This window comes from Arthrobacter sp. NPDC057013, from assembly GCF_042674585.1.
Lineage (GTDB): Bacteria > Actinomycetota > Actinomycetes > Actinomycetales > Micrococcaceae > Arthrobacter.
The window spans coordinates 1-57,671 of record NZ_JBHUSE010000012.1 but is presented as its reverse complement, the minus strand read 5'-3'; the positions used below and the strand labels follow the sequence as shown (position 1 = coordinate 57,671).

Here is a 57,671-nt window from a genome sequence, read left to right as displayed (position 1 = left end):
TCTTTCTAAATTCGCTAGTGAGCTATTCCTGGCGCTCGTTCTGGCGTTCTAGACGGTGCTGTCCACGGTCCCGCTTACAGTCGTCAGTTCCGCTTCTCCGAAGACGTAGTCCAGTGCGTATCGAATGTCTTCGATGAGATCACGGGGATCCTCAAGGCCTACAGACAGGCGGAGGTGCCCGTACCGCTGGAACTCTTCCGGGTACCCTCCTGCCCCACCGCGTGCACCGGGCCCTGAGTGTGCGATGAGGGATTCGTCGTGTCCCAGGGAGACTGCGGAGGTGATCACCCGGAGGTGGTTTACGAACCTGTTCTGCGCGTCTGAGTCGCCGTCCACAGCGAAGGCGAGCATGCCGCCGAAGCCAAAGTCACCGAACTGCCGGCGGGCGAGCTCGTGCTCTGGGTGGGATTCAAGACCGGGGTAGGACACGTAGGCGATGCGCGGGTCGTTGGCCAGGAATTCGGCGACCTTCGCTGCGTTGGAATAGTGCTGTCGGAGGCGCAGCGGCAGGGTGACCGACCCGCGCACAATGAGCCAGGCATTGAAGGGGGAAATGACGCCGCCGACGTCAACGATGGCCTCACCCCGGATCCGTCCGATCAACTCGTGGCTGGACACCACGACACCGCCCATGGCGTCGCCGTGGCCGTTGATGTACTTGGTGAGGGAGTGGGTGACCACGTCCGCGCCGTGCTCCAAGGGCCGGTATGCCGGTGGCGGGGTGTAAGTGGAGTCCACTGACAAGAGGGCGCCTGCGGCATGGGCGATGTCGGCCAGGGCGCGGATGTCCGCAACCTTCGTGGTTGGGTTGGCGATCGTTTCCACATGTACGAGCTTGGTCGTGGGGCGTATTGCCGCCCGCACCGCGTCGAGGTCGGATACGTCGACGAAGGTGGCTTCGATCCCGTACTTCTCAGGCAAGAGTTCGTCGAAAAGCCGGTAGACGGCTTCGTAAATGACGTTGGAAACGACTACGTGGTCGCCGGTCTTGAGAATGGTGAAGAACAACCCGTGAAGGGCTGCGACTCCAGTGGCCAGGACGGCTGCTGCCTCTCCTCCTTCGGCCGCGGCTAGCTTTTCTTCAAGAGCTTCCTGATTCGCTCCATGATGGCGTGTGTAGACCAGGGGTCCGCTTGTATCAGACCAGTTCATAGAGGAAGGGTCCTCGGGCAAAAGGTACGAATTTGCCATGACGAGGGGCTTGCGGATAGCCCCGGTCCCTTCGTCGACCTTGTTGCCGCCGTGAACGGCCCAGGTCGAGGTCCCCACTGTGTTTGGATGATGCTTATCCGGTGCGTGCATGCGTTTTGTTCCTTTCTGATGGGCCCTGAGCGACTAGTGAAAGGGGGCGTCGCGAGGGCTGTTACAAGTCCACCGTGTTGTCCCTTCTTCAACCAGTGGCAGGAATGCCGACATACGAAAGATGCACGCCAAGCTTCTATTGATGCCCCCGGGGTTAGTCCCCGGACGCAGAAAAGCCGGCATCTTCCCCTTTCAAAGGAGGAAGATGCCGGCCGTGTTGCCTCTTGGTGGGGCCGCTTTTCCGCGGCTGGACCAGCCACAGAGGCACACGTGGGCCGCAGGGTCAGGAATGCGGGAGGGTCCTTTCTTGCTACGGGCCCAGCTGCTGATTTTTTCGCTGTAAGGGCCTACCAGCCGCGTTCGGCGAGCCGGTGGGGTGCGGGGAGGTCCGAGGTGTTTATGCCCACCATGGCCTCTCCCAGACTTCGTGATACCGCGGCGAGGGCTTTGGGGTCGTCGTGGAAGGTTGCGGCTTTGACGATGGCCGCGGCGCGTTCTGCCGGATTGCCGGACTTGAAGATTCCGGATCCGACGAAGACGCCTTCTGCACCAAGTTGCATCATCATCGCGGCGTCTGCCGGTGTCGCGACACCGCCGGCGACAAAGAGCACAACAGGGAGTTGGCCTGTGCTGGCGACTTCTGCGACGAGGTCGTAGGGGGCTGCCAGTTCCTTTGCTGCAACGTACAGTTCGTCTTTTGACATGGATCGGAGTGCGTTGATCTCGGCCTTGATCTTGCGGATGTGCTTGGTGGCTTCTGAAACGTCACCGGTGCCTGCTTCACCCTTGGAGCGGATCATTGCCGCTCCTTCGTTGATGCGGCGGAGGGCTTCCCCCAGATTTGTGGCTCCGCATACGAAAGGGACGGTGAATTTGGACTTATCGATGTGGTGAACGTAGTCGGCTGGCGAGAGGACCTCGGACTCATCGATGTAGTCCACGCCCAGTTCCTCAAGTATTTGTGCTTCCACGAAATGGCCGATGCGCGCTTTGGCCATTACCGGTATGGAGACTGCACCGATAATCTGGTCGATGAGGTCGGGGTCACTCATCCGGGCTACGCCGCCTTGAGCACGGATGTCAGCGGGGACGCGTTCGAGCGCCATTACGGCGACTGCGCCGGCGTCTTCTGCGATCCTCGCCTGGCCTGCGGTGACGACATCCATAATGACACCGCCTCTAAGCATTTCGGCCAGACCACGTTTGACGCGACCGGATCCGATTTCTTCGTTGCTGCTCATGCGTTCTCTCTCTGTAGTTAGGATGCTGCGGAGTAGGTATGCCGGAATGTTCCGCGATATGCGGCCGGTGAGGTGTGAAGTTGTTTGGCGAAGGCTTGCCTCATACTCGTAGCCGTGCCGAAACCGCTTTGGGCTGCGACCTGTTCGATAGACATTTCCGAGCTTTCCAGCAGGTGTTGGGCCCTGCGAACACGTTCAGCGAGAAGCCACCTGCTTGGCGTGAGTCCATATTCACTTTCGAAACGCCGAAGGAGGGTTCTCCTGCTCATGCTCGCTTGATGGGCCAGGTCGGCGAGGGTGATGCGTTCTCGAAGATTGGCGCGCGCCCATTCGAGGGTCGGTCCCAGCCGGGAACCGGTGGGCTCGGGAACCGGTACCGGAACGAACTGAGCCTGATCAGCTGATCTGTGCGGTGGAACGACTAATCGGCGAGCCAATTCGTTCACCACGGAGGCGCCTAAATCGCGACGGACGAGTTCCAGGCAGAGGTCAATAGCGGCGGCCGTGCCGGCGGAAGTGAAAATATTGCCCTCCGCCGTGTACAACACCGCGGCGTCGACATCCACCAGCGGATAACGCCGTGCAAGCTTCTCGGCATACATCCAATGGGTGGTCGCCCGACGGCCGTTGAGCAGTCCTGCTTCCGCCAGGGCGAATGCCCCTGAGCACAGCCCTACGATTCTTGCTCCCCTCGCGTTGCCCTCCTGGAGAGCCGCCACCAATTCGGAGGAGGGCGGTGTATCGACATCAGCGAAGGCCGGAACGATAATTGTTCCCGCCTTGGTCAGGTCTTGCAGGGTTCCTGCCCCTGCCGCAGCAAAGCCCGAGGCCACCGTCGTATTCTCGGCGGTCGCGCAGAGACTGACCTCGTACGCCGGTGAGATAAGGTCTGGCCGCTTCGCCCCAAAGATTTCGCAGGGTACGGCGACTTCGAACAGCGGCGCGTCGGGCATGAGCACGACCCCCACTGTCCGATTGGCTGGATTCTTTTGCATATGAGCAATCGTGACACCGACATTTCATCCCGAACATGACCTCGCGTGCCACTTTCCGATCATTCTGAGCCAACCTCATCCAAGTGGCGCGTTTTTTGCGTTTATAGGCCATTCAGCCAATTGCCGGCGGCCGCGTGAGCAGATGAACTGTGTGAGTCGGCTCACCTACCACTGCTGCGGTATCTGACTTCACCCGCTCCGGGCGGCCCTCCTTGATGAGACTGCCGAGCCAAGGCCGAGCAGCCGACAACCTATCCGATTCGCAAGGAGTACCTCAATGAAGAAGTCCATCCTGGCTGCCTCTGCTGCAGCGGCAGTATTGCTGACAACCGGCTGCGGTGCCGGGCAACCGCCATCGAGTGCAGCCGCGTTTGGCAATTGCGCGCTCAAGGGGGACACAGGCACAATCTCGCTACACCCTGTGCAGAGTGACACGTTGGTCGTCGCGACCGTTCTGCCCAATCCCGGGTGGTGGAACGGAACCAGCCCCGACACCGTCAAGGACGGATTCGAATACTGCATGGCTGCGGACATCGCCCACCGGGCCGGGCTTTCACAGGTGAAAGTGAAGAATCTCGCCTGGGACCAGTTCATCTCCGGCAGGGCAACCGACTACGACATCGCGATGGCGTCGGTCACGGTGACAGACGAGCGCCAAAACGTCTTCAACTTTTCACGCCCGTACTTTTCGTCCAACCTCGGCGTCGTCACCAGAGCCGATGGTGGAGTGACTGAAGAGAACATTCACAACGCGAAAATCGGGGCTGTCCAGGGCAACGCAGGGGGTCAATGGGTAGCAAAGGTCTTCAAGCCCAGCACGCCGCCATCCTTTTTCCAAAACCAGACCGACATGCTCACGGCGCTGAGGGCCGGACAGATCGATGCGTTCATCACTGATACCACCCTGGCGTTGACCCTGACGAAGGACACTGGCAGGAGATTCGTGGTGGCCGGGCAGTACTCACTCGATCAGAGCTACGGCATCGTGACGCCTTTGGGCTCCGTGAATACTGCTCCTGTAGACCAGGCGGTAGCCGCCATGGAGAAGGACGGAACGCTCGATGACCTTTCTCGTACCTACTTGAAGCCCATGTTCGGCGAAGACCCGAAGAGCATCCCGTTCTGGAGCGTCAAATGACCTTCACGGTACCCAAACGCGTCTTCGACACGGCGTCGCCGATGTCCCCGCCACCGAAGAGCCTGACCCTTGCCGTGCTGGCAGTCATCTCATCCCTGGGGCTGATGTTGGCTGTTGCAGCGGTCGGCGGTGCGGCCTCGAACGCCGGCGCCGGAACTGGCGTCGCTCACAGTGCCGGCCTCCTCCTCAGCACCGCGGGCATTGCCATTGCCGCCGCCATCCTGTGGATCGCGGCCAGGTCTCTTCGCCGATCGCTCCAGTCAGCGAAGGAACTACGTACCGGGCAAATACCGCAGTCACGTGCCAGCGCCGCAAACGCCCGACAGGACGCCTTCGTGGCCCTGGGTTTGGGACTATCCCTGTCGATCGTTCTCGGCCTCGTTCTGCTCATGACAATGAATGACGCGAGCATCCAGCAGACTTTCTTCAACTGGGGCGCAGTCAGAGATAGCGCCACGGACGTGATGAAGTCCTTCGGCCTCAACGTCTGGATTGCCGTGGCAGCCGAGGCCATTGTCCTCGTGGCGGGCCTGGCATTGGGTGTGGCCCGCATGATTCCCGGAAAAGGCGGTAAACCCATCCGGGCATTGGCCATCGCCTACATCGACGTGATGCGGGCAGTGCCGGCCATTATCGTGCTCTACCTGGTGGGCTTCGGCTTGCCGCTGGTCAACATCCCGGTGCTCAGCGAGCTGCCCGCCGAATGGTTCGCCGTGACGGCCTTGTCGTTGACCTATAGCGCCTATGTTGCTGAGGTCTACCGTTCCGGGATTGAGTCTGTGCATCCGTCCCAATGGTCGGCCACGAGGTCACTCGGGTTCTCCTATGCCCAGACCCTGCTGTTCGTGGTCCTCCCGCAGGCTGTACGCGCTGTTATTCCTCCTCTTCTGACAATGTTCATCGCGCTCCAGAAAGACACCTCCCTAGTGAACATCATCGGGACCATGGACGCGTTCAACCAGGCAAAGTTCTACGCATCAAGCAGCTTCAACCTCTCATCCGTCACCGTCGTCGCGGCCTTGTTCGTGGTAATCACGATCCCGCAGACACGATTCGTCGACTGGATGCTGGCGCGCGGAGCTGCTCGCCGATCGGGGGCAAAAAAGTGAGTCTCATCGACGTCATCGGACTCGAAAAGCACTATGGCGACCACGCCGTGCTACAAGGCATAGATCTGTCCATCGCCAAGCACCAGGTGGTCACCCTCATCGGGGCCTCAGGCTCCGGAAAGTCGACACTGCTCCGTTGCATCAACGCACTGGAGCCGATCGACCGTGGCCAGATAATGCTCGGCGGGGACCTTGTAAGCGGCCCAGGCGTGAATGTAAACCGTCTACGACGCAAGATCGGCATGGTCTTCCAGTCCTACAACCTCTTCCCCCACATGACCGTGAAGGAGAACATCACCTTCGGGCCTATACGGCTCCGTGGCGACCGGCCGGAAGCGGCCCGGGAACGCGCTCAGGCCCTGCTGGAGCGGGTGAACCTCGCGCACCGGGCCGACTTCTATCCCGATCAACTCTCAGGGGGACAGCAGCAGCGTGTCGCGATCGTCCGAGCCCTGGCGATGGATCCGCAAGTCGTCCTTCTGGACGAGATCACTTCGGCGCTGGATCCCGAACTCGTCGCCGAGGTGCTCAACATCGTGCGTGAACTCGCCGCCGACGGCATGACCATGATCCTCGCGACCCACGAGATGCAGTTCGCCAAGGAGGTCTCCGACCTGGTCGTCTTCCTTGAGCAAGGCCGGCTACTGGAGCAGGGACCACCATCTCAGCTGTTCGAAGACCCCGTCGAACCACGAACTCGGGAATTCCTTCGCCAAATCGTCAAGGCGGGACGGCTGTAGAGGCCTACGGGCAAGGCGCCCCCGCCAAGTACACACCAGTGTCATGACTGACCAGACAGAACATCGCTCGAACTTTTCCTAGGAGAATTTATGACTACCTACAACCTCGCACTCGTTGGCTTTGGCGGAGTGAACAGGGCCCTTGCCGAACTCGTCAGGGACGACCCTGACCGCTTCGAATCGCTCGGCTTCCAGCTGAAGATCGTGGCCATCACCGACCTCGCCTTTGGTTCCCTGGTGCAGGCCGACGGCATCGACATCGCCGCGGTGCTGGCCATGCCCCGAGGCGCCACCTTCGAGGGGCTGCCGGGTGGCAGCAAGGATCCCCGCAACCAAGAGGTCATCAAGAGCAGTCCCGCTGACATTGTTGTCGAGGCGACCTTCACAAACCCAACCACCGGCGAGCCTGCGGTCTCCCACGTGCGCTGGGCTCTGGAGTCCGGCAAGCATGTCGTGACAACGAACAAGGGACCGGTGGCCCTGCACGGCATAGAGCTAACGCGCTTGGCCGAAGAGAACGGGGTTAGGTTCGAATACGAAGGGTCGGTCATGAGCGGCACGCCCGTCCTTCGGCTGGCCAAGAAGATGTTCGCAGGTCTCCAGATAGAAGGGGTCCAAGGCATCCTGAACGGCACCAGCAATTACGTCCTGGGCCAGATGGAGACTGGTTTGTCCCTGGATCAGGCGGTTGCCGACGCGCAGGCTCTCGGGTATGCAGAAGCGGATCCGACCGCCGACATCGAAGGCTCCGATGTTCGTTTGAAAGTGGCAATCCTGGCCAATGAACTGCTGGGCGCAGACATCACACCGCAGGACGTCACAACCACCGGCATCCAAGGCATCACCCCCGATGACGTCGTGCGAGCCCTAGGCGACGGCAAGCGGTGGAAGCTCATCGGCCAGGCAGTCCGTGAGGCGGATGGCAGCGTTGCCGCTTCTGTCGGCCCCGTGAGCCTTCCCGCCTCGCATCCTTTGGCCGGTATTTCAGGGGCAACCAACGCAGTATCCTTCGATACCGATCTGCTCGGGTCGGTGACTGTCTCAGGCCCCGGCGCCGGGCGCATCGAGACGGCGTACGCTCTCGTCTCGGACATCGTCGCCGTCGACTCCTTCGAGAAGGGAAGCATCCGTGCCTGATCAGGTTCTCGAGGCAGCAGCCCCCACGACCATCGCCCCCGAGCTTGCCGTCTACGACAAGTACACGGGAGCGCTGATGGCCACTCTCAACCAGTGCACTCCCTCTGACGCGCTGATCGAGATCGAGCGCGCCGCAGCCGGTGCCAAGACGGCGGCTTCCCTGCCGCGGCACGAACGCGGTCGCATTCTGGATACCGCGGCCGGGCTCCTGGAGCGCGCGGGGGACGAGGTCTCCGGCCTCATCGTGGCCGAAGCAGGCAAGACCATCCGGCAGGCCCGCAAGGAGGTGGCGCGCGCCGTCAACACTTTGCGACTCTCCGCAGCAGAGGCCCGGCGAAGCGCCGGCGAGGTCGTGCCCTTCGATGCCTTCGCCGGATCGGAGAACAGGCAGGGCTGGTTCACGCGGGAGCCATTGGGACTGATCGCGGCAATCACCCCGTACAACGATGCCCTGAACCTCGTGGCGCATAAGCTCGGCCCAGCCATCGCGGGTGGAAACTCCATAATTTTGAAGCCCTCCCCACTGACGCCGCTGACAGCCTTGCGCCTGGTCGACCTGCTTACCGAGGCCGGCCTGCCGGCAGACATCATCACTGTTGTCCTGGGTGAACCGGACGTTGGCCAGGCCATTGTGTCCTCGCCACTGGTGCGGATGGTCTCGTTCACGGGAGGATTCCAGACTGGCAAAGCCATTGCCGCCACAGCTGGAATCAAGCGTTTGGCCATGGAACTCGGAGGGAATTCACCGGTCATCGTCTTTGACGACGCTGACCTTGAGAAGGCTGTCGAAGCGTGCGTGTCGGGCTCCTACTGGGCCGCCGGGCAGAACTGCATCGGCACTCAGAGAATATTGGTTCAGCACCCTGTCTACGAAAAGTTCCGCGCTGCCTTCGTCGCCGCGACCAAGGCACTCAATGTGGGTGCCCCGACGGATGAAAGTACAGATGTCGGGCCTATGATCAGCGCCGCCGCCGCCGCGACCGCCAAGCGAAAGATCGACGAGGCAGTCTCCAAGGGCGCCAGCGTGCTCGCCGGTGGAACGCTTCACGGCCCGGTCCTGACCCCCACGGTCCTCACCGATGTGCCGCACGAGTGTGCAGCATGGGGTGAAGAGGTTTTTGCCCCGATCGTTCTCCTGGAATCCTTCGAGACAACGGAAGAAGCGATTCGGATGGCCAACGATTGCGACTACGCCCTCCAGGCAGGTCTGTTCACCAAGGACCTCGACCGCGCCCTCCGTACCGCGAAAGCTATCGACGCCGGGGGTGTCATGATCAACGACTCATCCGACTACCGCTTTGATGCGATGCCCTTTGGCGGCTCGAAGTACGGCAGCATGGGCCGAGAAGGAGTTCGGTTCGCCTATGAGGAGATGACTCAGCCGAAAGTCGTGGCGATCAACTCATGAGCGAAGCGGTCCCCGGCTTTCGACAGGAACAGGACAGCCTCGGCCGGCTGCCCGTCCCCAAGGGCGCTTTGTGGGGAATACACACCGAAAGGGCCCTTCAAAACTTCGCGATTAGCGGCATACCGCTTGGCCGGCACAGGCAGCTTGTTCGCGCCCTTGCCCACGTTAAGAAGGCAGCAGCGCAAACCAACGCCAGCCTCGGCCTGATTCCGGCGGATGTGGGCAGGGCGGTCGCAGCTGCCTGTGACATCGTTGCACGCGGCGGTGCCGACGACGCCTTCCTCGTGGACGTCGTACAAGGGGGAGCAGGCACGTCGACGAACATGAACGCCAACGAAGTCATCGCCAACCTCGCTCTGGTACAACTTGGCCATAAACCTGGTGACTATGACAAAGTGGACCCGATCGGTCACGTCAACAAATGCCAGTCGACCAACGACGTTTACCCCACCGCTGTACGTCTGGCGTTGCTCTTTGCGCTGGAGGGGTTACAGGAGCAGCTCGAAGCTTTGGGGGAAGCTTTCGCGGAGAAGGGTGGGGAATTCGCTTCGATACCTAAAATCGGGCGGACGCAACTGCAGGATGCTGTTCCGATGACCCTCGGACAGGAATTCACCGCGTTTTCGGTCACGGTCGGGGAAGACATCCTTCGACTGGAGGAGGCATCCTCCCTCTTGAGGGAGTGCAGCCTGGGTGCTACAGCCATAGGAACTGGCATCACGGCGCACCCGGATTACGCGGCCAACGTCGTCGAGGCGCTGTCGGAATCGAGCGGGATGCGCCTGGTACGAGCAACGGATCTGATAGAGGCTACCTGGGACACGGGGGCCTTCATGACGTTCTCCGGTGCACTCAAGCGGACCGCGGTGAAGCTCTCCAAGATTTCCAGTGACCTGCGGCTGCTTTCAAGCGGGCCGCAGGCAGGATTATCGGAGATCTCTCTGCCGGCACGGCAGGCAGGGTCATCCATCATGCCTGGCAAGGTCAACCCAGTTATCCCGGAAGTCGTCAACCAGATCGCCTACCATGTCGCGGGTGCCGATCTAACGGTGACCATGGCGGCTGAGAACGGGCAGCTCCAGCTCAACGCATTCGAGCCGGCCATCGCCCACGTTCTGCTGCAGTCGGTAGAGTGGCTGGCCAACGGATGCGGCGCACTTCGAGAATTCTGTGTCAGCGGCATTCAGGCTAACGAGGCCCAGCTCCGACAGATGGCCCGCACGTCCACTGCCCAAGCGACTGCCTTCCTCCCCGTCCTCGGCTACGAGATGACGGCCGATTTAGCTCGCCGTGCCCTTGACACGGGCAGGAGCGTGTCCGACATCGCTGTCTCAGACGGCCTTCTCGAAGCAGGCCAGGCAGAATCCCTTCTCCAGCTTTAGTCGAGTCCGTCGTCGACTTCACCCGTCCCCGGGACGAGCGAGTCGACACACCTCATCAGGGCGACGACGTCCTGAGGCGCTTGTAGCCAGTGCTGTGTCCTTGAGCCTCTGCCGCCCCTAACACCCCGCGGTGCACGCGCTAGAAACCCAAACATCATCCGCCATTGAGAGTCAGGAGCATAGGTGGCTACCGACACGAAGAACCGCATCGATATAAAGGCAACCGGGAGGCAAGAACTACAACGCAAACTTGATTCGAGTGTGAACGTACTTATCGAAATGGCCCTCCAACTTGGAGATCGTGGCATCCTCATGACTCGCCGGTCCGGTTACGACTACACCGTGGAACTCGATCCCAGGGTCCAGTTCGGAGAAACACAGGAACAATGCGAATGGGAGACTGCGACTCCTCTTCTGCTGACTACGTGCAGCGAGCAGGGGAGTGACAAGGGTGCCCAGTCCGCTGGATCAGACTGACAGGGCAATTCTTCGCAGCCTCGAACTTGACTCCCGCCTCACCGTCGAAGCCATCGCCAGCCGTGTAGGAACCAGCGGCGCCGAGTGCGCAGCGCGAATAGTGGAGCTGGAGACGGACGGTCACATCGGAGGCTACACGATCGTGCGGACCTATCCTGACCCAACGAACCGTCCCGTTTCCGGCTTGATCAGAGTGATCCGGGACCCGACCCGAAGCGGTGCTGATCTCCTTCGGAGCCTTGACTTCATCCCGGAGATCCTGACCGCGGAGATCGATGACCAGGACAGCTCGCTGCTCCTCCGGGTGCAACTGACCAACTCCCTCCGACTAGCTGAAATCGTCGCTTCGCTCCAGGCACAAACTGCCGTGCTGTCCGTCCACGGCGCCACTAGCACCGTCCTTCTTACGCGGCCGAGCCCTGTCACGCAGGAACATCAGTGATGGTCTTGGTCGACGCTTCAATCGGGCCAAAGAACTGTCGGACGCTGAAGTGGCGCGACTCTTTCACAGATTGGCATTGGAACCAATGGCGCCATGTCGTGGAGGGCGGAAGCATTGAAGGAATGAAGCCCCAACACACACTTCTTGCCGTAATCGTCGCCGTAATCTGGGGCGTGAACTTTGTTGCAATTGAGGTCGGGCTCCGGGATGTGCCCCCGCTCGTTTTCGCAGCGCTTCGCTTTGCACTGGTTGTCGTACCAGCTGCGTTCTTCGTACGTAGGCCGAATGTCTCTTGGGCGGTGCTTGCAGGCGTAGGGCTTTTCATGAGCGCCGGTCAGTTCGGACTGATATACCTCGCCATGCATTTGGGCATGCCCGCCGGATTAGTGCCATTGGTGCTGCAGAGCCAGATGCTTTTCACAATCCTGCTGGCCGGTATTGTGCTCCGGGAACGGGCCACGGCCGGCCAACTCGTTGGGGTAGCCACAGGAGTGATAGGCCTTGTGCTCGTGGCCTGGGGACGAGGATCTATAGCCCCGCTCGGGCCCCTTTTGCTCGTGGTTCTGGCCGGCTTGTCCTGGGGAATTGGAAACACCATTGCACGTTCCGCAAAAAGTTCCTCCGGGCTGGGCCTCGTGGTGTGGTCGGCCTTGTTCGTACCAATACCCCTCCTTGCGCTCTCCGCCCTCGTCGATGGCCCCTCTGCTGCTGTAGAGGCCATCACACACATGACGCTTCCCACATGGGCCAGCACATTTTTCACCGTTGTCCTTTCTTCCCTCGTTGGCTACTCAGCGTGGAACACGTTGCTTGGCCTATACCCTGCGGCCTCGGTCGTTTCTTACACGCTCCTCGTTCCTCCGATTGGAATGCTCGCTGCCTGGATGGCCTTTGGAGACGTTCCTCAACTGCTCGAGATTGCGGGCGGACTCATACTCCTCACAGGGGTCGGACTTACGCTCGTAGGTCCCGGGACGAAAGGCGCAATAAAGCAACGCGACCTTGCTGGGACATCTTCTGCCGAATCAACGATCCAGACGTTGGGTGCCAAAGGGACGTACCAGGGCACCGAAACCTGATGGTCGTTGCACTGTTGGATCGCAGCAAGAGCCGGTCGGCCAGCACCGGATCTCGGGAGAGGCGGTAACAGACTCCTGGCCATGCAACTCACCGGACACAACGCGAGAGGGGAGGGGACACCCTCCCTTGAGAGGAAACTACTTGCCTGAGAGCCGAGAATTACCACCCCAACGAGTCTTCCTCGGTAGCTGGCCGACACCCTTGGAACCAGCACCGCGCCTGGCTGAAGCACTTGGTCTACTGCCAGACGATTTGTGGATCAAACGGGATGATTTGACCGGGCTCGGAGGAGGTGGCAACAAGGTTCGAAAGCTCGAATGGACTATCGGGCACGCTATCGCCCAAGGTGCAGACACTCTAGTCACCACCGGGGCACCTCAAAGTAACCACGCCCGCCTGACCGCGGCCGCTGCGGCCAGGCTCAACATGGACGCAGTCCTTATCTTCCCTGGCGAACGGAAACTGCTTCACTCAGGGAATGTCGTATTGAACGGCCTGTTCGGAGCCCGGGTTGCTTGGGCTGGAAAGGAGGCGCCCGACGGCCTGGGGAAGACGGCTGAGTCCGTGATGTCAGCACTGCGTGGTGAAGGACGACATCCATTCCTTATCCCCTTCGGGGGATCGAATGCAGCCGGAGCGACAGGATACAAGGTTTGCGGCGACGAGCTCCGGCGACAAGTGCCTGACCTTCATACTCTTGTAGTCGCTCTCGGGTCGGGGGGAACAATGGCTGGCCTCGTCGCGTGTCTCGGTGCCGCAAAGGTCCTGGGCATCGATACAGGAGCGATGGAAGCACCGCTTGCCGCGGTCTCCGTAATGGCGAGTGAAGCTGGTCAAGTCAACATCCGGACGGATCAGCTCAGGGCTCGGTTCGATATGGTCGGTGAAAGCTACAGCGACTTACCCGAGAGCACCATCGATGCCATTTACCTGACTGCCCGTACAGAAGGAATCGTCCTGGACCCCGTATACACAGGTCGTGCCATGGGCGGACTCGTTGCATCCGTCCGTGACGGCCAGATTCAGCCGGGTAAAAAGACGGTGTTTCTTCATACCGGAGGCCTTCCAGGGCTTTTCGGGCACCGCCCCATGATCAATGACGCAGAGTCCGGCCTGGTCAACTTCCAATGGCAATAGCCCACCGAGGGCACCGCTATGTCGTCCGCGTCGTTGCCGAGGGCATGTTTGGATCGGTCAGCAGATTGGACGTTGGAGGGCCACGCGAGCGTCTCAGGAACTCTAGGTCGGTGTGATCCTCGGCGGCGAAACCGGTCCACGCTGATGGCAGAGCTTAAAGTGTCATACCAGGTCGGTCTTACTGGCGCTGTCGCAGGAGGCCTCGAGGGAAATTTACACCCCGCAATTACCGTGCCGACATGGGACTTCTACTCGGATATGCGAGGACCTCGACCGCCGATCAGAAATGAGGTCAGGCTGGGAGCTCCTGCTTCTTGAATTCAGCGGCCGTTTCGAGCAGCTGGGCGGAAAGGCGTTTTGCGTCCTGCCGGGCGAAGCGACCGATTGGCATGGCGATGCTTAGGGCGGCATGCTGGCCGTCGACCACGCCTAGGGACACGGCCATGGCAGCCACGTCGTCCTCGCTCTCTTCGAAGTTCATGCCGATCTTCTGCCGGCGTGCCTGGTCCACATCCCGGTACAGCTTGGGGAGATCGATGTTGGCGTTGACGGCGGAGACCGTGTCGTCGAGGACGCGGTAGCGCCTCTCAATGTCTTCCCGCGGCAGGTCCGCCAGCATGGCCTTGCCTGCCGACGTGAGATGGGCTGGAAGGACGACGCCGGTGCGGAGGCCAAAACGGAGCGCATGGGTGGTGGCCTCGATGCCGTCCAGGTGGTGGATTTCCGTGCCGATGAGCACTGCGAGGTGGCTCGTCTCTCCGATGCGGGTGAATAGCCGCTCCAGATAGGGGCGCACACGCACGGGCAGGGACGGAGGGGCGTTGTCGATGGCCGGCCTCCGGTAGTCCGGGCCCGGGGCATAGCGCCGCTGCGCCACTTGCTCGGCGAAGCCGTCTCCAACCAGGGTCACCAGCAGGCGCTGGGCCGTTGACGGGTTCACCTCGAGGATGCTGGACGCCTCGGTCACGCTGATTGAACCCTGCTCCGCCATGTGCTTGAGCAGCACCAGGGCTCGGTGAACGGACTCTACCCGCGGTGCATCATCTTTGCGTATCACGCAATTGATCGTACCAGTCATTGCGGTTGACGCACTGCGCTGACTAGCCTCAGATCACAACGTACGCAACGAACCCGGCGAAAAGCCGGGCCCCGCTCGCGTCGTTCTCGCCCCAGCTGAACTCCCTAACTGAATCTCCCCAAAATGAAGGCGCCGCCGGCGCCGCTGCTCACCCGACGAAGGAGTCTTGATGAGTCTGTCCCAGCCGTCACGGGCCGTAAAGCGCTCGCTCAAGCCCGCAGCACCCGCCTCCCGGCAGGCCAAGCGCGCTGTCCTCAGCGGAACCTTCGGGTCCGCCCTCGAATGGTTCGACTTCGCCGTCTATGGCGCCATGGCCGCAACCGTCTTCCCCAAGCTGTTCTTCAACGACATGAACTCCGCGATCGCGCTGCTTGCCTCGTTCGCAACCTTCGGCGTCGGATTCGTGGCCCGTCCGCTGGGCGGAATCGTGTTCGGTCATCTGGGGGACCGAGTGGGACGCCGCAAGATCCTGCTCACCACCTTCATCATGATGGGCGTCGCGTCGATGGTCATCGGCCTGCTCCCGCCGCAGTCGGCCATCGGCATCGCCGCCCCGGCGCTGCTGGTTCTCATGCGCTTCGTCCAGGGCATCGCGCTAGGAGGGGAGGCCACGGGAGCCCAGCTGATGACCATGGAGCACGCCCCCGCGGACCGCCGCGCCTTCTACGGCGGGCTCATGGCGATGGGTTCGCCCATCAGCCAGGTCGCCGCCAACCTGATGCTGGCCGTCCTTTCCGGTGTACTGAGCCAGGAAGCGTTCCTTTCGTGGGGCTGGCGTGTGCCGTTCCTGCTGAGCATCCTGCTGGTGGCCGTGGGCATCTACATCCGGCTCAAGGTTGAAGAGACGCCGGTGTTCAAGGAGGGCATGCAGCAGATCGCCCAGGAATCCACCACACCGGCCACGGTGATCAAGACCCACGGTGTCACTATTCTGCGCCTCATTCTGGCCTTCTCCCCGATCGTCGTGACGTTCTACATCGTCTCGGTGTTCGGCATCAGCTACCTCACCACCCACGGTTTTTCGCAGAGCCAGACGTTCACGATCATCATGATCTCCAACTTCCTCTCCGTGATCGCGATCTGGTGGGGAGGCCGGCTCGCGGACGTCTACGGCCGACGTCGGATCCTGATGATCGGATCGGCAGGCACCCTGCTCGCCGCCGTCCTGTTCTTCCCGGTGGTGAACCTGGGCAGCTTCCCGCTGACGCTGGGCATGGTGGCGTTCTCCCTGGTGACCGCGCAGTTCGGCAACGCCGGCCAGGGGGCGCTCTTCGCCGAGGCGTTCCCCACCCACATGCGGTACACCGGATCAGCACTCGCCCTCACCGGTTCCAACCTGATCTTCGCCGCCCCCGCACCGTTCCTGGCCTCCTGGCTGATGAGCATCAGCGGCGGCAGCACCGTCTCCATCACCATTGCCTGGATCGTGATCATCGCCGCCGCGCTGATCAACATGGTAATGATGGGCGACGGCAAGACCCTCGAGGGCGGCCAGCACCGCTTCGGCCGCCACGTCCCAGTTGACGAAACGACGACGACGGCGCCCACCGCCACCGGGCTGGCCGGCTCCGCAGATGCCGAAGAGGCCGTGACCCGATGATCGTTGAACAGCGCACCTACGTCCTGCACACCGGCGCCCGGCTCAACGAGTACCTCGAAGCGTACGAAAGCATCGGCCTGCCCGCGCAGAAGCCGATCCTGGGCGGCTTCCTCGGCTACTTCGTGACCGAATTCGGGCGGCAGAACGAGCTCAACCACTTCTGGGCGTATGCGGACCTGGAGGACCGCCGGGCCCGCCGTGCCGAGCTCGCCAAGAACGGGCAGTGGCAGGAATGCCTGGCCATCATCCGGCCGATGATCATGACGATGGAGAACCGGATCATGTACCCGACGTCCTTCTCGCCGATCCGTACTCTGCCCGTTGCCATCACCGATTCCCACACGGCGTTCAGTCGGAACCAGGAGCCCGGCCATGACCAGTAATCCCACAGCCACACTCGGCGCCGAGGCAATCAAGCAACCGGTGCTGCTCCAGACGGCGATCGTGACCGGCGGCGCCGGCGGCATCGGCCATGCCATCAGCCGACGCCTCGCCGCGGAAGGCTACGCCGTCGTCGTCGCGGACCTCGACCAGGACGCGGCGGAACGGACGGCCGCCTCGCTCCCCGCCGTGGGCTGGGCCGAGCACCGCGGCTTTGCGGGCAACCTGGCCGACGGAGCAGCCAACCGGGAACTTGCCGCGTTCGCCGCTCAAGCCGGCCCGGTGGGGGTGGTGGTCAACGCCGTCGGCATTTCCCCCAAGCGGAACGGCCACAAGATTCGCTTCTTCGAACTCAGCGACGAGGAGTGGAACGCCGTCATGGCGGTCAACGTCGCGGCGCCCTTCTTCCTCATCCGCGAGGTCTACCGGCACATGCCCACTGACGGTTCCGCCAGCATCGTGAACCTACTGTCCATCACGGCCAAGACCGGTACCGGCGGCGGCCCGGACGCGGACTTCGCCCCGTTCTTCCCCAGCTCCGTGGCCTACGGGGCGTCCAAGGCGGCGCTGCAGAACCTGACCGCCAGCCTCGCTCACGAACTCGCCGACCTGAAGATCCGCGTCAACGGCGTGGCCCCGGGATTCGTGCATACACCGATGATGGGCGATGTAACCCAGGACGCCCGACTCCTGGGACAGGTCCCGATGAAGCGCTTCGCGAGGCCGGAGGAGATCGCCGACGCGGTCGCCTTCCTCACCGGCAACCAGTCCACCTACATCACCGGCATCAGCCTAGATGTCAACGGCGGCTGGCTCACCTGCTGAAACGCCGAGCCGCCGCGCACACAACCCGCCTCACAAGAGGCGCAGGACCAATTACAGCAACACACCTGAAAGGGACAGCACCATGACCATGCCCGAACACGACTACGACGTGGTGGTCCTCGGATCCGGCATCGCGGGACAGTCGGCAGCCACCAGCGCGGCGCAGGCCGGCCTCAAGGTGGCGCTCCTGGAAAAGACCGGCAAGCTCGGCGGCTCCTCGGCCATGAGCGGCGGATTCTTCGCCTTCTCCGGGACCGAAGAGCAGGCGGCCGAAGGCGTGGAGGACACCGCGGACCTGTTCCTGCAGGACCTGCTCTCCACCGGCGGCGGCGTCAACGACTGTGCCCTGCTGGACGCGTACCTGGACCGCCAGGACGAGACATACCAGTGGCTCAAGGACCAGGGCGCGAAGTTCCGGGCCCTGGAAATCAGCTCCGGACAGTCCGCACCGCGCAGCCACAACACCGTGATCACCGAACTGCTCGCCAACCTGCACCGGACCTTCAACGATAACGGCGGCGAAACCCTTCTGGGACACCGCGCGATCCGGCTGGTGCGCAGCAACGAAGGCCAGGTGACCGGCGTCGTCGTCGAATCCGAAGGCACCGAGTCCCTGTTCACCGCACGCGCCGGCGTGATCCTGGCGACCGGCGGCTTCAGCCGCAGCACCGATCTGCTTCGCACTTTCGCGCCGGAACAGCTGGCGGCCATCCCCTACGGCGGGGCGGGCAACACCGGTGACGGCCTCAAGATGGCCTGGAAACTCGGTGCCGGCGTTGCGGACATGTCCTACATCACCGCCACCTACGGCTCCCACCCGGAAACCGGCGAGGAGTTCCACGAACTGCTCACCGCGTATTACATGGGCGCGATCATCGTGAACAAGGACGGCCGGCGCTTCGTCGACGAGTCCAAGTCCTACAAGACCCTTGGCCGCGAGGTGCTCAAGCAGCCCGAAGGACTGGGCTTCGAGATCTTCGACGCGAAGGTCAGGGCCAAATCGCACCCCGGCATCCCGCTCAACGACATTGGCATGATCGAGGACCTGGGCCACCTCTTCAAGGCGGACACCCTCGAGGAATTGGCCGAGGCCGCCGGCATCGATGCCGCCGGCCTGCGGGCGACCGTGGCCCGGTACAACGCTTCCGTGGCCGGCCACGGCGGGGACGAGGCGGGCCGCACCCACCTGTGCAACGGCGTCGGCGACCTCCTGCCACTGGACCAGGGGCCGTTCTACGCCTACCCGGCCAAGGCCCTGATGACCACCACCTACTGTGGCCTGACCATCAGTCCCAGCGCCGAGGTGCTTGACGTCGACGGCGACGTGATCCGCGGCCTGTACGCAGCCGGTGAGCTGACCGGCGGATTCCACGGCGCCACCTACATGACCGGCACCTCACTGGGCAAGGGCGCCGTCTTCGGCCGCATTGCAGCTGAGCACGCAGCCGCCAAGCTGGCATCGGGCGTGGCGCAATGAGCATGGGCGCGCCGCAGCAGAAGGAAAGTATTCCGGCAACAGACCACGGCGGGGACAGCGTGGACGAGGTCCGCCGGGTGGATGTAGTGGTGGTCGGATCCGGTGTCAGCGGTTCTGCCGCTGCCATGACCGCCGCCCGGCGCGGCGCCACAGTGGCGCTGCTGGAGAAGCAGGCGGCCTTCGGCGGTTCGGCCGCCCTCTCGGCAGGCATGTTCTGGACCGCGCCCAGCGTCGAGGCCTACCGGAAGCGGATTCCGCTGGGCAACGTGGAGCTCGGCAGCCGCTTGGTGGCCGACTATGAGGACGCACTCGCCGAGCTGCGGGCCGCCGGCCTCCGGGTTGCCAACGAGCCGAAGCGGGACATCATGACCTTCGGCATCGGCTACTCCACGGACATCCACGGCATCCTGGCGTGGTGCCGGGACCAGATCGTCGCGGCCGGGGGAGAAGCCACCACTGGAGCCGTCGTCACCGGACTGGTGCGGAACGGCTGCGCCATCACGGGAGTTCTGGTGCGCACCACGGACGGCCGCCGCATCCGCTACGAGGCCGCCGCCGTCGTTCTGGCCAGCGGCGGGTTCCAGGGCGACCGCGCCGAGCTGACCCGGTCCATCGGGCCCAACGCTGACCGGCTGGTGCCGCGCTCCAATCCCGGCAGCGTCGGCGACGGGCTTCGCCTCGCGCGCGCCGCCGGCACCGGAGGCACGACGGCGATGAGCACGTTCTACGGGCACCTGCTGCCGTATCCGCTCCCCAGGTTCGAGACCGAACATTACCTGCCCTATTCGCAGTACTACTCCGGCTCCACTGTGCTGGTGAACCTGGAGGGCAAGCGTTTTGCGGACGAAACCGACGGCGACGAACTCCTCAACCAAGCCGTCACCTTCCAGCCTGAAGCGCGCGGGATTCTGATCTTCGATGAGTTCGTGCGGAGCACGGAAGTGCTCGACGAACCGTTCCCGGGCCTGGGCAGCATCGACCGCCTCGGCATCGCCATCGAAGCCGGCGCCCAGCACGCCGTGGCGCAGACCCTCCCGGAACTGGTGAACCTGGTCGCCGGCTGGGGCGTGGACCGCGATCAGCTCGCACGCACCCTGGACCGGTATACGGAAGTTGCCGGCCAAGGCGGCGGCACCGCCGACGGCGTAACGGTGTCCGCCTCCGCGCGGGCACCGCAAGATGGCCCCTTCTACGCGCTCATGGTCCAGCCGTCCATCACGTTCACCTTCGGCGGAGTCCGCACCAATGCGCGCGGCGAAGCCCTGGATTACGACGGCGCAGCCGTACCGGGGCTGTTTGCCGCCGGCGCCGATATCGGCGGGCTGTCCAACTACGGCTACGCCGGCGGCCTGGCCCCCGGCTACATCACCGGCCGCTGGGCCGGGACCTCGGCCGCCGAGCGGGCGGCCTCCTTGGTACGCAACGAAAGCTACGCTGTCGTAGGCGCCGACGGGCGCGGCACGGAAAGGAACGCGCAATGAGATTAACAGCAGTGAAATCAACAGCAGGAAGTTCAACGGCAGACGTCCTGGTGATCGGCGGCGGAGGATCCGGCATGAGTGCCGCGATCTCCGCGGCCACCAGTGGAGCCACGGTGATGGTGCTGGAAAAGTGCGCCAAGGTGGGCGGCAGCACGGCGATGTCCGTGGGCTCCTTCACCGCCGCCAACACCGCCTACCAGCACCGTGCCGGGGTTAACGACAGCATTGAGCTGTTCGTCGAGGACATGAAGGTCGCCAACGGCGAATTCGAGCAGCGCGAAAACAAGGAACTGCGCCGGATCCTCGCCGAAAATGCGGGCACCACGGTGGAGTGGCTCGGCAGTATCGGGGTGCAGTTCCTTGGCCCCACCCCGGAACCGCCGTACGAGAAGCCGAGAATGCACAACGTGCTGCCGAACTCGGGAGCCTATGCCGAGGCGCTGCTGCGCGAGTGCAGGAAGCGCGGCGTCGTCATCCACACCTCCATGCGCGTGGAGGAGCTGCTGCGCAACGCCGACGGCGAGATCATCGGCGCCCGGGCCAACGGCAGGGAGTACTTTGGCCGCCGCGGCGTCATCCTGGCCACCGGCGACTACTCGGCGTCGACCGACTTGAAGGCCAAGTACGTGGGGGAGGCCGCTGCCAAAATCCCGCCGGTCAACCCCAACAACACCGGCGACGGTTTCAAGCTGGGAACCGAGGCGGGCGGGGTCATGATCCAGATGGACCGCCTGTACGAGGGGCTCCGTTTCGCCCCCTCTACCCGCGTGGACCCGATCAAGATGCTTCCGTCCCATCCACTCATTTCCAAGGCCATGCGTCTGGTGGTCGAGCGTCTGCCGCGGAGGATCCTGGCCTACGTGGTCCGCGGCGCACTGACCAGCTGGGTTGGCCCCAACAACACCATGTACCGGGCCGGGGCGATCCTGGTGGGCCACGCAGGGAAGCGCATCGCCAACGAGGACTCGGACAAGGCCATGGCACGGGCCACCGCCGCCGATTCCAACAACACCGCCTACATGATCTTCGACGAGCGGGTGGCCCGGAAGTTCTCGGCCTGGCCCAACCCGGTGTCCACGTTCCCCGGAGTGGCCTATGCCTACGTTGATGATTACAAGCGGTATCGCCCGGACGTCTATCACCGGGCCGGCACCATCGAGGAACTGGCCGCGAGCACCGGCCTCGATCCCGCAGTACTGACCGCGAGCGTGACGGAATGGAACGCAAAGGTGGCGGTGGGCAACGACGGCGACTTCGACCGCCAGCACCTTGGACAGGGCGTGAGTGAGGCCCCGTTCTACGCGCTCGGCCCGATGAACGCCTACATCACCTTGGCCGACGGTGGGCTGGCCGTCGACACCGAACTGAGGGTGACCACGGCCGAGGGGGAAGCCATCCCCGGCCTGTGGGCGGCCGGATCAACGGGGCAGGGCGGGCTCCAGCTGCTCAACCACGGGCTGCACATTGGTTGGGCAATAGTTTCCGGGCGCATCGCCGGCCGCAACGTGGCCCAGGCCCCGAGTCGGCGCGACATGACGGCCGCCACGGGCGTTGCCGTCGGCTGAAACCGCACTGACATGCCGGCGGGAGGCCTGCCCCGGGATTCCTAGCCCGGTACGCTGGCCGCCCGCTCCACACCGCGAGCACGTCAAGGACTTGACCATGAATACTCACTGCAACGCCCTCGTCGTTCCGGTCTTTCACAATCTGCGCCAGTGGCGCCTCGCCCTTGCGGGCCATCAATAACATCCTGGCGGAACTCCGCCCCACACGGCGTGGGCATGGTCAACATCCTTCCATGAGCACAAGCTCGCTAGGTCAAGGAGTCAACAAAACCGGGGGCAGTCCCATCCGTGGGTGCGCCCCTCGGCTCGGACCGGTGGGACCGTCCTCTATGGAACGCAGACAAGCGTTTCCCGTACCGTAGCCGGAAAGGCTTCCTCGAAGGCTTCATCGCTAGGCGTCCAAACCCCTGCAAGCCAAGCCATGATCATGAGGATCATGACGGGGCTATCCGGGTGCTTTTGAGCCCCGTGTTTCATCGGGCCGGGGAAAGCGTGGTTCAGCATGTGGTGCTCCTTGTTCTCGCTAGGGACTGCAGGCGCTGAGGGGGACTTCTGCGCTGGCTTCTGCTGTTCCCTGTCCGGAGGTCGCTGATGTATGACATCGATGTTCTTCATTTGACTCACGTCCCGTGTTCCAAGTGTTGCGAGTGGGTAGCCGCGTTGCTGCCTCAGAGCAGCAGCGCGGCTACCCGGCTTCTTAGCTTCAGCAGTGTCAGGAGGTCGCTACCTACTCGACCGAGTTGCTGTCTTCCTCGCCGGCGATTTCGTGGGGCTCATGCAGATCTCTGTTGACGTTGCGGGTCCGGCACGGACGGAGATCCAGACCAGCAATCAGACCAGGGCGATCGCGGTAAGTCCGATGGGCGCCGACCATGACACATACCAACACCTCTTCTTAACGACAGGAAGTGTGAAGAGGCCCGGCGAGAACGGTCCTGCACACCATTTTTGCTGAGGATCCGCGCGAACAGGGCCACAACCGCTAGTCCCATGGTCACGAAGAAGACTCCTGCTGCCGCGGCGACTAAGGTGGCGTGGACCTGCTTTAAGAATGACCGAGGTCTGTGTTGGCGGCGGAGCGGTGGTTGTGTTGCGAATAGTCGGCGATCCGGGTGACCGCCATTACCGCCCCGCCGCGGTCTAACAGTCCTGGTAGATCCGATACCGCCTACTGTGGCTGGAAATCGTAGGTTTCGAGGTTCTGGACAATGCGTGGGTCTGTCCGCCAGACGTCGATTCCGTCAAGCTGATGGATAAGCACTCGTCCCCGCCCGCCCGTGAGATGAATCCATATGATGCTGCCGTCCTCGGTGACATCGTCGACCGTCCCGGTAGCGAGGAAGGTATTGCCGCGGCGTAGCTCGATCAGTTCCCGTCGCCAGAGATACCTCCAGTTCCTCATCATTTGTGGTTGGTAAGTACGGCCCTGCGAATGCTCGGGCACTGAGGTGGAAGCAGAGATTTGCTGTGTGGACCCAGGGGTTGCGAGCGTCCGGGATGGACGTTCCTGAGCGATGCGAATGTTCATTTTGGGTTTTCCGTTTCAGTGTTCGTCTGAATACCGTTCACGGGTCTGGTTGTCCTGCCATTGTTCTCCACTGCGAATCACCGGGGTTCTGGAGGCCGCGAGCCGTGCGGGTTACGGGAGCAGGTGGCCTGCAGAAACCGCTAGGGGTTTCCCGTAGCAGCTTCGCGTGCATCTATCCTGGCAAGTATGCGTTCTGCCCGCAGAATTACAGGCTTATCCACCATTTCGCCGTCGACGAGGACGACGGCATCGCGCGATGACCCCGCTGCCCGCAAGATCCGCTTGGCCCAGTCCAAATCCTGTTCCTGTGCCTGGAAGACCGGTTTTGTCCCAGGCACCTGGCTGGGATGAATCAGCAACTTCCCTGTGAACCCCAGCCGCCGCTGCCTTTCAGCGTCGCGTGCCACAAACGTTGGGTCCGTGACGTTCTGGGTGACGCCCGCAATAGGGCCCTCCAGTCCTGCTGCCCTGGATGCCACTACCAGTTGGGAACACGCGTACAGCAGCTCCGGTTCGTCGGGCTGGGAGGGGCAGATGCCGGTATCCGCCGCGAAATCCAGGTTGCCGAAAGCCAGCCTGGTGACACCGGGAACGCGTGCCAGCTCGGCAGCGTGCATCACTCCCAGCGCAGACTCAACTAGCACCAGGAGTGACACAGAACCCAGCGCATGAGCCACCGCAGCAAGCTCCTCCGGCGAGGACCCCTTGGGGACCATTACGCCCTTGATGTAGCGTCGATGTCTCAGCGCGGCCAGATCAGCTTCCAACCATGGGGATTCGACGCTGTTGACCCTGACCACGGCTGGTGAAGCATCAACGAACTCAGCAGCAGCAGTCCGAGCATCGTGCTTGTCCTCCGGCCCAACCGCGTCCTCAAGGTCAATGATCACGGCATCTGCGCCGGAGGCAGCAGCTTTGCTGAATCGGTCCGGCCGCGATCCAGGAACGAAGAGGAAGGTGGACGCGAGCCTGACGTCCATTTACTTGAGGACCTTCAGTGATTGCTCGTCCCATACGGGCTGCACTCCCGTGAAGTCCGGTCCATGTCCTTCTTTGTAGATCATCATGGTGCGTTCGAAGACGATGACGATACGGGAATCCTGGTTGAATCCGATCGTTCGGACTTTCACGATGCCAATGTCCGGGCGTGATGCCGATTCCCGGACGGAGAGTACCTCGGATTCGGAATAAATTGTGTCGCCCTCGAAGACCGGGTGCGGGAGCCTGACGCTATCCCACCCGAGGTTGGCAAACACATGCTGCGAGAGGTCGACGACGGACTGGCCGGTAACGAGAGCCAGGGTAAAGGTCGAGTCAACCAACGGTTGCTTGAATTCTGTCTGTCCGGCGTAGTGGGCATCAAAGTGGATGGGCGAAGAGTTCTGCGTCAGAAGGGTAGTCCAGATGTTGTCAGTCCTGGTGATGGTGCGGCCCAGAGGGTGCCGGTAGGTATCGCCGACGTGAAAGTCTTCAAAATACCTTCCCGTCCAGCCGGCGACGTAGTTCTTTTCAGGAGTGGGATGAGTAACAGCTGAGGTAGTCATACCCACAGTGTGGCCGGGAATCGTCGCTCCTGACCAATGACCCTTTTGTCTAAAGTTCATGCACCAAACGCATGCTTGTCCATCAGGGTCTGACTAGGGGATGCGTCCTGAGGAAGTCGATGAAGAGTGCTACGGGAGGCGGCTGCCGCCGGTTGGCCAGAACTGCGGAGCCTGCCACGCGCACAGCGCCTTCGTCGGTCAGGGGCACCTGTTTGGTGCCTCTGGATAAAGGCCCGCGAGTGGAGGCCGGAAGAATGCTGATGCCCATGCCCGACCGGACCAAGCCCCATAGCGTGGGGATTTCCGTGGCTTCCACGGTGATGCTGGGCGAGAAGCCCGACGCTGTGCAGAGGGTGTCCGAGATCTGGCGGAGTCCGAATTCCGGTCGGAGTGCGAGAAAAGACTCGGATGCGGCTTCGGCAAGGTCAACGGCATTGCGCTCCGCGAGCCAATGCCCTTCCGGGACCACCAGCCGTAGCGGCTCCTGGGCAATTGGATGCCACTCCACCGCTTCGTCCCGCGGTTCCGGGCTGATGATTGCCACGTCGACGGCCTGGTTCCGGAGCATTTCAAGTGCGTGGCCGGCCGCTGCCCCCTCTAGGATGAATCGGGCCTCGGGTGCGTTCCGACGGTATTCCTCGATGAGCTGGGGCACCAGCCATGACCCATAAGATGTGACAAAGGCGAGGGAGATGATGCCTTTGCTTGGGTCGATCATTGACGCAATTCGCTGCTCCGCTGTGGTGATTTCGCCCAGCGACCGTAGTGCGTGGGCGCGCAGTACTTCTCCGTACCTGTTGAGTCTGATTCGGTTGCCGGAGCGTTCGAACAGCTGCACTCCGAAATGCTTTTCGAGCCTGCCAATTGCCCGGGAAAGAGTCGGCTGGGCGATACTCAAATCCTCGGATGTCTCCGTCACATGCTCGGATTCCGCAAGCGCAACAAACCATTCAAGTTCACGTAGATCCACACCGTCATTATGCATGAGACGTATCGACTTCACTACCAACCATCATTGGACTCGTTGTGAGGGCGACCACAAGATTAGTGACATGGAACATCAAACAACGACCCTGAATTCGTCTTCCAGCGGACCCTTGGATGGCGTCGTCGTAGTCTCGCTCGAGCAGGCTGTGGCCGCGCCGTTTGCTACCCGCCAGTTGGCAGATCTCGGTGCGCGGGTCATTAAAGTCGAACGGCCAAGTGTCGGCGATCTCGCGCGGGGCTACGACACGACGGTGAACGGACTGGCCAGCCATTTTGTGTGGCTCAACCGAGGCAAAGAGTCCATTGAACTCGACGCCAAAAGCGATGAAGGCCGCGGGGTACTGCTGGAACTCATTAGCAGAGCAGACGTCCTGGTGCAGAATCTGGCGCCGGGAGCAGCAGACCGTTTGGGGATCGGAGGTCAAAAGCTCAAGACGACCCGCCCGGACCTGATCACCTGTGACATCTCCGGCTATGGGTCGGGCGGACCTTACGAGCAGAAGAAGGCCTACGACCTGCTGATTCAGTGTGAAACGGGGCTGGTATCCATCACCGGCACCCCGGAAGTGCCGTCAAAAGTCGGCCTGTCCATTGCCGACATCGCAACCGGGATGTACGCCTACACAGGTATCCTTACCGCCCTGTTGCGGCGTCAGCAGACGGGGGAGGGGTCCAACATTGAGGTCTCGATGCTCGAAGCCCTCGGAGAATGGATGGGCTATCCGTTGCTGTACACGATGTACGGCGGGTCTGCGCCGGCTCGAAGTGGAGCCAGCCATTCCACCATCGCCCCGTATGGGCCGTTCCAGGCCGGGGACGGGTTCACCGTGAATCTTGGACTGCAGAACGAACGGGAATGGGAAAAGTTCTGCACCGTTGTTCTCCGGCAGCCTGACACTGCCCGGGATCCACGCTTCGATGGCAACGCCAAACGGGTGGCGAACCGGCGGGAACTGGATGAGCTCATTGCAAAAACCTTCTCCCAGTTGAGTGAGGCTCAGCTTATGCAGCGTTTGGAGGAAGCCCAGATCGCCTGCGCGCAGCAACGCAGCGTGGCTCAATTCGCAGAACATCCCCAACTCAAGGATCGGGACCGGTGGCGTCCGGTCTCCACGCCTGCCGGCACGATCCAAGCCCTGATCCCCCCGGTAACAGTGGCGGGCCTTGAGGCGCGGATGGGCGCGGTGCCCGCCTTGGGGGAGCACACTGAGTCAATTCTCTCCTGGCTTCGCCAAGCCTGATTGTTAGCGGTGCCTGCAACGATGCCGGCATCGATCATTTAGGCCCTGCAACGTTGCAGGTGCCGGAACGGAACCACCATGCTACTCATTCTTGCGTTGGCCGGGCTTGTTGTGATCTTCGCACTCGGATCTCTCAGACCGGTGAACATGGGGGCCATCGCTCTCGTTGTGGCCTTCATACTAAGTATTGCCATCAGTGGGGAATCGACGAAGGAACTACTGGGCGGATTCCCGGTCACTCTGCTCATTATTCTCGTTGGCGTCACGTACCTTTTCGGCCTGGCCAGCACCAACGGGACAGTGGAATGGCTGGTAACTGCAGCCGTCCGTGCTGTCCGGGGCCGTGCAGGGGTAATTCCCTGGGTGCTTTTCGCAGCCGCTGCCGCCTTGGCTGCGATCGGGGCCGCTTCTCCGGCGGCCGTAGCGATCGTTGCTCCCATTGGCATTGCGTTTGCGGTCAGGTATCGTACGAGCCCGCTGATGAACGGGCTGATGGCTGTTAATGGCGCGGCAGCGGGCAGCTTTTCCCCGGTCGGGATCCTTGGTGGGATCGTCGTCACAACAGCAAAGCACAACGGCCTGACGATTGACCCTACATTCTTGTTTCTGGCGACCTTCGGCTTCAACGTCCTGGTTGCCGTTGCCACTGTCCTTATTTTCCGTCGCCGTGGAATCCCAACCGCTGACTCAGAACCGGACGTGCCAGGATCGGCCGGAACCAGCGTCGAACCCACTGGAAAGGGCGGCCTCCAGGTGTCCACCGTGCCGGCAACCGAAGTTCGCACGATCACTGGTGAGCAGCTCGTAACCATGGCTGGGCTGGTCACCATGGTGCTGGCAGTCTCTGTGTTTGGGGCCGATGCGGGGCTGACAGCGCTCACTATTGCGGTGGTCTTGGCGTTGCTCTTTCCTGGGAGCGCGAAGGCCGCATCGACCCGCATCGCCTGGTCCGTAGTGCTGCTGGTCTGCGGCATCGTCACGTACATCGCGGTTTTGGAACGCCTCGGTGTGGTTGGCACGCTGGGCGACTCCATCGTGGCAATCGGGGCCCCGCTGCTTGCGGCATTCCTCATCTGCCTCATTGGCGGAGTGGTATCGGCCTTCGCATCCACCACGGGGATCCTTGGGGCGTTGGTGCCGCTGTCCATCCCGTTCCTTCAGAGCGGTCAAATCAGTGCAACAGCTCTCTTGGCTGCGCTGTCGGTGTCCGCCTCCGTCGTTGACGCCAGCCCGTTCTCCACAAATGGTGCGCTGCTCGTCGCCAACGTCCCCGAGGAACAGCGAAACAGTACGTACAAGGCACTCTTCATGTGGGGATTCGCCCTCATGCTCGTGGCACCCTTGTCCAGCTGGGCGCTGTTGGTCCTGCTCCCGTGGTGACAGACCAGGAATCACATAAAGGCCAGGACTGAGGGTATGGCGGCGGGAGAACCCGCCGCCATGCCCTCATCTTGTCAGTCCCGAGGGGGAAGTACGACAAGCTGCCGGACGCGGACCAGCATCCGAAGCGGTCAGGTTCGTGATGGAGCCTTGACTCCCAACAAGTGGAAAACGCATTTCCTCCAGACATGCTCGGAGGGCCACATTATCTAGGGCAGGCTCAGGCAGCGATGCGCCCAGCGTCTACGCCGGCGTCCCGGGCGGTGCGCATTGTCCGCCGCTACATCGACCCACCGCTGCTTTTTGCTGAACGAATCGCCACCATCGACGCCGCGGTTGAGTCCGTCTGCCGGACACCAGACGCGGGAAGCTCTCATCCGGTGGGCATCGAGAGCCAACGCCGATAATGGATATTTCGTTGTGCCGCTTCCTGCCGTCTCCCGGCTGAAGTGGATAGAGGAGGTCGCGAGGACTATGACTTCATGAATCCCAGACTTCGGCTCGCTCCGGAGAGGTGTGCCCGGCCGCGGTCGGGAATCGGATTCCGGCCGGAGTGGTGAGCCTGAATGGCGACACTAGGCGAAGCGACGGCGGTCTGTGGAGAGGGAGTCTAGACGCCTCAAAGGGCTGGCTCATCTGGCAGCGCCGAGCGTCAGAGAGCGCAAAAAAAGGGGTGTGGACAGTGTCCACACCCCGGGGGGGTCGGATTCGGTTGTATCGGCTTCGGACTGGGGCGGATTCGGGAGGTTTTTCAAAGAGGGTCTGTTTTCAGGGTGAGCGGCTGGTTCGAGTCCCACCTTGGGCACGTGTTTCCGCAGGTCAGAGGCTTTTTAGCCTCTGAATGTGCACATATTGTGTTGTGAAGGGCCCCTTCGGGGGCCTTTTTCATTGCTGGCCGGCCGCCTCCTTGTGTTCCTGGATCGACGGGTTGTCGTTCCCTGCTTGTTCATGGACGTTCATGGCGCGGCCGACATGACTTGAGAAAAATCCGGTTCAAGTTTCTTTGTTGTGTCGTCGTTGGTTGTCCATCTGGATTTCCTCCTGCTCTGCTCGTGGGTAGCTGTTCTGCTTGTTCATGGTGGTTCTGGGGGAGGGCGGCATGACTTCTCCCCACCGGTGGGAAACTTGTGCTGCCGGGCGCCCGCAGGCATTCCGATAGTGCCCGACGCCAAGCCAACGTCGCTCACTGTGCAGCCCATCATGCTCACCTCCTCCTTTCTCGGGTCCGGGGGCTTTCTGTCTATAGCTATTCATGTTTGCCGTCAGCGTCGACTGCATGACTCTTTTGAATCATTGCCGCGATGCCCGAAGTGAGGAATCCTTCGACTGGCTGCTGTCTTTCATGTCTGTTCATTGCCAGCCTTTTGGTCGACGACATGACGGATTTAGGAGACGACGCCGGAGTATCCGGGAGGCGGTAAGAACCTTTCGTCACCGTGGTCGAGGCCCTGCGCGCAGTCGGCAGGGGTCCGGTTTGTCTCCTGGGGCCGCGGGACGCTTGGAAAGGGCGCAGGAGTGGCAGGAGGCGCCCGTTGCTTGTAGCGATACCGGGGGTTGGCCGCGGCCAAATGAGCCTCGAACGGGCTATCTCGTCAGACCTTGATCTGTTCTACTTCGAGCCAAGAACGAGCACCTGATGTTGGACCGGATGGCCGAACAGATTCCTGACATCTTTTGCTGGATCATCTGGTCGAAACTTTCGGCCGTGATTAGCACTCAGGCTCCGGGATTCTCGATCAGGGACCAGTCTGTAACGCTTCCATTCAGCGCCTTGCAAATTCCATACGTTCGTCTATTGCCTAGCAGATGCCCGAGTCCGTGAATAAGACAATCGACGATGCTTTCCGACAACGGACCGCGGTGTGTTTTCCTGAAAGTAGAATTTCTGGCCACAGTGGCTTCTCGCGGGCGGGGCAGGGCAAGCGGAGTGCATTTGTCGGGCCGGCTTACTCTGGGTTACCAACCATTAGCAACGGTTGGATGCTTCGGGCGTGTCCTAGCAGTAGCAGGAGTTGGGCGGGAGGTACAGTCCTATGGTCACTCGCTCAACTCATTGGGGAAATCATGCTGTCAAAGCCCAAGCCTTCACAGACCTTCGTCGTCCTGGGAGTGCTTTTCCAGTTTATCGGCACCGTAATCTTTGCGATCGCCCTTCCGGCATCCTTCGTGCGCTACTCCGGCGGCCAAGCCATCTTCTGGGTATTTGTCGGTGCGATCCTTCTCATAACAGGGCTCATCCTTCTGCTTGTTGGTATCGGCCGTGCCCTAGGAGGGATCGACTACTTGGTGGCAGTCGCTCCCTCGGGAGCAGCCGAAGGAATCGCACCTAACGTTGTGCCTTCTTCGTCGTCGGAGCAGGATGCTCCAGCAGTTACTGGCGCATCGTCGTAGATTCGGCTCCCAGAGAGGCGCCCCTGCGCACGGTCTCCCGCCAACTCTCAGCTCAGAGGTGGGTTGACTGTGCACGTTTCGTTCTGCGGTTGACTGCTCGACGTTACTAGGGGTGGAGTCATCGAGCCGTAGGCATCGTCGGTCGCGCTGGCGCAATGGTCCGCACGAAGCCGGTCACTGACTGGTGCCTGGGCGCGTAGAGCGAAGTGCGGCCGCTTGGAAAGTTTCGTTTCCAAGCGGCCGCCTTCCTTATGAATGTTTGAGGTGCAGTATCCACCACGGGTGTCCGGACGGATGTCCAGGTCATGCTGTCCCAGCGGGGGAGCGGATGGTCTTTCAGCAGTACGTCTTGTTCCCCGGTAGCCGCACCCGTCCAAGACCTTTCCCGAAGTTTTTCCGGGCCAGTATGCGGTCGGCGGGTTTCAGCTGGCGTCAGAGAAGAGCGGTTTCCGGGCGGCGTCACGAGCGTCGCCGGAATCGCGTACCGTTGGGGCCTTCGTGGTGTTGGGTCAGAGAAGACCATCCGACGGGGCACAATGGCGACGTCTTCTGTCCTAAGAGCGGGTGCTTCGATTGTGCTTGTCATAGCCATCATTTCTACGCCATGTCGAGGGACTGCACCAAGCGACGCGCCCACTACCGGACTGTCCTCTTCGTGCGGGCTCCAACCTGGGCGCTGACGACAGGCCGCACATTCTGAAAGGGCGAGCAGATGGCCACTTTACGCCCATATGCCGGCACCAGGTGCACCAGCGACACAGCGCACTTGGGATGAGGCACGGACCTTGGGACGGGTTTGTGCCCGCCCACGGGGTTTCATCGGATTGTGCCATCGCAAGTCGCGATGGTGTATCCGCCTCGTGAAGTGACCGTGGAGACAACTACTCCGTCTACGGATATCCTGCACGTGACAGTTCCGGAAGAGCCCTGGTTCTGGGCGGAGATGTAGACGAAGTCGCCGCGGTTCATGGAGAAAGTGATTCCGCGCTGCGAGGTACCCTTCCTGGTCAAGGGCACACTCAGGTCGCTCTGCTGGGCCATTCCTGTCGACTTCTGGTAGGTGATGTTCACCGCTTCTGCCGTGCCTTCCACCTCGTACAAGACCGACCGTGTTCCACTCAGGTAGTCGCTTGAGGTGCTGCTGGCATCAGATGAGCTGGAGGTCAGTGTCGCATTGTTGGAAGAGGCGATCGAACTGATGGTTATGACCGCCCCAAGCGCCACGAAACAGGCAATAATGATCATCCCGGGCAGCCTGGTGTTCCAGCTCGCTCCATGGCCACGATGTTTGCTTTGCTGTTCACGCTGGCTGCCGGCAGCGGCTGGTTTCATGCCCGTGGGCGGCGGCGGGCAGGCCGCTGATGGGGCAGGCGGCTCGAGAAGAGGTGGCGAACTGGCCGGGGTCCTTTGCGTGTAATCCTTGGCGATGGCGACGGCTTCGCGCCAGAACATATTGATAGCCGACTGTCGCCTTGTGAGATACGGCGCGTCGAGTTCGTCCGTCGCTCCTGCTGCCAGTGCCTTGGAGTATTCTGTGTCGATTAGTTCCAGAAATTTGTCCCGCTCTGCGGTACAGCGGCGAAGCCTGTCCGTGGACTCTTCGAATTGACTGGCGGCGGACTCGGTCATTGTTTCCCCCATGAACGTGCTGGCTGGTTTCGTGATGCTACTGCCCCATGCAATAGAAGTTTCCTAAGGAACGCATAGGATTTCCCCAGGATTGCCGGGTGCAGTTGTTGCGTGCTTCGTCTTGGGGTCGCCCTTCAGCCTCCAGGCTCCACTACCGGTTGCAGCGGTCCTCTAGATGCGGGGTCTCGGATTCAAGTGGTGAGAGAGCGCCTCATCCGGACTTGCGGAGCGCTTGGCACATCGCCCGCTACTGCAATGTCGCCGGTCCTCGCTAGTCTGGCTCCATGACTTCACAATCGTCGGTGATCGGCACAGCCTCGGAGTGGCTGAATTCGGCCTTTACCGATCCTGATGGAGACGTCGTCCTGACAAGCCCCTACCTGTCCAGCACTATCTGCGCGCGCATCGCCAATGAGGCTGAGGCTTCCTCACAATCGTGGACCCTCTATACCGAGCTGGACCCGAGTGCCGTTGCCGGAGAGTTCCTTTCCGTCGCTGGGCTGAACCTTCTGCTCGATGCGGGAGTCGCGGTACGACATGTTGAGCGTCTTCACGCCAAATGCTTCATCTCGGGGACCAGTGGAATGCTCGGGTCCGGCAACCTCACCGGAGCCGGATTGAACGGTTCAGAGAAAGGTAACCGCGAGCTTGGTGTCGAGTTGAGTCCGGACCAGGTGGAGGAGGCTCGGGCGATGATCGCGGGCTGGCCCTATCGTCGTGTGACGAAGGGCGATCTAGACGCGTTGGCCGAACGGGCAAAAAAGCTGCCGGTGCCGGTACGGATAGCCGCCGAGCCGGTCGCCGACTCCAGTCTCCTTGACGTGGAACGACTTCTGGCCGACGCCCGAGACCCGAGTCGGACTCTCTGGGTGAAGGTTGAATATGGTGTTCCTGTCCCGGACCAATGGCGGACGAGGTGGATGTTCGCGAGTCCAGGCTCGGGAAGAGATGGAGGCGCGCCACGTATCAAGACCGGCGATCTGGTGTTCATCTGCGCGAGGGGGACCAAGGACTGCTATGTCGTGGTCGAAGTAACGACGGATCCTGAGCGTCTGCCTCTTGACTATGTTGAATGGGCCGCCGACCGGGAAGGTGAGGACCCCGGACGCTGGCCGTGGGTCACCCGCACAATCCCTCGCCTTGTACCTTCGAAGCTTGTCGAGCTCAAGTTCGAAGAGCTCCGCAATGGAAAGAAGCTAAGCCGGGGCGACCGATTTAGGCTGGACCTTGCCGAATTCACCGTTGGAGTTCGAGCACTCGCTCAGCTGCCGCACGACTGAACCAAAGGAATGCGGTTGTGGAACTAGAGCGGAATCGATGGTCCCGGCAAGAGAGCACGACCATGTAGACCGGCGCATGGTCAGATGTACTGGGGGGAGAGCGCTCGCCTCGATGGCCCCTTCGGCTGGGACCCAGGAGGCGGTGAGTGAAGGTTTGCCTGGAACGAACGGCAGATCAGCCTCGGGTTCGACAAGCCGCTCCGCCTTTCCCTTAGTTCCGGATCACCGGAGATGACGCTCGCCTGAGCTGATAAATAGCCTGGCCGCCGGCCATTGTTGCGGAAGTCGTTGGCTTGCTGCTGGGGCGAAGGCTCAGGAAATAGTGTCATTCTGCCTAGGCTCTCCGTGAGAGTCTGCGTATTGTGGACCCACCTCCCTTCTAAACACTCGGTCAAGGAGCGGAGCCTGAAGGAGAAATCTGGATAGCCACATTGCCCTGAGACCAGATCCCTGCAGACTAAGCGAGATCGCGTCCCGATGCCGGCAGTGCTGTCCGGTCTCAACATGAGTTGTGAATCCTGACGCTGCCCTTACAGGAGAACGGCTGAGTCCGTCCTGGCCACATCCGCACCGGCCGCCCTGATCCGCTAGGTCTCCTGAGCGTGAGCCGGTGTGGAGGGGCCACTCACGCGCGCGGCGTGGGCTGCTTGACGTTTTGGTGGAGCGGGAGACCTCCTCACCTAGGGGCTGCGCGTTCAGGGCAGAAGTAAGTCCCCGGTGGCCGGAACAACGCAACATCGTCGCTATCAGCCGATCCACGCTGATAGATCGACTCCGAGAAACGGGAGGGCCACGGTTGATGGTTCTGGCTTCGCGTTGCCAGACGATTAGCGTTAGGTCGGCGCGGTGCATCTGGCCCGCAGGATTTTCACAGGATTGCCTCAACTTGCTAATTGAGGCGCGCTCTGCAGAGTACCTTCATTGCGGGGGATGATCGACGACCGACGGTCGCGGCACGTGCGGGACACTCCCGCAGAGTCCACCGACAGTGTCGTCAACAGGAGAATCATGAAGTACCGCAGTATCGCAGCGCCGCTGCTTTTGCCACTCATAACGTTTGGCATTTACGCCCTGGTCTGTAGCGTAAAGACGAAGAACGAAATGAACAAATCCGGCACTGCTATCCCGACGGCCTGGCTGCTCATCATTCCGATCGCCAACATTATCTGGTTGTGGAAGTATTCGGTCGGCGTACCCGGAGGGGAGTCGGACGCCACGCAACCTTCTGGCTGATGCTCCTCCTGGTTCTATCGAATCGGCCATCGTGGAGAACAAGTTCAACAAGGTCAATGCCGGCGTCCCTGCAGGGGTGCCTGCGGCGGCTTGAAAGTAATTCACCCTGACAGCGGACGCAACATCCCGGACTTAGATCGGCGATGGAAGGTAGCAGGGCCTCGCGGAGGGCAGACCTCCTTATCATCCATGACAGCCTCTGCGCACCGGCGCCATCTGCCGTATTCCTTCTCATCTGACCAACCATCACTACCCAAAGGGGGACCCATTGACAGAGAACATCCCGCCAGTTCCGCCGGCGCCGCCCTACCCGACACAACCACCAATGAGTTCGACAGACCCCTTCGGCGCACCGCACCAGCCGCAGCAGGTCCCCTACGGGCACGTCCCCTACGGGCAGGTCCCCTACGGGCAGGCGCCCTCCTATGGGCAAGTACCCGTGGCCACACGGCCTTACCCCGGCGTCCCCGGACCGCACCGGGATGCCCCGACACCATATGCCGGAGGCCCAGCCGTGGGTGGATACCGCGTGAGCAGCAAGTCTTTCCTCGTGACCTGGCTGCTCTCCATGCTCGGCGGCGTACTCGGCGTCGACCGTTTCTACTTGGGCAAGGTCGGTACCGGCCTGCTCAAGCTGTTCACCTTCGGAGGCATGGGTATCTGGGCACTCGTTGACCTTATTCTCGTTCTGACGAACAACCAGCGCGACAAGCAAGGCCTCACGCTGGCGGGCTACGACAAGCACAAGAGAGTCGCCCTCATTGTGACCGGCGTGGTCATTCTCCTGGGCGTCATCTTCAACTCCACCCGGAGTCCTTCAGCTCCCGTCTCGGCAGCTGTCGCGCCTGCAACCCAAGCTCCAGCCGCTCCAGCCCACGCGTCAACGCCTAACTCTGCACAGACGCCCACGGTCACGCAGAAGGCTGGAGGGCTAACGCTCCCGGACTATACGGGGAAAACGCTTGATGTTGCCGTGGATGAGCTCACTGAAGCCGGCATTTCATATGAGGCCAATGATGCAGTCAACGGCAAGGTCGTGATTTTGCCCAAGAACTGGACCATCGATTCCTACACTCCCGCCGCTGGTACCGAGGTTAGGGCTGGAGACAAGGTCACCTTCCAAGTCCACAAACCACAAAAGGTGTCCACCCCTGCTGCCGCGCCGGCTTCCCCAACACTGGCAGCCGACCCGACCGCGGAAGCCCCAGAAGCGACATCAACAGGACTTCAGGCTGTCTCCGCACAAGTAGCATGCGACATGTACGGGAAAAACGAGTTCCGCTACGGCTTCAAGCCGCACTGGATCGTGGGGAGACTCGCCACCCGGATAGAAAACGACAAATGGTTCCTCAAAGTAGAGGCTGACGTGACGAACGCGTACAACGCAGAAGCTGCGGTCAACGTTGAATGCGTTGTCGCCGGAACGGATGACCTGCCCCTCGTCGAATCCTTTATCTCCTACTGACAGATACAGGCGCCCTGTGTACCGTCGGGCATTTCCGCATCCAGTACCATCTGCTTCCTCTCGTGTACAGGCGTCGATGTCCATCGGATCAAGAAAGACAATCTTGAATGTCCTGTGACGCGCAGATGACGCTCCGCTACCCAAAAACGCCCGACGCCGCGCGGGTTGTGGTGGCGGTTTGCGCCTTATCTAACGAGCTCAACGAAAAAGGGAAAAGGGCACCACGATCACTACCGGGAGAGTGAGAAACAGGCTGACGATTTGGGGCTGTGTAGGAGATCCCGGGCCAGATCCAGTTCGGGGAACCCAGATGTCCAAACGCGTCTGCACCGAGTGTGGGCCCATCGTATACGTATGGGCCCACGCTACCGCCGGGTTTTCCGCGCAGACTAATCCACCCAGACGCTGATGTTCCGACGGGATGGGTTCCTTTTGCGCCATTTTAGAAACCATCGCCGGGTATGAGCGCGGGACGCCTTGCCTACCAGAGCCATCGCTCACGGGTGTCTGTTTACGCTCCCTGCTGCGTAATGGGCCATACCAGGACTATCGGTAATTAGCTTCAAGGACTATGTAGTCACGGCTGCCCTCGTCGCTCCGTGCCCAGCACGTCATATCAGGTGAGCCTTCGTTCCGCTCAACATAACTGGCTTCGTAGCATTCATAATCGGCAGTCACCTGGCTACCTGCGCCCAGTGGGCGACCCGTGTCCAACACTGTTTGGAGGATGGACTTCGCTTCTTCACAGGTGACGCCCGCAAGATTCTGGTACGTGAACCTGGCGCCCACGCAACTGACGGTCAGCTCACTCGGGGCAGGAGGTGCGGATGCGGTCAATGATTGGATGATGGGGAGGATTTGATTGCGGAACCTGGGACTGGCCGCGAATTGATCTGCTTCAGCCTTCAGATCGACTCTGGTGTTGGGCCCCAGCTCCTGCCCGCCCGAGAAGGACAACAGGTAGTCGTTACCCCAACGAAGATCGAAGAGCGTCGTATCCGCGCCAGTGCCGGCGGCCATGCCGTAATGCAGACCGCCATTGGCGCCCACGTCCTGGCCAGGAGAAGCAGCGACAACGGCCTGGGACGGCATCCCGAGACCGTCTACCACGCCGGGGATTGGGCCTTGCGGCAAGACCGTGGTGAGCGGTGCTGTCCCCAAAGGGGCTTCCCAACTGCGCACTACCAAACCGAGTACAGGCTGGCCCTCGGAGTCGGTGAGGGTCCAGGCCTTGCGGATCGTGTCTCTCCATCCCTCGTCCACTGTGGGTGTGACACTCCACCCGGGGGATAGCGGAAGCTCAACGTGCCATCAGGGGAGGTGAACGTCTCGTTCAGCACGGCATTATTTTGGCGCGAGGGGATGGCGTAAGGAGCCGCGGCCGGGCTGGTCGTCGGCTCGGCGGGACGGCCAGAAGCAGGCTTCGTGGCTGGGCTGGATTTAGGCTGCGCGGCAGTTGGAACAGCTGATGTGGGATCTGTTTTCACCGTCGCCGTGGATTCGCCGCTGGGGCTGCCGTCTGAGCAGCCTGTCGCCAGCAAGATAGTCGCCAAGACCAGATACGTCACAAGGCAGTTCAAAGTCCTCCCCATGCTCAGAGTGTCACACATGAGAGCGCCAGAGTCCCGGGGTGGCAGCGGCCCAACTGAGATGGATCACGGGGTCTTGCTTGGCGGACCGCAATCAGATTTTCCACTTGCGGTCTTCACCCGGAGCGGAAGCAGCCGCCCACGCGAGCCGGGGCCTTAGGCCAGCTGGTCGAGTTTTTCCCAGAAGGCCAGGCGCAGGGCCTCCACGGTCTGGGTCGAGACATTCGATCTGTACAGGGCCGATGGGACCTGCTAGACAAGTACACCCACGACGCGGCGGTGCTGCTACCGGACCACTATCAAGAGTGGGCCGCACAACCCAATGTGGGCGTGCCGCCGGGGCATCCGTGGGAGGAAAACATGCCGACGTGGAAAAACGAATCCACATGAACCAACACCGAGGCGCCTTCCGGGTGCCCCTCGAGGCATTTTGCATCTGCGGCCGGCCATAGACGGCGGCCTCTCGGGAGAATCGGCGCTGACACAGTTGGTCAGGACCATTTTCACCGGCCGACTCAGTCCTCTGCGTCGGTTGGTACTGAAGTTTGCATGCTTTGGAATTGCGCGCGGAGGTCCCGCAGCCGACGCCCGTCCGCGACAGTCCAGAAGTACCAGCCGTTCGTCGCCTTCTTGCGAAGGTGGTGGCCCGCTGATGACGGAGCGGTGAAGCGCTTGCCATCAAGCTCGATCGATCCGTCCGATCTGACCAGCGCTTCGACGCCCTTGAAGTCGCGGTGCGTTGCGATCAGCTTGTCGCCCGGGGAAAGGAGACCCGCGGCGATCAGGTGCTTGAGCTGGACCCAGTCTTCCGCCTTGGCCTGGGGGTCAACTACCTGACCTTTGTGTCCCTCGGGGACAGGCCACACTTTGAGAAGCGTTTCGACCAGGACTTCCGTCCGGTGGTCAATGAGCGATTCACGCCATGCCTCGCCTTCGGTGTCCGCGACCACGCGCCCTGTCAGGCTGATCGTGTTGTGCTTGAGCATCGCGTCCCGTTTGACCGGCCACGGGCCATTGGAGACCTTCGAGTTGAGGGGAGCGGTCAGGAGTGTCAGGTTGCCGAGGCGGTGCACATGAGCTTGACGGTCCTCCTGTTCTTCAGGTGTGTCGACTGGCCAGTTGTCCTGCCACTTCTGCGGAAGGATGTGTTCTATTGGGAGCCCGGATCGCACAACTTGGGCCTGCTTGGTTTCGGCGCGATAGTGATTCTCGATCGCTTCCAGGAACATGCGCAGTCGAGGGCGTGGGTAGCGGCGGTAGGCGGGTTCATCCTTGAGCGCCACTCTAATCTCGTCGTCTCCGGGCCAATACGTGCTGGAGACATTGAGACGGGCGAGGTGACGGGTGACGCGTTCGACCAGGTCGCCGGCCGCGGCGTCGGAGTTGGCGTGGATGAGTTCGGGGACGATGCGGCCGAGATCGGATCCTGTGAGGCGAAGCAGCTGCCGACGGATCACCCAGCTCTCAGCGGCACCGATCACAGCATCGATCACATGCTGCGGACGATCCTTGCCAGGTTCGTAGAGCCAGAGCATGAGTGGTTTGAGAAGCTCTATGCCGGCGGCATTCATGCGGTGGAACGCCATCTCAACAGCTCCGAGGTTCCCGTCAGGCCTCAGCGAAGCTTCAGTCCACGCCTCATATAGCGCAGCCTGCTGCTTGATCACGGCGAGCAGGTCAACCATCTTGTGTCCGGCTCCGAGCTCGACGTACGACTTGAACCTGGTGAACGTCGACTGCGGGCTGATCTCCTCACCTGTGCGAGAGATTAACCACTGGTTGAAGAAGAGCGAGCTTCGAGTCACAAAGTAGCGACCGACGCTGACCTCCTTCGTCCAGAACCTGGCCTCGAATGGCCAGTCCTCGCGGTAGGCCTTCCTGGTGTCTCCGCCTTCAGCTTCAAGCCGCTGGAACACAAAGTTCCGGATCAGATCCGCCGCCGTCAGCGGAGTCCCGCGGGCGTTCAGCGTCTCGAAGATCTCCTGCGAGTTCTCCGAGGCCTTGAGCTCGATGGTCACCAGCTGCAGATCGTCGAGCAGGACGCGGGCGAGTTCTTTGGCCCTCGTCGCGAACTCATCTGTGCCAGGGTTCCCGAGCCACTGGGTGACAGCGGTCGTGAAATACCGGTGCGCATGGACGATCCTCGACTCGTAGTGCCGGAGGTCAGAGTGGTCGATTGGTGGCTCGGCTGTCATCACTTCGAGAAAGGCGTCATGATCGTTGTTGAGGTGCCGGACCTTGAGCGGGCTTTCATCTTCCTCGATGAAGCTCTCGGAGTTGTGCGTCAGGCCTTCGAGCTGGCTGGCATACTTCGAAAACCCAGCCTGTGCGAAGATCGCGCACGTCGCGTCGGCGAGCAGCTGTAGCGTCGTCAGGCGCTGCTGGCCGTCAATGACATTCCAGGTGGTTAGCCGTGCGCTCTCGGCTTCATGCGCCTGGAGCACGACTGCTCCCAGGAAGTGCTGCGGCGCGAGGTGCGGCTCTCTGATGCGCAGCTCCGCAACCCGGCGAATGTCTTTCCACAGCGGCTCCCACTGCTCATCCTCCTTCCATACGTATGGCCGCTGGAACAGCGGAATCACGAAATGCTGTGGCAAGTTGAACAGCTGCAGGGGCGTCCGTTTGAAGGTCTCCACGAAAGTAATCCTGCCGTAAGGGTCAGCGGATAGCGGTTTGACCTCCCAAATTAGAACGTTCGTGTCGGCTCGGGGAGTTCGCCGCCGCACATAGCTCGCGCGTGTGGTCGTGGCTAGGGTTCGGAAGGTACCGCGCCCTTCTTTGGGCTTGGCTGGCTGCGGCATCCAGTCATTGAAGGACCGGGGCCGCGGTAGGCTGACTGCATGACAGGCGCGCTAGATTCCGTAGCTGTCCTCTTTACCCATCTCCCCGTCTGCTGGGCAGCTCTGGGAGCGAGTTTTGAAGGCCGGGTTGAATGCGCTAACTTCACGCTCTGGTTTCCCCAGCCCTACACAGACGAATTTGGGCGTTTATCTAACGGCCTGAAGCCGCCTTTTGAAAGTGACCTGTGGGTCAGCATGGCCGATCATGATCCTTGGGGGGAGGTTCAGTTCGATGCGGCCCCCTCAGAGGGCCAGCCCAAGGGCGCGCTAGTCTCACAGGTTGCACTCAAGGTGTGCCCCGAGCCCGAGGCGGGGAAGGGACTCGTGCTGGCCAGAAACGTGGCTCCGCAAATTAATGAGTGGTTCGGGCGGGCCGTCGTCTGGATGGAGCTATGGACAAGCACCAATCTGACCAGCGAAGAGGGTGTTGAGCCAACGACCATGTGGTCCATTCAGTTCCACGATCCCTTGGATTCGTCCGTTGCCACTTGGTTTCCTCAAGAACGCCTAAACTACTTCCCGCCCGAGGTCGCAATCTCGAAGGTCATCCTCGAATCTGCTTTCAGTAGAGCCACAGGAGCGGTCCACCCTTCGGATGCGTGGGTCCTTTTCCTGTCCGCATCAAAATCTGAAGATCCGAGGCTGGCAGTTATCGAGGTCGGTACAGCGGTCGAGGTGGCACTGTCTCGGGCCATCCATGACCGTCTGGCAATGCTTGCCGAAGGTGCACGCAACCAAGTGATCATCGACGCTGGTGGTGTTGTGGGCTTGGTCCGCATACTCGAGAAGCTGGACGGGGACGTCCCGAAGTCTTTGGTCAAACGAACGATGGACCAGCTGGCCTCACCACGAAATCAGGCCGTTCACGCCGCCAAGGAACCAAGCAAAGACGTGCTCCAGAAGGCCTTCCAGACGGCCGTAGAGCTTCTAACGAAGTACGACCCGTTACCAGCTCCATAGTTTTCACCACTCGCTCGGCCCCTGACGATCGTCATGTGGTGGGCACGGCCCCAGACCCACCCGCTTACCTGATCGCAGCCATTAGGGATGTTTATTTGCGACGTCGCGTTTGCCGTCGCCTCTATCGATGCATACCGGTGTTCGTCCGGAGGAGCCTGCTCCTGCCGTGGAAGCGCTGTCACCCCGCATCGCGAATCCCCCAAATGCACTTCTACCAGCCTGGAACAGATCATGACGGTCTGCGACGTGGGCAACAACTCGAGCCCCGATAGTGCATGTCAGGGCCGGCAGGGTTTGGGAGGAGCGGTAAGTCGGGACTCCCATGGATGCGTCCCTGAGGCCGTCATCTATTTTGTCGGCGGGTGCTGCTAGTTTGAGCCCCGTTTAGCTCACATAGTCGTCGTACATCTGCGGCGCAGCGCGTAGAGGAGGCGACTATGCCCGTTTTGAGGATAGGCGAGTGCTGGTCAATGGCCGAGCCCGCCAGTTTTGTGGCCGAGGCCAGGCAGTGAGTCAGCGAGGTGCCAGCCGGCGCGGACATCGTGACGAATGGGAGGGACAGGCTGATCTTTTCTCGGTCCAGCCTGGCGGCTACGTGTTGGAGAGATTAGCTAGCCTCGAATGGCCGGCGGCTGACCAGTTTCCGGTCAACCACAGCGCCGCGCGCGTGCGGACGCTGGTGTGGAAGGACCTGGTCTCATCGGAGTCACCGCTGATCGTGGCCGGGTTTTCCTCGATCGCCGAACTCGTAGATCTCATTGCAGCCTGGGATAGAGAGCCCCATGCAGCCCGGGCGAAGGTGAGGGTGCTGCTCGGCACGGAGCCGTTCGCGTCAGCAAGGTCGAGCTTCGCCTCAGCTGCCGTGACGTTCACCGATGAGGTCCGGCGGTACTGGCTTGAAGAAGAGGGGGTGTCACTGCGGCTGTCGGCGAAGGTTCTCCAGGTCCTCAAAGTGTTGGATGAGGGCATGCTAGAGGTCCGCTTCGTTGATGGGCCCACGCGACTGCACGCGAAGATCTATGTGGGAGCGGAGGCGGCGACCACAGGATCGAGCAACTTCACAAGTGCAGGCCTCGGCAACCAGATCGAGGCAAACAGTAGGTTTGAGCGGCGCACTGACGCTCTCCGGTACCGGGGCGTGGCCGAGATGGCGGAGAATTGTTGGACTGTCGGGCAACCGTGGAATGACCAGTTTCGTGAGTTGTTGCTCTCCCTGCTTCGGTTCGTCCCTTGGCGGGAGGCACTTGCCAGGGCGTGTTCTGACCTGTTGGACGGGGCGTGGGCTAAGCGATACCTGTCCAGCGGCGCGGCGGGCTCTCAGCTTTGGCCGTCACAGATGGCGGGGATCGCACAGGCCCTGTGGATCGTGGAGAACGTTGGCAGTGTCCTTGTCGCTGACGCCACCGGATCCGGCAAGACGCGGATGGGCGCGCACCTTGTGCGGGCTGTACGGGACAGGTTGTGGAGCACCGGTCGGGTGAGGCGCGATCTCACAGTGTTGGTGTGTCCGCCGTCGGTCGAGAACACCTGGTATCGCGAGGCCGTGTCTTGCGGTGTCTCAATCAACACTGTCTCGCACGGCCTGCTAAGCCGGCAATCAGAGGATGGACCACGTGCGCAGGAAGAGGCGGTCAGGAACGCGCAGATTCTCGCCGTCGACGAAGGTCACAACTTCCTAAGCCAGGGCGCGAACCGTACCCGCCAGGTCAGGGAGAGCCTCGCCGAGCATGTCCTGCTGTTCACGGCAACGCCGATCAATCGTGGTTCGGCCGACCTTCTCCAGCTGGTCGGTCTCCTAGGGGCGGATAACTTCGAGGACGAGACGCTGGATATTTTGGAGAAGCTCGAACGGCGTCCCAGCCAAAGCATCGAGATGTCATCGGAGCAGCAGGATCGGCTTCGCCGCGAGATCCAGCGCTTCACCGTTCGACGCACCAAGTCAATGCTGAACGCCATGGTCGACGAGGATCCTGAGGCCTACCGGCACACGGTCACGGGGCGGGTCTGCCAATACCCGCGACACGAATCCGTAACGTATCCGACAGGAGAAAACGAGGAGGATGAGGCGGCCGCAGTCAAGGTGCGTCAAGCATCGGCCGAGCTCTCCGGCATAGCGTTGCTCGGCGGCCAGATCGCGGTTCCAACAACACTGGCTAATGAGTACAGCGATGAGCGCTGGCTCGAGATCCGGCTTGCGGCTGCCCGTGGACTCGCCAACCACCATGTAGTGACAGCGATGCGGTCGTCCAAGGCGGCCCTCATTGAGCATGTCGCCGGAACTGAGGAAGCGGTCCGACGATGCTCAATCCCCGGGGCGTTCAAGCCTAAGCCGACAGGCAACATGCTCGAATCCATCGCCAGACTTGCCCGCCAGGGACCTCCGAAGGTGGTCCTCACCTGCGAGGTGCCGCGATGGCTCACCGACGCCGACGAATGGCGTGCTGCCTGCGAGCAAGAAGCGCAGCGTTACCGCACGATCCTCAGCGCAGCCGAACAGCTGTCGACGACTCGCGAACAGGCCAAAGCCCACCTCATCACACAGCTCAGCCGGAAGCACCCACGAGTCATCGCCTTCGACCATCACCTCATCACCCTCTCGGCGATCCGCCAGCTCATCGACAAGGGCGGCACTCCGGTGATTGTTGCAACAGGCGCCGACAAGAAGAACCGCAAGGAGGTGGAGCGCGTCTTCGCCCCCGACAGCCATGCCCACGGGATAGCGCTGTGCTCCGACGCCATGAACGAAGGACTCAACCTCCAGGGCGCCTCGGCAATGGTCCACTTCGACGTACCAACGACCCTTCGTGTCGCCGAGCAGCGTGTGGGGCGGGTCGACCGCATGGACAGCCGCCATGACGCGATCGAAGTCTACTGGCCACGCGACGGCGCATTCTTCGCCACCCGGGCCAACGAACTCCTCGCGGCCCGTACACAGGAAAGTTCTTCGCTGCTGGGCTCGAACCTGAACGTGCCAAACCTCGCGGCGGACCGGGACGACGTCGTCGCCATCGAGGAGCACATCACCACCTTGGAGGCTGCCCGCGACGAAGCCTGGGACGGCATTCGCGACGCACTCGACCCCGTGCGCCGCCTGGTTGAGGGACCGGACGCGTTGATCTCCCGGCGGGTATACGAGGAGCACCGCACCACTACTCATCGCGTCCTCGCCCGTGTCAGCCCGGTCAGATCCACAACGCCCTGGGCGTTCTTTGCGGTCACCGGTGTCGGCCATGGGGCTCCGCGCTGGATCATGCTTGAGGGGAAGGACGCCCAGCCGGTCATCGGTCTTGAAAACATCGTGGAACCTCTTCGCGGGAGACTCAGCGAGGACCCGCCCAGCCTTCCCTTCGATCCGACCTGTGAGGAGTGGCTGAACCGCTATCTCACCGCCGCCACGCGCTTCGAACGGCTGCTCCTTCCACGCCGCCTGCTAAGGGCACTCGATCAAATGAGTCAAGTGACCGGACATTGGGCAGCCAACGCCGCACGGCGAGGAGATCCCGAGACCAGCGAGCGTTGGAAGAACGTTGGCGCTCTCGCCGCCCCCAGCGATGAGACGCATCCCGACCCATACTTGGTCGCCGAGCGATGGCTTGAACTCGTCCAGCCCCTACTCATCGAAGCCCGCAGCGCACGGCGCCGTTCCCGGTACCTTCGCCTGAAACACATCACCCCGAAACTCCACACCGAGCCGTTCGGCATCGAACATGTCGAGAAGACGTTCACGGGCCTCCCGCTTGGGGCGCCGCTGGCGAAACGTGTCACAGCCTGCATTCTGGGTGTCCCGGATGCTTAGAACAGCCGCCGCTGCTGATCGTGCTGGTTCAGGGGCGCTGTTACGCTCCACAATATGGCCGATACAAAGATGACCAAGAGCGCGGGGGAGCACTGGGTGTGCTCGGTGCTGTCGCGGTACGGCTGGGCGGTGGCGCTCACCCGGGACGGGCTGGAGCGAACCGACATCCTCGCGGTCCAAACAGAAGGGCCCGGGCGGCAGACCATAGAGATGCAGGTCAAGTCGATCAGATCAAAAGACGTCAGGGGGAGATGGCAGCTCGGCGTGAAGTCACAGCAGCCAGCGCTGTCCCGGCACGAGTGGTATGCGCTGGTCATGCTCGATCCGGGTGAGCGCACTGCGGCGCCCCGGACTTTCATTGTCCCAAGGGACCACGTGGCGGCCGCGGCATGGATCGGGCACATGAACTGGCTCACCGAGCTGGGCGTACCTGCCGGGCGACGCAACGCGGGGCCGGATCAGGCCCGTGTCGGCGTCGAGACATTCAAGCCATATGAGGACCGCTGGGACCTGCTCGGTACCCAGACGGACAAGGTGCCCGTGATGCTGCCGAAGCACTATCGCGAACTCGCCGCCGACCCAAGGGTGGGCTTGCCTGGGGGCCACCCATGGAAGAAAGAACTGCCAGACTGGTAGGTTGTGGGTCTCTTGCGGCAATTCATCCTTAGGCGATGGGATTTTTGTCATACTCGACCGAGCACTTTCGCTGACACCCTTCTTTCAGACACGGCGGCACCCCAGATCGTGGCCTAGAGGAACCCACTCGTCGAACCACCGGACCAAGGCGTTGCGGCCGGTGACGGGCCAAGGCGGATGATCGGGATGTTGCTGTGGTGGACCGCATTTCGGTACTCAATTTCCGGACGCCTAGACTGGGCTCCATGAAGCCTCGGGTCCCACTGCTGCCATTGCCTGATGAGCCACTTGACCTGCCTGAAGGCCTTGCCGCTGAAGAGCGCCTGAAAGCGGCCATTGTTTCGGTATTCGATCACGTCAACCTTCATGCCATGGCTTGGCCGGCCAAGGATTTGGACGGGAAGCTCGTGGCGCCGCCCGCCGAACATGTGCTCCACGAGTTGGCCCATATCTACGAACTGGTGGACGAAGAACGTCTCATGGCTAGTCCGCAACTCGGCGACGTCTGCATCGATTCAGAGCTTCCTAAGTGCGACTTGTGTGGCCGGGACGCCCGATACGACGCCATCGTCGAGATGAATGGAACGAAGGGTGGCGCGTTCTTGTGTGGTGACCACTATTCAGAGCATGGCTCGGGAACGCTGGGCGCTTCCGGGGACACATACCTGATGCTGACTTCGGAAGTCCCCGATTGGGTCCGGGACGACTGTAACCGACTGCTTGCCGCACAGGGGCGCGAGCCGATGTTCTAGGTTTGGAGGTACCGGCAAGGAGCTAAACCCGCTTGCCATGGAATCCCTGGCCGAACTCGGAATTGACATCACAGGTGCACACTCCAAACCGGTCGCCGACAACGTCATCGGGGGCGTGGACTTTGTCGTCGTGCTCGGCACCGAAGCGAAACGCGAACCCCGCGAAGGTACCCGCTTCGAATTCTGGGAAACCGACGAACCCCCAGAACGGGGTACCGAAAGCATGGAATGGGATGCGCCTTGTTCGCGACGACATCAAGCATCCCATCGAACAGCTGCACAGCGCTTTTACCGACCAGGGCTGACACCAATTGGCCAGGCCACAGGGTGACCAACCCTTGTCCCTGGCACCGCCGGCAGTGCAATTCTGCCTAGGCAACCCTCGATGGTTTGCCCAACGTTGACCCACCTCCCTTTTCAACAATCACTGGGGCCAACTTTGGCTTCATGGTTCACTGCTGCTGGCGGCGCGCGGCTGGGCGGGAAACGCGCCACAGCCGCTGCTCATGTGCGTTTCCGTTCTTTGGCCCATGAAATGTTTGAAGGAGGTGCAGTACCATGACGCTCGTTGGACCCCAGCCTGCCGCTTGGCTCGCGCATCTGTGTTCAGTCGGGGTCGAGCGGCGGGCCCTCGCTCACCGACCGGACAGCGATGAGAGCGCGAGGAACGACGAAGCGCGACCCCAGTATTCTGTTCCGGTCGGAGAGTTGGGCGTTTGGCCCGTCGATGCATCATCAGATCGACTAAAAAGAGGGTGTGGACAATGTCCACACCCTGGGCTTCGGATTCGGTTGTATCGGCATCGAATTGGGGCGGATTGGGGAGGTTTTCGAAAGAGGGGCGGATTTGCAGGGGGAGCGGCTGGTTCGAGTCCCATCTTGGGCACGTGTTTTCCCTGTTCAGGGGCTTTTTAGCCTCTGACTGGTGCACATGTTGTGTTGTGAAGGGCCCCTTCGGGGGCCCTTTTTCATTGGTGGCCGGTGGTGTGGCCGGTTGCCTCCTTAGCTTCCTGGAGCGATGTGTCGTTGTTCCATACCTGTTCATGGGTGTTCATGTCCCGGCCGGCATGACGTGTGGAAAATTTTTTGCGGGTTTCTTCGCTGCGTCGTTGGGTGTTCATCAGGTTTCCTCCTGCTGGGTTGTTGGCGGCGGTTCTTGTTCGTTCATGGACGGTCTGGGGGAGGACTGCATGACTTGTGCCCGACCGGCCAAAGGACTATGTTGCCGAGCGACCCGCAGGGTTGTCGGCTCTGCCTGGGGGCGTGCAACGTGGCCTTGGGTTGTAGCTCATGATGCTCACCGTCCTTCTTCCCTGGTCCAGGAGTCTCGCTGTCTATAGCTGTTCATGATGGCCGCCGGCGCCAACTGCATGACGCTATGAATCTTTGTCATGATGTCTCGAGGCGAGACCGCCGACTGGTTGCTGTCTTCCATGCCTGTTCATTGCGAGCCTGTTGGACGAGCGCATGACGGATTTAGGAAACGACGCCGGACTTTCCGGAAGGCGGTAAGAATCCGTTCATCACCGTGCTCGAGGCCCTGCCAACGCTGGGCTGGGGTTTGGGATTCCTGCTGGGGTCCGCAAGCTTTCGGACTGGTTGCTGGGTACGACCTCGTGAGGGCTGTGCCGATTTGGGCCTGTGGGGGCACTGCACATGGGATCACTTCCTGATCATGCACGTCCGCGGTCTTTGTCCATGAGATGACTGAAGGAAGTGAAGGCCCTCAAGCCCGGACAGGCCTTACGGCGGTGTCATGACACTCTGTAAGGTGGGAGTGAAAGAGTCATGGACGGTCAGGAGGGCGCCATGTCAGCCGGCACAACGAGGCATACGATCCGTATTGACGATGACTTGTGGGACCGGGCTCATGCCAAGGCATCGAGGGAAGGTACCACCGTTTCGGAACGGGTCCGGGAGGGACTGCGCGAGTATGTTTATGGGCCGGAGGCCCGGCGCACGATCGCGGATTCTCTGGTCTACCTCGTCCCCGATGCCCTGGAGGATTTGAAGGGGCCGGCGTCCGGGATTGTTGAGTTGCCGATTCACCTGGATTGGGGGCCGGACAGGGGCTATGACGTGGCTGATGATGGCAGCTGCGCCGTGCTTTACCAGTTGACTTTGCAGAACTCGGGGTCGGTTGACGAGATGGCCGGCATCGTCAACGCGGGCCGCCTGGTCGGGCTGTGGCCCTCGATGCGGCTGCCCGAGCGGTGCCGTCAAGCGTGGGAGACGGCCTTCCCTCAGCTTCCGAAACACCGGGAGAGCAAGGATCATCCTTCATGGACGACGCTCAACGCGTAGCCAGCGAAATAGCGTTATCCGTGCTCGCTGAGGACGGCTTCATCCTTGCCGGGGGACAGGCGCTGGCTGAACATGGCGTGATTGCGAGGATGTCGGAGGATGTTGATCTTTTCGCGCTGCACCGACGGCACAGCCCTGAATCGTTTGCGGCCTGTGTGAAGAAGATGACGGCAGCTCTTGAAGCGGCCGGGTACACGGTCGAGGTCACGCGGCAGTACCAGGAGTTCGCCAGCCTCACCGTAGCTAAGCGCGGCACCGCGGTCGTGATGGATCTTGGGTTGGATTGGTGGGAGGACCAGCCCGCGGTGGTGGATCTTGGTCCGGTCCTGTCGCTGAGGGACTCGGTGGCCTCCAAACTGCTGGCGGTCTATTCGCGTGGTTATGCCCGGGATTACTTGGATGCCTATTCGATTCTCATTAGCGGCCGGTTCACGCCAGTGCAGCTGATTGAACTGTGCCGCCGCCGGGACCCGCATCTTGACCTTGAGATGTTCGCTTCCACCATGTCGGGCCACCGCGCGTTGCCGACTACGGAGTTCACCAAATACGGGTTCCCGGCCGAGGAACTGTCACGGCTGGATATGACCCTCGCAGGATTCGCCAAAACCATCCGCCAGCACCGCTCCTCGGCCGGTCAAACCATTGAACCGATGAACTTCAACGGCCCCGGTAACACTCGAAGCGGCCCGGAATTGTCATGACCGCGGTCAGCGGATTGCAGCAACTTGGCACAATTGATCAGGTCGATGAACTCATGCCGCATGGCAGGTTGTGTCATAGGCTCGGTGCACCAACCACGACAGGAGCGAGCGCTGACACCCATCGACATTGTGCGTCCGGACGCTGGTGCCTGGGCTGCGCTCCCGAAGCGGATCCCCGGCCGTCGGCAGCGACTCGCGGGCTGGCTGACCGGATTGCTCGGCACCGGTGCGGCGTTCATCGCCGACCGTGGCTGGGAGGCGATGGATGATCCGTCCTGGTATGGAGCCTTCCGCCTCATCGACATGTTCGGCAGCGCGAGCATTCTTCTCGCCATGGCTTTTTGCCTGGCGGGATGGATGCTTGGACGCTATGCCGTTGTGGCGGCTCCGTTGGTTCTTGTGTTCGCCGCTGTGCCGCACACGCTGGACGGCTACACGTCCGGTCCGGTGTGGTGGGTCGCCGCCGCGGTGGGGGTTGTGCTGGTTGTTGGTGTCGCGGGCCGTTCGTGGCGTGACCTGGGCGCTGTCCGGGCGGCCGCGGTTGGGCCTAACGCGTTGCGGGCCAGCAGGCGGGTGCTTCGCCGCGGTCTGGTGAAGATGCTCATGTTGTTTGCGGCGGCCGGGGCCGGCTGGGCTGCTGCCTTCGGGGTGCTGCCGACAGAACTGGGCCGCACTTATGAACAGGCGGGGCAGGAGTCCGGATCAAGCATGTTTGCCGCCGCAGCGGCCGCCTTCAGCATCCTCGCCCTCACGGCGGTGATGCGGCAAGGCTGGAGGGTGTTTGCGATGAGCCGGGTTGGCAGGCATGTCTGGGAGGTGCCGGCAGGGGCGGGCCTTGCCCCGTCGTGGCCGTTCGACGATGACACGTCCGGGCGACTGACTGCTGTGGATGAGAGGGCCGCCGGTTGCATCTGCCTCGCTGAGTTCCGGCGTTCCTTCCCCGATGCCGACGACCATGTCCTCGAGGAGGAAGGCGTGCATGCATCGGCCTACTGCCCGCTCCACGGCATCGACAAGATCAACAACCTCTCCGCAGGGGAATTTGCCGCGCAGGCGGGAACGCCGTGGCTGTGGGATGAGCAGTCCGCCCTGCCTCAACCCACGGGTCCCGAAGACAAACGCCTGCTGCTCTACGCCTATGCCGGGACAGCCTTCACCGGGATACCCCTAACGGCACGGGCCGGCTTCCTGGACGCCAGCTTCCCGGACATAGAACCCGCACGGGAAACTGAACCGGACGACGTCGTTCCCAACTGGGACGCGGCCGAGCGTCCGACGGCGGGCGTTCTGGACATGATCGACCTCCGACCTGCGGGATACGACGGCCTCGCGTTCAGGTACCGGCACGGCCGCGCCTGGTTTGAGGCGAGCCAAGCGGCAGCGTCCCCGGACGAACGGCAGGGCTTCAGCCGCTGATGACGAGGATGCGCTCCAGATTGTAGAGCGGCACGGCTTACACCTCCGCGACGTCGGACTGTTCGGCTCGGCTTTCGCCCGGCCCGCGACAACTGTCACGGGCGCGATATCGCGGCTTGGTCCGACGCCAGCCCGGCAGGAGCGCGCCATTGGAAGCACCCGAACAAGCGAATTTCCGTAAAGCCGCGGGCACCGGATGTCAGGTTGAGGTGTGCGTCAGGGCCACAACTGGTGAGAGCAGTAACACGCAACTTCGACACTCGTGGATGGTCAAACCGAGATGGTGAACCGATAGAGGCGATGCCATGCTTTGAGTCGCCTTATGTCCGGGCGAGCTCCGCAATCCTCTCCGTGGCTGCCCAGGACGCGAGGAGCTTGAGTGTTTCTGCGGAGGGGCTGCCTGGGGTGGCCGGGTAGACGGTGAGAGAGTGCCCTGGATCCTCCTCCAGCCCAAGGACCTGGTAGTTCAGCTCCAGGAGGCCAACCGCGGGATGCTGAAAAAACTTTGTTCCGGCGTAGTGGCGCCGCACGTTGTGCGCGGCCCAGCGCGTCCTGAATTCGTCGCTGCGCATGGACAGTTCGCCGATTAGTTCAGCGATTCCTTTATCGTGCGGGTTGCGGCCTGCTTCCCGGCGCAGGATGGCTACGTTGGTGTTTGCTGCACGTTCCCAGTCCGTGTAGAAGTTGTGCGCCCTGGGGTCCAGGAAAATGAACCGTGAATGGTTGGCTGGTCGGGCCGGTCCGCGATACATGTCCGAGTACAGGGCGTAGCCGAGCGTGTTGGCGGCCACGATGTCCATCCGATTGTTGCCGATGAAGGCCGGAGCAGTGGCGATGGTGTCCAGGAGGTATTGCAGCTCGGGACGCACGCCGACCGGGGCCGAGGCGGGGGCACGCTTCCGGCCGGGCATGTTAGCGGTGCGGGCGAGGTCGTAGAGGTGGTCGTGCTCGGCGCGGTCCAGCTCCAGCGCCCCCGCGATGGCGTCCAGCACGCCGTCGGAGACGCCTGTGAGGTTTCCGCGCTCCAACCGGGTGTAGTAGTCCACGCTGACGCCGGCGAGGCGTGCAACCTCTTCCCGGCGCAGCCCGGAAACACGGCGCCGTCCTCCGTAGGTTTCTATACCTGCCTGTTCCGGCGTGATGCGTCCACGGCGTGTGGAGAGAAACTGCCGTACCTCGGCTCGGTTATCCATACATGACACGTTACGAGAAACGAGTGATCCCTAAAGAGGGCCTGCCATAACCCGTTACAACAAGCCTCCTCTAGGGGTACCGGTCATGGTCGAAGAAAATGGCCCTGTTAGCGGTGCGTGATCCTGAGACGTTGCCTGGCTGCGACCTTCACTGTCGTTAGGGCACCCTGTGGCCGGCGGCTTGAATCAGTCCGTACCACTCGCCGCGAGTCAGCGGGATGTCAGAGCCTGCTGCAGCGTCGGCAACACGCCCCGGTTTTGTAGTCCCGAGCACGACTTGGAATCCAGCCGGGTGGCGGGTGATCCAGGCGGTGGCGATGGCAGTTGGTGTGACCCTGTATTTTGTGGCGAGCCGTTCAAGTTCTGCATTGAGCTTGGGGTGTTCCTTCGAACCCAAAAACACGCCGTCTTGGAAGCTCTTTTGGAAGGGAGACCATGCTTGCAAGGTGATCTTGTTGATGCGGGCGTAGTCGATGATGCCGCCGCCGTCGCGGGTGATTGAGTCAGATTCGCCGGCCATGTTCGATGAGAGGCCCTGGGCGATGATGGTGGAGTGCGTGAGGGACAGCTGTACCTGATTCGCGACGATCGGCTGAGTCACGGCCGTCTTGAGCAGATCGATCTGGCGAGGGGTGTGGTTTGAGACGCCAAATGCCCGGACCTTACCGCTGGACTTTAGGTCATCGAAGGCGCGTGCGACCTCTTCAGGTTCTAGGAGCGCGTCGGGGCGATGGAGCAGCAGAACATCGATGTAGTCGGTGCCTAGTGCCTCCAGGGACTCCTCTACAGAGGTCACGATGTGGTCGTACGAGGAATCGTAGTGCCACTCGTCGGGGACGATTCCGGTCTTGGTTTGCAATGTGACCTGCTCGCGCTCGGATGAGCCCATTTGAAGGGCCGAGGCGAACCGACGCTCACAGGTGTGCCGCTGACCGCCATACAGGTCAGCATGGTCGAAGAAGTCGATACCAGCTTCACGTGCCGCGGTATAAAGCTCGCGGATTTCCTCGTCAGAACTGTCCTTGATCCGCATCATGCCAGCGACGATGTTAGGCACTTGAGTGTCTGTAGGTCCAAAGGGAACGGTGCGCATGATTCCTCCGAATCTTCTCGAATGGGGTCTTACCCTGGCGGGCTGCTTTCAATTGAGCAGGCCCCTGCCGGTCCTCAGAAGTGCCCCTGCTCGGCACGACTTGCCCCACAATCTCCGCGGCATGGTGGCATCGGCAGCAGAAGGAAAACACGCTCTTGGTTTAGCTGCCCTTGCGCCCTGTGTGGAGGAAGGTCATCGCCCAAGACCTGCAACTAAATCTCACATTACAGGATTTATGTATTGACGATGTCCCACAATGCAGGATACCGTCACTCCAGATGATTTTGCGATCTGCCCCATAATCGGCGGTGCTGAAGAACGCAGGGAAGGCACGAAGCCAGCGTCCGGCGTCTGCCGCGCCACTTATGCCCGGCCCCGTAGTCGGGCCGGATTGCAATTTTTGTTCCGCTCAAGGAGGAGAAGGTTCATGTCGAGGAAAAACCTCACGGCCGATCGGCCGAGTCAGGCAGCGTCCGCCGTTGCGTTGCCAACGGCGGGATTGGCAGCACGCAAACCGCGGGAGGTATCCGCTACGAGACGGCGAATCGGCTCGATCGCGTGGTCCTCATTGCCGCCCCTTGTGTTCGTAGCGATCCTGTTGGCCTGGGCCGCAGCGGTAGAGCTGTTCAAGATCCCTGCCTATCTTCTTCCCGGGCCCCTCGCCGTTTTTAAGCGTCTGTTCACGGATGCGGGCAGCCTTTGGGTCCACACACAATCCACTCTCGTTGTGCTCGTCGTCGGGCTCTTGCTGAGCATTGTTATTGGCATCCCCCTCGGCTTGGTCATTGCCTTGTCCAAAACCGCAAAGCAACTGGTCTACCCGCCGGTGATAGTCCTGCAGTTGGTGCCGAAGATCGCCGTTGCTCCGCTGCTGTTGGTCTGGCTTGGTTTCAGCCTTAACACCAAGGTTGCACTGGTCGTGCTGATAACCTTCTTTCCCCTGCTGATGGCGAGCATCAGTGGTTTCCGGATCCTTGATGACAGGCTCCTGTACCTGACGCGATCTATGGGTGCAAGCCGCTGGCAAACGTTCTGGACGCTTCGCTTTCCTGCGGCGCTTCCGGTGATCTTCTCCGGCATCAAGACTTCAGCAACCATCGCCATCACAGGCGCCCTTGTCGCCGAATTCCTTGGCTCGAACAGCGGGCTGGGCTACGCCCTGCTGCGGGCAAGCGGCGCCATGGACACCGAGTACATGTTCGCCATCCTGGTCATCCTGACGGTCATCGGAGTAATCCTCAATTACCTGGTGGAGGCAGTCGAATGGGTGCTGACACCATGGCAGCGCCGCGCCGCCTAAACCCTACGCATTCAACAACGGCCCGCAGGCCAACCAGCGCCCCATCTCACCGCTTTTACAAGCCATTGACAAACAAGAACTAGAGGAATCGTTATGCAAAGAAGCATTACAAAGCTGCTGGCAGCTGCGATCGCCGCGGGAGCCATGCTGCTTTCCGGCTGCGCCAGCCCTTCGGCAAGCGGCACTGGAAGCAACGCGAACCAAGTGCGCTTCCAAATGCACTGGTCCTGGTCGGCCTCCACCGCAGGATTCGCCGTTGCCCAGGCGGATGGCCTGTACAAGGCCGCCGGGATTGACACGAAAATTGAGCAGGGCACAGGTTCCGGCACAGCGGTTCAACTCGTCGCGAACGGTCAGGCAGACATCGGTATCGCAGACGCCGTGCCCATCAGCCAGCAGATTGAAAAGGGCGCCCCACTGGTCATCGTTGCGACTGTGAACCAGGTGACCAACATTGCGATGCAGGTCCTGGATTCATCGGGCATCAAATCAGTCCAGGACCTTAAGGGCAAGACTGTCGCTGTTCCCCAGGGTAGCGCCCACGCTTTCCTGTTCCCTTTGTTCCTCGAAGCGAACGGGCTAAGCGAGAAGGATGTCACGATATCGAATGTTCCCTTTGCTTCCATGGCGGCGGCACTGCTCCAGGGAAATGTGGACGCCATTGTCGGGGGTCAGGACACCGCTGTCTCGCTCGAGCAGCAGCACGCGAAGTTCAAGAACTTCCCGTTCGCTGACCATGGTGTCTCTCCTGTCGCACATTCGATATTCACCACACAGAGCTTTGCCGAGAAAAACCCTGATGCTGTGAAGAAGTTCGTTTCGGCGAGCCTCAAAGGCTGGGCTTCGGCTCGGGCCAATCCCGAACAGGCGGTGGCGGCGGTCAAACAGTTGCTGCCAGACGCTGTCGATGGCACCGTACGGGCAGAACTAAAGTTTCTCCTCCCCCTGCTGTGCGCTGCAGACGCGCCCGCTATCGGGCGCGCTGAACCCGCGCGCTGGCAGCAAAGCAACGACATCCTGACCAAAGCCAAGCTGCTCCCGGCTCCGCTGGACACGGCCAAATCGGTCTCCTACGACTTCCTCCCGGCAGCCAGCGACTTGAAGAGCTGCAAGTAGCTTTCCCGAGCAGGCCCGGGACGTTCACCATGCAGCCCCGGGCCTGCCCAGAGTTCATGAGAGCAGGCCAGCACCCTACAGCAGTCGGCGCGCATCTGTTGTGGGTCGACCACGAGGATCCAGATCCATTACTGCGCGGATTGAGAAAGGTACATCAGTGAACGACACAGCACTGCAGACCAAGGCGGCAGGTCTGCCGATTTCCATTAAGGGCGTCGCCAAAACGTTCAACAGTCCGTCCGGGCGATCTTTTGAGGCGCTCAAGCCGGTTTCAATGGACATCAAGCCCGGGGAGTTCATTTCGATCGTTGGCCCGTCCGGTTGCGGCAAGAGCACCCTCATGCTCATGGTTGCCGGACTCCTGGAACGCTCCGGCGGCGACATTCGGGTCGGTGGAACTTCGGTGGACAAGCCCTTCACCGACATCGGCATCGCCTTCCAGGACCACCTCCTGCTGGATTTCAGAACTGCGATGGAAAACGTCCTGATTCACGCGGACATACGTGGGCTGGATAAGAAGGAATTGCGGTCCCGGGCCACCGAGTTGTTCAAACAGCTTCACATTGAGAAAGCCATAGATAAATACCCCCGCCAGCTCTCCGGTGGCATGCGCCAACGGGTGTCGCTCATCCGCACCATCGTCCACGAACCATCGGTACTCCTGCTTGACGAGCCGTTCGGGGCGCTTGATGCCCTGACCCGTCTCCAGGTCAGGGCCGACCTCGAGGCGCTGTGGCTGCGCAACAGGCCCACGGTGCTCTTCATTACTCATAGCGTCGAAGAAGCCGTTGGTCTTTCCGACCGGATCTTCGTCATGAGCCCGACTCCAGGCGAGGTTGTTGATGAGATCGTTGTCGATCTTCCACGTCCTCGTCCCCTTGCACTCGTCGAATCCCCCGACTTCGGAACGTACGTCGACAGGATCTACACCCACTTCGAACGAATGGGAGTTCTTCACGGCATCGAAATTCCCAAGCGAGGAAACGAGTAGCAAGTAAGGACCCCGTTAGGGCGGCCATAGCTACCGCCGCGGGGGATGGGCTCCTTGTTCTACGGGAGTACGTCCAGCCGCATGCTGCAGGGCCGCGTGCCCCTCATGGGGCCTTACCCGCATGTCTGACGGACTGAAAGAGCCCGCCGAGGCGCTACCGAAATGAATCCAGGGCTGTAAGCCCCACCGAATGAGTCCGGGCTATTGCCTGGTTTAAAGGAGTTTGTTGAGTATGAGTACGAAGGTGTCGGAGGAGTTTGATGTGCGTGTGGGCGGGGGAGGGTACCGGATAGGGGTGATTGCCTCGGCCG

The 57,671-nt window shown here is 61.6% G+C and carries 47 protein-coding genes; 32 read left to right on the top strand and 15 right to left on the bottom strand.

Features of this window, described 5'->3' with window-relative positions:
- Positions 1-48 precede the first annotated feature (48 nt).
- The 3 genes from ACFTSA_RS15715 to ACFTSA_RS15705 form a co-directional block, all read right to left on the bottom strand.
- The gene (locus ACFTSA_RS15715; RefSeq protein ID WP_377952447.1) at positions 49-1,302 is read right to left on the bottom strand and encodes a trans-sulfuration enzyme family protein; all 1,254 of its coding nucleotides are present in this window, start codon (positions 1,300-1,302) and stop codon (positions 49-51) included.
- 347 nt (positions 1,303-1,649) lie between these two features.
- Positions 1,650-2,543 carry a pyridoxal 5'-phosphate synthase lyase subunit PdxS gene (gene pdxS / locus ACFTSA_RS15710; RefSeq protein ID WP_377952445.1) on the bottom strand — a complete coding sequence of 298 codons (894 nt, stop codon included), beginning with the start codon at positions 2,541-2,543 and terminating at the stop codon, positions 1,650-1,652.
- 17 nt (positions 2,544-2,560) lie between these two features.
- A complete protein-coding gene (locus ACFTSA_RS15705; protein ID WP_377952526.1) occupies positions 2,561-3,496 on the bottom strand; it encodes a helix-turn-helix domain-containing protein in 936 nt (311 codons plus the stop codon).
- 319 nt (positions 3,497-3,815) lie between these two features.
- On the opposite strand from ACFTSA_RS15705, the gene ACFTSA_RS15700 reads away from it, so the two are divergent.
- The 9 genes from ACFTSA_RS15700 to ACFTSA_RS15660 all read left to right on the top strand — a co-directional run bounded on the left by ACFTSA_RS15700 (position 3,816) and on the right by ACFTSA_RS15660 (position 13,588).
- Positions 3,816-4,676 carry an ABC transporter substrate-binding protein gene (locus ACFTSA_RS15700; RefSeq protein ID WP_377952444.1) on the top strand — a complete coding sequence of 287 codons (861 nt, stop codon included), beginning with the start codon at positions 3,816-3,818 and terminating at the stop codon, positions 4,674-4,676.
- Positions 4,673-5,785, top strand: coding sequence for an amino acid ABC transporter permease (locus tag ACFTSA_RS15695; protein WP_377952443.1), 1,113 nt, complete (start codon positions 4,673-4,675; stop codon positions 5,783-5,785). The genes ACFTSA_RS15700 and ACFTSA_RS15695 overlap by 4 nt, the downstream gene beginning before the upstream one ends.
- On the top strand, positions 5,782-6,525 hold the full coding sequence (locus ACFTSA_RS15690; protein WP_377952442.1) for an amino acid ABC transporter ATP-binding protein: 744 nt from the start codon (positions 5,782-5,784) through the stop codon (positions 6,523-6,525). The genes ACFTSA_RS15695 and ACFTSA_RS15690 overlap by 4 nt, the downstream gene beginning before the upstream one ends.
- 90 nt (positions 6,526-6,615) lie before the next feature.
- Entirely contained in the window at positions 6,616-7,662 is a 1,047-nt protein-coding gene (locus tag ACFTSA_RS15685) for a homoserine dehydrogenase (protein ID WP_377952441.1), read from the top strand.
- Positions 7,655-9,070 (top strand): aldehyde dehydrogenase family protein, encoded by a 1,416-nt coding sequence (locus ACFTSA_RS15680; protein WP_377952439.1) that lies wholly within the window; start codon positions 7,655-7,657, stop codon positions 9,068-9,070. Before ACFTSA_RS15685 ends, ACFTSA_RS15680 begins: the two co-directional genes overlap by 8 nt.
- Positions 9,067-10,452: an aspartate ammonia-lyase gene (locus ACFTSA_RS15675; protein WP_377952438.1), complete on the top strand. Its 1,386-nt coding sequence runs from the start codon at positions 9,067-9,069 to the stop codon at positions 10,450-10,452. The genes ACFTSA_RS15680 and ACFTSA_RS15675 overlap by 4 nt, the downstream gene beginning before the upstream one ends.
- Positions 10,453-10,903: 451 nt before the next feature.
- Positions 10,904-11,371 carry an Lrp/AsnC family transcriptional regulator gene (locus ACFTSA_RS15670; protein WP_377923011.1) on the top strand — a complete coding sequence of 156 codons (468 nt, stop codon included), beginning with the start codon at positions 10,904-10,906 and terminating at the stop codon, positions 11,369-11,371.
- Between the two features lie 122 nt (positions 11,372-11,493).
- Positions 11,494-12,450: an EamA family transporter gene (locus tag ACFTSA_RS15665; RefSeq protein ID WP_377952437.1), complete on the top strand. Its 957-nt coding sequence runs from the start codon at positions 11,494-11,496 to the stop codon at positions 12,448-12,450.
- On the top strand, positions 12,416-13,588 hold the full coding sequence (locus ACFTSA_RS15660; RefSeq protein ID WP_377952525.1) for a pyridoxal-phosphate dependent enzyme: 1,173 nt from the start codon (positions 12,416-12,418) through the stop codon (positions 13,586-13,588). The genes ACFTSA_RS15665 and ACFTSA_RS15660 overlap by 35 nt, the downstream gene beginning before the upstream one ends.
- Before the next feature lie 292 nt (positions 13,589-13,880).
- On the opposite strand, the gene ACFTSA_RS15655 is transcribed toward ACFTSA_RS15660, so the two are convergent.
- Positions 13,881-14,645: an IclR family transcriptional regulator gene (locus ACFTSA_RS15655; RefSeq protein ID WP_377952436.1), complete on the bottom strand. Its 765-nt coding sequence runs from the start codon at positions 14,643-14,645 to the stop codon at positions 13,881-13,883.
- 190 nt (positions 14,646-14,835) lie between these two features.
- On the opposite strand from ACFTSA_RS15655, the gene ACFTSA_RS15650 reads away from it, so the two are divergent.
- The 6 genes from ACFTSA_RS15650 (at position 14,836) to ACFTSA_RS15625 (ending at position 21,995) form a co-directional block, all read left to right on the top strand.
- A complete protein-coding gene (locus ACFTSA_RS15650) occupies positions 14,836-16,266 on the top strand; it encodes an MFS transporter (RefSeq protein ID WP_377952435.1) in 1,431 nt (476 codons plus the stop codon).
- The gene (locus tag ACFTSA_RS15645; RefSeq protein ID WP_377952434.1) at positions 16,263-16,649 is read left to right on the top strand and encodes an NIPSNAP family protein; all 387 of its coding nucleotides are present in this window, start codon (positions 16,263-16,265) and stop codon (positions 16,647-16,649) included. The genes ACFTSA_RS15650 and ACFTSA_RS15645 overlap by 4 nt, the downstream gene beginning before the upstream one ends.
- Complete coding sequence (locus tag ACFTSA_RS15640) at positions 16,639-17,472, top strand: SDR family NAD(P)-dependent oxidoreductase (protein WP_377952433.1); 834 nt, start codon at positions 16,639-16,641, stop codon at positions 17,470-17,472. The genes ACFTSA_RS15645 and ACFTSA_RS15640 overlap by 11 nt, the downstream gene beginning before the upstream one ends.
- A gap of 82 nt (positions 17,473-17,554) precedes the next feature.
- Positions 17,555-18,949 carry a flavocytochrome c gene (locus ACFTSA_RS15635; RefSeq protein WP_377952431.1) on the top strand — a complete coding sequence of 465 codons (1,395 nt, stop codon included), beginning with the start codon at positions 17,555-17,557 and terminating at the stop codon, positions 18,947-18,949.
- A complete protein-coding gene (locus ACFTSA_RS15630) occupies positions 18,946-20,430 on the top strand; it encodes an FAD-dependent oxidoreductase (protein WP_377952430.1) in 1,485 nt (494 codons plus the stop codon). Before ACFTSA_RS15635 ends, ACFTSA_RS15630 begins: the two co-directional genes overlap by 4 nt.
- Positions 20,427-21,995, top strand: a complete 1,569-nt coding sequence (locus tag ACFTSA_RS15625; RefSeq protein WP_377952429.1) for an FAD-dependent oxidoreductase — start codon at positions 20,427-20,429, stop codon at positions 21,993-21,995. Before ACFTSA_RS15630 ends, ACFTSA_RS15625 begins: the two co-directional genes overlap by 4 nt.
- Before the next feature lie 327 nt (positions 21,996-22,322).
- Here the strand turns inward: ACFTSA_RS15625 and ACFTSA_RS15620 are convergent, their stop codons facing one another.
- From ACFTSA_RS15620 to ACFTSA_RS15600, 5 genes are all read right to left on the bottom strand, one after another.
- Complete coding sequence (locus ACFTSA_RS15620) at positions 22,323-22,499, bottom strand: hypothetical protein (protein WP_377952428.1); 177 nt, start codon at positions 22,497-22,499, stop codon at positions 22,323-22,325.
- A 664-nt stretch (positions 22,500-23,163) separates the two neighbouring features.
- Positions 23,164-23,400 (bottom strand): hypothetical protein, encoded by a 237-nt coding sequence (locus ACFTSA_RS15615; protein WP_377952426.1) that lies wholly within the window; start codon positions 23,398-23,400, stop codon positions 23,164-23,166.
- A 263-nt stretch (positions 23,401-23,663) separates the two neighbouring features.
- Positions 23,664-24,503, bottom strand: coding sequence for an HpcH/HpaI aldolase/citrate lyase family protein (locus ACFTSA_RS15610; protein ID WP_377952424.1), 840 nt, complete (start codon positions 24,501-24,503; stop codon positions 23,664-23,666).
- Positions 24,504-25,067, bottom strand: coding sequence for a MaoC family dehydratase (locus ACFTSA_RS15605; protein WP_377952422.1), 564 nt, complete (start codon positions 25,065-25,067; stop codon positions 24,504-24,506). It abuts the gene before it with no gap.
- An 82-nt stretch (positions 25,068-25,149) separates the two neighbouring features.
- Complete coding sequence (locus ACFTSA_RS15600; protein WP_377952421.1) at positions 25,150-26,052, bottom strand: LysR family transcriptional regulator; 903 nt, start codon at positions 26,050-26,052, stop codon at positions 25,150-25,152.
- 67 nt (positions 26,053-26,119) lie between these two features.
- Between ACFTSA_RS15600 and ACFTSA_RS15595 the strand changes: the two genes are divergently transcribed.
- From ACFTSA_RS15595 to ACFTSA_RS15585, 3 genes are all read left to right on the top strand, one after another.
- Positions 26,120-27,295 carry a CaiB/BaiF CoA transferase family protein gene (locus ACFTSA_RS15595; RefSeq protein ID WP_377952420.1) on the top strand — a complete coding sequence of 392 codons (1,176 nt, stop codon included), beginning with the start codon at positions 26,120-26,122 and terminating at the stop codon, positions 27,293-27,295.
- 78 nt (positions 27,296-27,373) lie between these two features.
- Entirely contained in the window at positions 27,374-28,675 is a 1,302-nt protein-coding gene (locus ACFTSA_RS15590; RefSeq protein WP_377952419.1) for an SLC13 family permease, read from the top strand.
- A gap of 2,064 nt (positions 28,676-30,739) precedes the next feature.
- A complete protein-coding gene (locus tag ACFTSA_RS15585; protein ID WP_377952418.1) occupies positions 30,740-31,066 on the top strand; it encodes a hypothetical protein in 327 nt (108 codons plus the stop codon).
- Positions 31,067-31,882: 816 nt separating this feature from the next.
- Here ACFTSA_RS15585 and ACFTSA_RS15580 read toward each other — a convergent pair.
- Positions 31,883-32,695, bottom strand: coding sequence for an MmpS family transport accessory protein (locus ACFTSA_RS15580; RefSeq protein ID WP_377952417.1), 813 nt, complete (start codon positions 32,693-32,695; stop codon positions 31,883-31,885).
- A 284-nt stretch (positions 32,696-32,979) separates the two neighbouring features.
- Here ACFTSA_RS15580 and ACFTSA_RS15575 point away from each other — a divergent pair, with 284 nt between their 5' ends.
- The 3 genes from ACFTSA_RS15575 (at position 32,980) to ACFTSA_RS15565 (ending at position 36,673) form a co-directional block, all read left to right on the top strand.
- Positions 32,980-33,975, top strand: a complete 996-nt coding sequence (locus tag ACFTSA_RS15575) for a hypothetical protein (RefSeq protein ID WP_377922983.1) — start codon at positions 32,980-32,982, stop codon at positions 33,973-33,975.
- A gap of 1,008 nt (positions 33,976-34,983) precedes the next feature.
- Positions 34,984-35,208, top strand: a complete 225-nt coding sequence (locus tag ACFTSA_RS15570) for a DUF4234 domain-containing protein (RefSeq protein ID WP_377952415.1) — start codon at positions 34,984-34,986, stop codon at positions 35,206-35,208.
- A 529-nt stretch (positions 35,209-35,737) separates the two neighbouring features.
- Positions 35,738-36,673: an NINE protein gene (locus ACFTSA_RS15565; RefSeq protein ID WP_377952414.1), complete on the top strand. Its 936-nt coding sequence runs from the start codon at positions 35,738-35,740 to the stop codon at positions 36,671-36,673.
- Positions 36,674-37,219: 546 nt separating this feature from the next.
- Here the strand turns inward: ACFTSA_RS15565 and ACFTSA_RS15560 are convergent.
- Both ACFTSA_RS15560 and ACFTSA_RS15555 read right to left on the bottom strand, forming a co-directional pair.
- The gene (locus tag ACFTSA_RS15560; protein ID WP_377952413.1) at positions 37,220-37,765 is read right to left on the bottom strand and encodes a hypothetical protein; all 546 of its coding nucleotides are present in this window, start codon (positions 37,763-37,765) and stop codon (positions 37,220-37,222) included.
- A gap of 1,012 nt (positions 37,766-38,777) precedes the next feature.
- Positions 38,778-40,898 (bottom strand): DUF262 domain-containing protein, encoded by a 2,121-nt coding sequence (locus ACFTSA_RS15555; RefSeq protein WP_377952412.1) that lies wholly within the window; start codon positions 40,896-40,898, stop codon positions 38,778-38,780.
- Positions 40,899-41,102: 204 nt separating this feature from the next.
- Between ACFTSA_RS15555 and ACFTSA_RS15550 the strand changes: the two genes are divergently transcribed.
- The 5 genes from ACFTSA_RS15550 (at position 41,103) to ACFTSA_RS15530 (ending at position 47,577) form a co-directional block, all read left to right on the top strand.
- Positions 41,103-42,062 (top strand): hypothetical protein, encoded by a 960-nt coding sequence (locus ACFTSA_RS15550; RefSeq protein ID WP_377952410.1) that lies wholly within the window; start codon positions 41,103-41,105, stop codon positions 42,060-42,062.
- 595 nt (positions 42,063-42,657) lie between these two features.
- Positions 42,658-45,858 (top strand): SNF2-related protein, encoded by a 3,201-nt coding sequence (locus ACFTSA_RS15545; RefSeq protein ID WP_377952409.1) that lies wholly within the window; start codon positions 42,658-42,660, stop codon positions 45,856-45,858.
- A 54-nt stretch (positions 45,859-45,912) separates the two neighbouring features.
- The gene (locus ACFTSA_RS15540; protein WP_377952407.1) at positions 45,913-46,494 is read left to right on the top strand and encodes a hypothetical protein; all 582 of its coding nucleotides are present in this window, start codon (positions 45,913-45,915) and stop codon (positions 46,492-46,494) included.
- A gap of 245 nt (positions 46,495-46,739) precedes the next feature.
- Positions 46,740-47,246, top strand: coding sequence for a hypothetical protein (locus tag ACFTSA_RS15535; RefSeq protein ID WP_377952406.1), 507 nt, complete (start codon positions 46,740-46,742; stop codon positions 47,244-47,246).
- Positions 47,247-47,283: 37 nt separating this feature from the next.
- On the top strand, positions 47,284-47,577 hold the full coding sequence (locus ACFTSA_RS15530) for a hypothetical protein (protein ID WP_377952404.1): 294 nt from the start codon (positions 47,284-47,286) through the stop codon (positions 47,575-47,577).
- A 637-nt stretch (positions 47,578-48,214) separates the two neighbouring features.
- Here the strand turns inward: ACFTSA_RS15530 and ACFTSA_RS15525 are convergent.
- Positions 48,215-48,367 (bottom strand): hypothetical protein, encoded by a 153-nt coding sequence (locus tag ACFTSA_RS15525; protein WP_377952403.1) that lies wholly within the window; start codon positions 48,365-48,367, stop codon positions 48,215-48,217.
- 688 nt (positions 48,368-49,055) lie between these two features.
- On the opposite strand from ACFTSA_RS15525, the gene ACFTSA_RS15520 reads away from it, so the two are divergent.
- From ACFTSA_RS15520 to ACFTSA_RS15510, 3 genes are all read left to right on the top strand, one after another.
- The gene (locus ACFTSA_RS15520) at positions 49,056-49,550 is read left to right on the top strand and encodes a hypothetical protein (RefSeq protein WP_377952402.1); all 495 of its coding nucleotides are present in this window, start codon (positions 49,056-49,058) and stop codon (positions 49,548-49,550) included.
- Positions 49,529-50,251, top strand: coding sequence for a nucleotidyl transferase AbiEii/AbiGii toxin family protein (locus tag ACFTSA_RS15515; RefSeq protein WP_377952400.1), 723 nt, complete (start codon positions 49,529-49,531; stop codon positions 50,249-50,251). The genes ACFTSA_RS15520 and ACFTSA_RS15515 overlap by 22 nt, the downstream gene beginning before the upstream one ends.
- An 84-nt stretch (positions 50,252-50,335) precedes the next feature.
- Positions 50,336-51,667, top strand: coding sequence for a hypothetical protein (locus tag ACFTSA_RS15510; protein ID WP_377952399.1), 1,332 nt, complete (start codon positions 50,336-50,338; stop codon positions 51,665-51,667).
- 320 nt (positions 51,668-51,987) lie between these two features.
- Here the strand turns inward: ACFTSA_RS15510 and ACFTSA_RS15505 are convergent, their stop codons facing one another.
- The gene (locus ACFTSA_RS15505) at positions 51,988-52,860 is read right to left on the bottom strand and encodes a helix-turn-helix transcriptional regulator (RefSeq protein WP_377952398.1); all 873 of its coding nucleotides are present in this window, start codon (positions 52,858-52,860) and stop codon (positions 51,988-51,990) included.
- Between the two features lie 157 nt (positions 52,861-53,017).
- The gene (locus tag ACFTSA_RS15500; protein WP_377952396.1) at positions 53,018-53,953 is read right to left on the bottom strand and encodes an aldo/keto reductase family oxidoreductase; all 936 of its coding nucleotides are present in this window, start codon (positions 53,951-53,953) and stop codon (positions 53,018-53,020) included.
- Positions 53,954-54,380: 427 nt separating this feature from the next.
- Between ACFTSA_RS15500 and ACFTSA_RS15495 the strand changes: the two genes are divergently transcribed.
- The 3 genes from ACFTSA_RS15495 (at position 54,381) to ACFTSA_RS15485 (ending at position 57,360) form a co-directional block, all read left to right on the top strand.
- Positions 54,381-55,253, top strand: coding sequence for an ABC transporter permease (locus ACFTSA_RS15495; RefSeq protein WP_377952395.1), 873 nt, complete (start codon positions 54,381-54,383; stop codon positions 55,251-55,253).
- A 93-nt stretch (positions 55,254-55,346) separates the two neighbouring features.
- Positions 55,347-56,369, top strand: coding sequence for an ABC transporter substrate-binding protein (locus tag ACFTSA_RS15490; protein WP_377952394.1), 1,023 nt, complete (start codon positions 55,347-55,349; stop codon positions 56,367-56,369).
- 157 nt (positions 56,370-56,526) lie between these two features.
- Positions 56,527-57,360, top strand: a complete 834-nt coding sequence (locus ACFTSA_RS15485) for an ABC transporter ATP-binding protein (RefSeq protein WP_377952393.1) — start codon at positions 56,527-56,529, stop codon at positions 57,358-57,360.
- Positions 57,361-57,671 lie beyond the last annotated feature (311 nt).

Excerpts from the sequence above, each read along its gene's own strand:
- ACFTSA_RS15715 (WP_377952447.1), bottom strand. The coding sequence starts at position 1,302 with ATGCACGCACCGGATAAGCATCATCCAAACACAGTGGGGACCTCGACC.
- pdxS (WP_377952445.1), bottom strand. The coding sequence starts at position 2,543 with ATGAGCAGCAACGAAGAAATCGGATCCGGTCGCGTCAAACGTGGTCTG.
- ACFTSA_RS15705 (WP_377952526.1), bottom strand. The coding sequence starts at position 3,496 with ATGCCCGACGCGCCGCTGTTCGAAGTCGCCGTACCCTGCGAAATCTTT.
- ACFTSA_RS15700 (WP_377952444.1), top strand. The coding sequence starts at position 3,816 with ATGAAGAAGTCCATCCTGGCTGCCTCTGCTGCAGCGGCAGTATTGCTG.
- ACFTSA_RS15695 (WP_377952443.1), top strand. The coding sequence starts at position 4,673 with ATGACCTTCACGGTACCCAAACGCGTCTTCGACACGGCGTCGCCGATG.
- ACFTSA_RS15685 (WP_377952441.1), top strand. The coding sequence starts at position 6,616 with ATGACTACCTACAACCTCGCACTCGTTGGCTTTGGCGGAGTGAACAGG.
- ACFTSA_RS15675 (WP_377952438.1), top strand. The coding sequence starts at position 9,067 with ATGAGCGAAGCGGTCCCCGGCTTTCGACAGGAACAGGACAGCCTCGGC.
- ACFTSA_RS15665 (WP_377952437.1), top strand. The coding sequence starts at position 11,494 with ATGAAGCCCCAACACACACTTCTTGCCGTAATCGTCGCCGTAATCTGG.
- ACFTSA_RS15650 (WP_377952435.1), top strand. The coding sequence starts at position 14,836 with ATGAGTCTGTCCCAGCCGTCACGGGCCGTAAAGCGCTCGCTCAAGCCC.
- ACFTSA_RS15645 (WP_377952434.1), top strand. The coding sequence starts at position 16,263 with ATGATCGTTGAACAGCGCACCTACGTCCTGCACACCGGCGCCCGGCTC.
- ACFTSA_RS15640 (WP_377952433.1), top strand. The coding sequence starts at position 16,639 with ATGACCAGTAATCCCACAGCCACACTCGGCGCCGAGGCAATCAAGCAA.
- ACFTSA_RS15635 (WP_377952431.1), top strand. The coding sequence starts at position 17,555 with ATGACCATGCCCGAACACGACTACGACGTGGTGGTCCTCGGATCCGGC.
- ACFTSA_RS15630 (WP_377952430.1), top strand. The coding sequence starts at position 18,946 with ATGAGCATGGGCGCGCCGCAGCAGAAGGAAAGTATTCCGGCAACAGAC.
- ACFTSA_RS15625 (WP_377952429.1), top strand. The coding sequence starts at position 20,427 with ATGAGATTAACAGCAGTGAAATCAACAGCAGGAAGTTCAACGGCAGAC.
- ACFTSA_RS15620 (WP_377952428.1), bottom strand. The coding sequence starts at position 22,499 with ATGCTGAACCACGCTTTCCCCGGCCCGATGAAACACGGGGCTCAAAAG.
- ACFTSA_RS15615 (WP_377952426.1), bottom strand. The coding sequence starts at position 23,400 with ATGATGAGGAACTGGAGGTATCTCTGGCGACGGGAACTGATCGAGCTA.
- ACFTSA_RS15610 (WP_377952424.1), bottom strand. The coding sequence starts at position 24,503 with ATGGACGTCAGGCTCGCGTCCACCTTCCTCTTCGTTCCTGGATCGCGG.
- ACFTSA_RS15605 (WP_377952422.1), bottom strand. The coding sequence starts at position 25,067 with ATGACTACCTCAGCTGTTACTCATCCCACTCCTGAAAAGAACTACGTC.
- ACFTSA_RS15600 (WP_377952421.1), bottom strand. The coding sequence starts at position 26,052 with ATGCATAATGACGGTGTGGATCTACGTGAACTTGAATGGTTTGTTGCG.
- ACFTSA_RS15595 (WP_377952420.1), top strand. The coding sequence starts at position 26,120 with ATGGAACATCAAACAACGACCCTGAATTCGTCTTCCAGCGGACCCTTG.
- ACFTSA_RS15590 (WP_377952419.1), top strand. The coding sequence starts at position 27,374 with ATGCTACTCATTCTTGCGTTGGCCGGGCTTGTTGTGATCTTCGCACTC.
- ACFTSA_RS15585 (WP_377952418.1), top strand. The coding sequence starts at position 30,740 with ATGCTGTCAAAGCCCAAGCCTTCACAGACCTTCGTCGTCCTGGGAGTG.
- ACFTSA_RS15580 (WP_377952417.1), bottom strand. The coding sequence starts at position 32,695 with ATGACCGAGTCCGCCGCCAGTCAATTCGAAGAGTCCACGGACAGGCTT.
- ACFTSA_RS15575 (WP_377922983.1), top strand. The coding sequence starts at position 32,980 with ATGACTTCACAATCGTCGGTGATCGGCACAGCCTCGGAGTGGCTGAAT.
- ACFTSA_RS15570 (WP_377952415.1), top strand. The coding sequence starts at position 34,984 with ATGAAGTACCGCAGTATCGCAGCGCCGCTGCTTTTGCCACTCATAACG.
- ACFTSA_RS15560 (WP_377952413.1), bottom strand. The coding sequence starts at position 37,765 with ATGCCGTCCCAGGCCGTTGTCGCTGCTTCTCCTGGCCAGGACGTGGGC.
- ACFTSA_RS15550 (WP_377952410.1), top strand. The coding sequence starts at position 41,103 with ATGACAGGCGCGCTAGATTCCGTAGCTGTCCTCTTTACCCATCTCCCC.
- ACFTSA_RS15540 (WP_377952407.1), top strand. The coding sequence starts at position 45,913 with ATGGCCGATACAAAGATGACCAAGAGCGCGGGGGAGCACTGGGTGTGC.
- ACFTSA_RS15535 (WP_377952406.1), top strand. The coding sequence starts at position 46,740 with ATGAAGCCTCGGGTCCCACTGCTGCCATTGCCTGATGAGCCACTTGAC.
- ACFTSA_RS15530 (WP_377952404.1), top strand. The coding sequence starts at position 47,284 with ATGGAATCCCTGGCCGAACTCGGAATTGACATCACAGGTGCACACTCC.
- ACFTSA_RS15525 (WP_377952403.1), bottom strand. The coding sequence starts at position 48,367 with ATGAACACCCAACGACGCAGCGAAGAAACCCGCAAAAAATTTTCCACA.
- ACFTSA_RS15520 (WP_377952402.1), top strand. The coding sequence starts at position 49,056 with ATGTCAGCCGGCACAACGAGGCATACGATCCGTATTGACGATGACTTG.
- ACFTSA_RS15515 (WP_377952400.1), top strand. The coding sequence starts at position 49,529 with ATGGACGACGCTCAACGCGTAGCCAGCGAAATAGCGTTATCCGTGCTC.
- ACFTSA_RS15505 (WP_377952398.1), bottom strand. The coding sequence starts at position 52,860 with ATGGATAACCGAGCCGAGGTACGGCAGTTTCTCTCCACACGCCGTGGA.
- ACFTSA_RS15500 (WP_377952396.1), bottom strand. The coding sequence starts at position 53,953 with ATGCGCACCGTTCCCTTTGGACCTACAGACACTCAAGTGCCTAACATC.
- ACFTSA_RS15495 (WP_377952395.1), top strand. The coding sequence starts at position 54,381 with ATGTCGAGGAAAAACCTCACGGCCGATCGGCCGAGTCAGGCAGCGTCC.
- ACFTSA_RS15490 (WP_377952394.1), top strand. The coding sequence starts at position 55,347 with ATGCAAAGAAGCATTACAAAGCTGCTGGCAGCTGCGATCGCCGCGGGA.